Raw genomic sequence first — 55915 nt, 5'->3', positions numbered from 1 at the left:
AGTATCGCAGGCAGCGCGATGCCCTGGTCTCGGCCGTGCGCGAGTTCCTGCCGGTCGAGGCGCCGGGTGGCGGCTGGTTCCTGTGGGCCGCGCTGCCACCCGGCGTCAGCGCGACCCACCTGCTCGCCCGGGCCGAGCGGCACGGCACGTCCTTCCTGCCCGGCCCGTCGTTCTACGTCGACGGTGCCGGCGGCGACGACCGCATCCGGCTCTGCTTCTCCCAGCTGCCGCCCGCCGACCTGGCGGAGGCCGCCGCCCGGCTCGGCACTGTCCTGGTCAGCCCTCGATGACGGCCTCCACCCGAACCACGGCGCCGGGCTCCACGATCGGCACGACGGTTCCCTCCACCCGAGCGCCGTCCACGATCAGGTACGCGACCCGGCCGGTGGCGCCGGGCTCCTTGCGTACGGTGATCTCGTAGGTCGCGTCCCGGAAAGCACGAGTGACCTGGAAGCCCGGCCAGTCCGCCGGCAGCACCGGATCGACCCGCAGCCCGGTCAGCTCCGGCCGGATGCCGAGGATCCACTGGGTGATCGCGACGAAGTTCCACGCCGCGGTGCCGGTCAGCCAGGAGTTCTTGGCCTCGCCGTGGGTCGGCGCGTCGCGGCCGGCGATCATCTGCGCGTAGACGTACGGCTCGCAGCGATGCGCCTCGCTGATCACCTCGCGGGCCGACGGGTTGATCCGCCGGTAGTAGTCGAAGGCGCGATCGCCGTTGCCGACCATCGCCTCGGCGATCATGATCCACGGGTTGGTGTGGCAGAAGATGCCGGCGTTCTCCTTGTAGCCCGGGGGATAGGAGGAGATCTCGCCCAGCTCGATCCGGTAGGACGAGTACGCCGGCTGCTGCAGGACGATGCCGTGCGGGGTGGCCAGCCGCTCGGCCACGCTGCGCAGTGCCCGCGCGGCCAGCCCGTCGTCGAGGCCGACCCCGCCGAGCACGCACATGCCCTGCGACTCGATGAAGATCTGCCCCTCGTCGTTCTCGCCCGAGCCGATCGGGTGGCCGTGGAAGTCGTACGCCCGGCGGAACCACTCGCCGTCCCAGCCGTGCTCGAGGATGACGGCGGTCATCTTCTCGGCGGCGGCGCGGTACTCGGCCGCCTCCCCGTCCAGCCCGCGCAGGTCGGCGATCGCCGCCAGCTCCTTCGCGGCCAGCACGAACTGCCCGGCGATGAAGACCGACTCGGCGGCGCCGCCACTGGCGTTCTCGGTGGTCTGGAACGGCTCGCCGGGTGTGTCGGAGAAGCAGTTGAGGTTGAGGCAGTCGTTCCAGTCGGCCCGCCCGATCAGTGGCAGCCCGTGCGGGCCGAGCCGCTCCTGGGTGTAGCGCACCGAGCGGCGCAGGTGCTCGTAGAGCGGCTCCTCGCTGCCGGCCGCGTTGTCGAAGGTCACCGGCTCGTCCAGGATCGATGCGTCGCCGGTCTCCTTGACGTACGCCGAGACGCCGAGCACCAGCCACAGCGGATCGTCGTTGAAGCCGTCGCCGATGTCGTTGTTCCCCCGCTTGGTCAGCGGCTGGTACTGGTGGTACGCCCCGCCGGTGGCCATCTGGGTGGCCGCGATGTCCAGGATCCGCTCCCGGGCCCGTCCCGGGATCATGTGGACGAAGCCGAGCAGGTCCTGGTTGGAGTCGCGGAAGCCCATGCCGCGGCCGATCCCGGACTCGTAGAACGACGCCGACCGGCTCAGGTTGAAGGTGACCATGCACTGGTACGCGTTCCAGATGTTGACCATCCGGTCGGTATCCGCGTCCGGTGTGCTCACGCGCAGCCCGCCGAGCAGCCGGTCCCAGTAGGCGCCGAGCTCGTCGAAGCCCGCGGCCACGGCCGCCGGCCGCAGCCAGCGCTCGATCACCGGGCGGACGTACCGCTTGTTGAGGGTCTGCGAGCCGCGCGGGTCGAACTTCTCGTCCCGCGGGTTCTCCGCGTACCCGAGGACGAAGACCACCTCGCGGGTCTCGCCGGGCGCGAGGGCGAGCCGCACGTGGTGGCTGCCGATCGGGGACCAGCCGTACGCGATCGAGTCGAGGGCGGCGCCGCGCTCGACCGCCGCCGGGGAGTCCCAGCCGCGGTAGGCGCCGAGGAACGACTCGCGCTGGGTGTCGAACCCGGCGAGCGGTTCCGAGCAGGCGAAGTACGCGAAGTGGTCGCGCCGCTCCCGGTACTCGGTCTTGTGGTAGATCACCCCGTCGACCACCTCGACCTGGCCGGTGGAGAAGTTGCGCTGGAAGTTGGTCGCGTCGTCCTGCGCGTCCCAGAGGCAGAACTCGACCGAGGAGAAGAGGGACAGCTCGGCCGCCGTGTCGCGCTCGTTGGTCACCCGGGTTCGCCACACCTCGAGGGTCTCGCCGAGCGGGACGAAGTAGAGCGTCTCGGCCCGGATCCCGCCGCGGGCCGACGCGATCCGGGTGTACGAGAGGCCGTGCCGGCACTCGTACTCGTCCAGTTCGGTGCGCGTCGGCTGCCACGACGGTGACCAGAAGTCGCCGCTGGCGTCGTCCCGCAGGTAGAGGTAGCGGCCGCCGACGTCGAACGGCGCGTTGTTGTAGCGGTAACGGGTCAGGCGGCGCAGCTTGGCGTCCCGGTAGAACGAATACCCGCCGGCGGTGTTGGAGACGATGCCGAAGTACGCCTCGGTGCCCAGGTAGTTGATCCAGGGCAGCGGGGTGTCGGGCCGGTCGATGACGTACTCACGCCGCTCGTCGTCGAAGTGTCCGTAGCGCACAGGTCCCTCTCCCTAGGCCGGCGTGGGAGCGCTCCCAAATTCGAGCCGACGCCGACCCCCGCGCTCCCGGTTTGTTACGCCATGCTAGGGGCGGGGGCCGCTCGCTGGCGAGCCCCAAGTTCCGATTTTGGGAGCGCTCCCGGAATGCTACCTTGGGCATCGGTCGTGATCGATCGATTCAAGGAGGCCCTGGCATGCGGAGATTCCTCGTCGCGGTCCTCGCGGCCATGACCGGCGCGCTGGTCCTGGCCGGCCCCGCCGCCGCGGAGCGCGCGGGCTTCGTCACCCGGGCCGGCAGCACGCTCAAGCTCGACGGCAAGCCGTTCCGCTTCGGCGGCACCAACAACTACTACCTGTTCTACAAGAGCCGGGCCATGGTCGACGATGTCTTCCACGACGCGCAGGCGGCCGGCTTCGACGTGATGCGGACCTGGGCCTTCGGCCTGATCGGCAACGCCGACGGCAGCAACTCGGTCGCCCCGCCGCCGGACGGGGTCTACTTCCAGTACTGGGATGGCACCAAGCCGGCCTTCAACGACGGGGCGAACGGTCTCGAGCGGCTCGACTACGTGGTCGACGCCGCCCGGCGCTCCGGGCAGAGGCTGGTGCTGGCGCTGACCAACAACTGGTCCGACTTCGGCGGGATCGATCAATACGTACGCTGGCGCGGCGACGCGTACCACGACGACTTCTACACCGACCCGGTGATCAAGGGCTGGTACAAGGACTACCTGAACCACATCCTGAACCGGGTCAACACGATCACCGGCGTCAAGTACCGGGACGACCCGACGATCATGACGTGGGAGCTGGGCAACGAGCCGCGCTGCAAGGGCTCGGGCAGCTACCCGCAAAGCGGTCACTGCACGACGAGCACGCTGACGAACTGGGCCGGCGAGATGTCCGCGTACCTCAAGTCGCTCGACCGCCATCACCTGGTGAGCGTCGGCGACGAGGGATTCTTCTGCGACGGGCCGGACGCCCCGGACTGGATCGACAACTGCGGCGAGGGCGTGGACAGCCTCGCGCTGGCCGCGCTGCCGGACGTCGACGTGATGTCCTACCACCTCTACCCGGACAGTTGGGGCAATCGCACCGCGCAGTGGGCCGACGACTACATCACCCGGCACAATCTCGCCGCGAAGAGGCTGGGCAAGGCGGTGATGCTGGGCGAGTTCGGCTGGAAGGACAAGGCCACCCGCAACCCGGTTTATCAGGACTGGACGAGTACTTTCGCGCGGACCGGCGGGAATGGCTTCCTGTATTGGATCTTGTCGGGCTCGCAGGACGACGGGACGCCGTATCCGGACTACGACGGGTTCACCGTCTACTGCCCGAGCCCGGTCTGCACGACGATCTCGAATGCGACCACCGAGATCGCGCACGGGCAGCGGGCGCTCCCACCGGTCGCCGACAACGACACCGCAGTCACCGCGGCGAACACCCCGGTGACCCTGCGGCCGGCGGACAACGACATCGCGTACCGCACCAGGATCCGGCCCTCTTCGCTGGACCTGGACCCGGGCACCGCCGGACGGCAGACCAGTGCGACCGTTACGGGCGGCGTATTCACCGTCGACGGCGCGGGCGCGGTGACCTTCACGCCGCAGACCGGATTCGCCGGCAAGGCGGGGATTTCGTATGTGGTCCAGGACCAGGCCGGTCGGTGGTCGAACACGGCCTCCATCACGGTGACGGTCAAGCCCGATCCGACGGCGACGCAGGTGCTCTACTCCTTCGAGGACGGCGTCGAGGGCTGGGCGCCGGCGTCCTGGCAGACCAACGCGGGCACGGTCGCGCAGACCACCGAGTTCGCCACCGACGGCAGCCACAGCCTGCAGGTCGCGGCGGCCGACGGCGGCTGGTTCGGCGTCACCCTGGCCGAGCCGGTCGACATGTCGAACCGGTCGGCGCTGAAGTACGACCTGCGGACCAGCGCCACCGCCGGCACCAACGCGGCGATCGCGGTGCAGACCGGCGACGGGTACGCGTGGTGCCAGTCCGGCTTCAGCTGGATCAACCAGGGCACCACGACGACCGCGTCGATCGACCTGCAGACCGGCATGTCCTGCGACAGCACGGCCCTCGAGGACGTCCGGGTGCTCTGGGTCTACCTCAACCCGGGCACGGTCGACCTCGACGACGTACGACTCGACTAGGCGCTCACGGGTGGGCGGGCTTCGACGGGGTGTAGAGCCATGCGGTGAACAACCCGTCGAGGTCCCGGCCCGAGATCCGCTCGGCGAGGGCGACGAACTCCTCCGTGGTCACGTTGCCGTTACGGTGCAGCTGCGCCCACGACCGCAGGATCCGGAAGAATGCCGGGTCGCCGACGGTCAGCCGGAGCGCGTGCAGCGTCATCGCGCCGCGGCTGTAGACGGCACGGCTGAAGAGGTTCGGCGCCCCCGGGTCGGCCACCTTGGACTGCCACAGCGAGTCGGTCGCCGGCGTCGCGTACAGCTCCTCGAACTTCTGCTGCACGGTGCCCAGCCCCTCGTGCTCGCTCCACAGCCATTCGGCGTACGACGCGAAGCCCTCGTTCAGCCAGATGCCCCGCCAGCGTTCCTGGGCGAGGCTGTCGCCGTACCACTGATGTGCCAGCTCGTGCACCACCACGCTGTCGCCGTCCTCCTGCGTGGCGAAGTCCTGCGGCGTGTAGATCGGGCGGCCCTGATTCTCCAGCGCGAAGCCCCACTCGCCGTCGGCGTCCACCACGCCGCCCGCCGCGCGGAACGGATACGGCCCGAAATAGCCGGACAGGAACCGCAGGATCTCCGGCTCGCGGGCGAACGACTTCGCTATCCGGGCATACGTGTCGGCCGGAATCGCCGGATCGATCGCGTCCAGAAACTGAATCCCATTCTTGCGGTACGCCGTGACGTCGTACTTGCCGATCGCGGCCATCGCCAGATACGTCGCCATCGGCTCCCGCTGCTCCCAGCGCCACGTCGTCCAGCCCCGCGCGGTCGACCGGCCGGCCGGGACGCCGTTGGAGATCGCCTGCAGGCCCCGGGGTACGGTCAGCGCGATCGAGTAGGACGCCTTGTCGCTCGGGTGGTCGTTGGACGGGAACCACGCCCGCGCGACCCAGGGCTCGCCCAGGATCACCACGCCGTCGTCGGTGGTGAAGGCCCCGCCGTCGCCCAGGTTCGGGTCGCGGATCACCTTGGGCACCCCGTCATAGACGATCCGGGTGGCGAACAGGCGCCCGAACCCCAGCGTCCGCCCCGGCGTCACGGTCACCTCGGTGCCGGATCGCGACCACTTGGCCGGCCGCCCGTCCACGGTGATCGACCGGATGGTCAGGCCGTCGAGGTCGAGGTTGAACGCCGACAGCCGCTGCGTCGCCTCGGCCCGGATCTGCACGACCCCGGCGAGGGCGTGGGTGGCCGGCGCGTACCGGATGCCCAGGTCGTAGTGCTGCACGTCGTAGCCGCCGTTGCCGTCCAGCGGGTAGTAGGGGTCGCCGATACCGGGTGCACCCGGCGTGCCTCCTCCCGGCGCGCCGGAGGATGCGGCGTCGGCGGGCGTGCCCGCGAGCGCGAGGGACGTCGACAGCGTGAGGACCAGAGCGAGAGCCAGCTTCCGTACCATGAGGACAAGCTATCGGTCCCGCTCGATCGGTTCCACGGCCGTCACGTCATGACTTCGGACCTCTGGCAACGCGCGCCGACCAATGCTGATCGCCGTCGGGCTTGATGGCCACGACGATTCGACCCGACGGTGCGGCGTCGTCATGGTTGTCGGAAATCGTTCCGTCGCAGCTCTCCCGGAATGAGCTCAATGCGCGGGAGGAACTGCGAGTACTGACGACAAGCTCACCGCCGCCGACGCAGGCGATGGTGGTTCTATGTAGCCATCGATCGATGAGTTGATTTGACGTTACCAGAACAGCATGCGGAAGCGGCCGCCGCGGAAGATGTAGCGGGCGTAGAGGCCGGTCAGTACGGCGGCGACCAGGGCCAGCAAGGACTTCGGCTCGCCCGCTGCCATTCCGGTGAGGCCGGCGATGACCAGGCCGAGCGTCACCAGCGCCCAGAAGCCGCCGAAGATGGTTCGGGACAGGATCTCGCCGGCGCCGAGGGCCGCCGGGGCAGGTTGCGGGATGGTGGTGAGCGGTTTCGGGACGGGCTCGCCGTCCTGCACCAGGTGTACTCGGTTGCCGCATGCCGGACAGCGGGGCGGTGCCACCACCGAACCGGTGCGCCGGCAGGCGATGGTGGTGCAGGTCGTGTCGCCGGGCCGAGCCGGCGGGAGGCTTGCGGGGACGATGGACTCCGACGACATGGCGGCTACCTCCGTAGCAAGACCGAACCGGGCAGTATTGGACGGTAGGAGCGCCCTAGCCGGAACGGGATCGTCGGCCGCGCCCGTCGCACAGCTGTCCGGCCATCGGTCGGAGCCGATTGCGGGCAGCGTCGACTCCCATGGCCGAACCCGAACGGGTATCTCCAGCGCTATGTGCGCCTGACCAGGGATCGGTAGGTCTCGTAGGCCGGCTTGGGGACGTAGTCGTCGGTGCAGATGCCGAAGGTGCCGAGCGGGGACTCGGACGCGGAGTCGGCGTCGGAGAGGGCGAAGAGCTCGAACTGCGTCGCCCCCGCGGCGGTGGCGGCGTCGACCAGGGCGGTCAGGGAGGAGACCTGGCCGGCGGGGGTGCGGTGCGCGCCGCTGGGGCTGCCGGCCTCGGCGATGTGGATCGGGAGGCCGGCCGGGAAATGGGCCTCGGCCAGGCGGTCGCGGAGGTGGTTCACGGCGTGCCGGGTGGCGGCGTGGACGTCGCCGTGCGGGGAGAAGCCGTCGGGGTAGACGCCGAGGCCGACGTAGTCCACGTGAGCGGCGAACACGTCGCACGGCAAGGAAATGAGCTCTTTCCAGAACTGATCGTCACCGCCGAGCCATTCCGCGGGTTCGGCGAGGGAGAAGCCGACCCGGACGCCGTCGCGGACGCGGGGGCGCGCGTGCGGCAGCCCCTGGGTGAGGGCGGCGAGCACACCGGGGGAACTGCCGTCGATGCGCGGGATGGGAAAGTTCGCCTCCAGGGTGACCTGCAGGTACCTGACCAGGTGGCCGTAGCGGTCGAGCGCGCGGTCGATGAACGCGAGCCAGCCGTCGAGGTCGGCGACCGGTGGCAGGTAGCTCAGCACGAGATCCAGCTCGCGGCCGCCGGTGACGTACCAGTCGTCGGGCATGGTCAGGTGGTCGAGGTCGCCGGCGGCGTCGATCTCCTGCTCCAGGGCGGTGTTGCCGCCGCACCAGCGGACGTATTCGCGGATGACGAAGGGGCGGCCGCCGGACAGGTCGTCGACGAGCGGGCCGATGCGGAGCGGGTCGGCGGGGCCGGAGCAGGTGGCTCCGGCGCGGCTGCCGACGTAGGCACCGAACTTCATACGAGTACCTCCAGGTCGCCGCCGGCCAGCCGGTCGGCGGTCTCGGTCAGCCAGGTGATCTCGGTGGCCAGCACGCGCAGCCAGTAGTGGACTTCGATCATCTGGATTTCGGGCAGGCCGGGCGGGATCACCGGCGTCTCGCGCCGCAGGCGCTCGGCCCGGGCGCGGAGCACGGCGATCGCCTCGGCGGTGGGCAGGATGCCCAGGTACGCCACGGCGGTGAGGAAGTCGGCCGAGGCGGGCGCGGTCCCGGCCAGCGCCTCCCGGACCCGGGTGCGGAACAGTTCGATCCCGGCGCCGGTGGGCCGGTACGTGGTTCGCGCGGGCCGGTTGGCGACGCTCTCCGGCGTACCCGGAACGATCAGACCGTCGTCGGCCAGCGATTTCAGGAGCGTGACCACGCTGCTGCGCCGGATCTTGAGGTGCGGGTAGCGGGTTTCCAGGCGGGTGGTGACCTCGTACGCGTGGGCGGGTTGCTCGACGAGGAGGCCGAGGATCGGGAGCACGAGGCTGTTGCGGGTGGCATCCAGCGGCATGCCTCCCACCATATAGGCGTATACGACTATTGGCTAGGGTCGCCCCCGCCGGAGAGCCGGGCCGCCTCGATGAGCTGGCCGCGGAGCCAGCTCAGGGCCGGGTCGGCGGAGCGGGACGGGTGCCAGTGGGCGGCTTCCACCAGCTCGGGCAGGGCGAACGGAACCTCGGGCGTGACCAGGCCGAGCGGGCCGCGGCAACGGGCGGCCAGCCGGGCCGGGACGAAGGCGCACAGGTCGGTGCCGGAGACGGTCAGCGGCAGCGGGTGCGGGCTCCGTCGTCGCGGCGCCGCGGGGCAAGCACGTCAGCATGACCGTCGACGGCGTACCGACCGAGATCGTTCCGGGCGGCACCTACCGCGGCGCGATCGTCCTGTCCGTCGGCTGATCCGCCTCAACCGGCCCGTGCCACCGCCTTCCCCAGCATGAGGCGGGGCACGGCGCCGGTGTTGGGTGAGCGCGCATGGAAGACGTGCAGGTGAGTGAGTACGACGTCGCCCGGCGATCCGGTCAGCTCGGCCACCTCGACCGGCACGCCGTCGATCTCGCCGGCCGCGCCGATCAGCTGCCGGCCGCCGCCGTCGAGAAGCCGGGCCAGCCACGGGTCGTGCCGCATGAAGGCGAGCCAGTTCTCCTTACCGGCACCGGCCGGCGCGGGCAGGGCCGCCCGGTAGCGCTCGACCAGCCGATGCGTGCCGGGCAGCACGAGCGTGCCGCCGCCTTCCGGGCCGACCTCGCCGGCGAACGCGAACAGCTTGACCGACGGCACCGGCCAGGTCGCCTGCTCGAAGCCGCAGTCCATGTGCCAGCCGTCGGGCAGGACCCAGGGGCCCGGCTCGGGGAGGGAGTACAGGATCTGGGCGCCGGGCCGCGGCCGTCGCCAGCCACCCGCCCCGAAGATCGCATCCAGCGCGTCGGTCACCGCGGGGTTCTCCACGAGCGGGCGGAACACCGGGTCACGGCTCAGCGCCTGCCAGTTCACGACCGGCGACCCGGCTTGGCTTTCGGCGTGCCGCCGGATCGCCTCCCGCATGGCGGCGGCCTGATCGGCGGTGAACGCGCCGGGGAGACGCAGGACGCCGGTCGCCTCGAACCGTTGCATGGTCCCAGTCTTCCGGCGTCCCCGCGTCACGCCACCGAATAACGGCGCCTCAGATGCAGTTGCCCCAGCTGTCCCGGCCGTTGCCCTGCCAGAATCCGCCGTAGAGGGTGCTGGCCCAGTACTGGATGCACATGCCCTTCCCGTAGCGCTGGACCGCGGCGTAGTACTTGTAGAAGCCGTTGTCCGAGTGCCAATCCCGCGCCGTGCCCTCCTCGTCCACCTTGATGCTGGCCTTGATGCTGGACCCCGTGCCGGCGTACTTCGTCTTGAGCATGGTGACGCAGTTGTAGCCGGTCGTGCTGTTGTACATCAGGTAGACGTCGCCCAGGTCGGCGCCGTCGTCCGCGATGATCGAGCGGTGGCCGTCGGAAACCTGTGTCCACGAGCCGCCGAACTCGTCGTTGCAGGCGCTGGCCGGGGTGTACGGGTTCGCGGCATAGGCCGGCGAGCCGAACGCCGCCACGGCGACAGCCATCGCGAGCACCGAGGTTGACAGTCGTCGGGCCAGGTTGCGCACGCAGTCCTCCAAAGGGGTTCGTCGAATGATCGACGACACCCTACGCGAACCGAACGTACGGTTTCAGACCGCGGGCGGAGAGCCGGCGCGGTCCAGCGACTGGCGGAGGCCGACCGCGGTGACTGTCGTCGCACGCGGCGGCCCGCGGTACCAGGCGTCAGGAGCGCAGCTCGTCCAGTGTCGCGCCGGCGATGATGCGGGCGATGTTGCCGCTGTGGTCGCGGTCGGCCAAGCGCCGGGCGAGCTCGTCGAGGTCGGCGATGTCGCCGTAGGCCGCTTGGAGCGCAGCCCGCATCAAGTCGACGTGGCCTTGTTCGCGACCCTCTTCGCGGTTTTGCGGGCGATCTCGCGGCCGGTCGCGGTCTGCTCGAGGATGTTGTTCATGTCTCTCCTTCGCAGTGCTTCGACCAGCTGGGCCGCCAGCGAGCCTCCCACCAGCATACCCAGTTCGGCATGCAGCAGTTTGTCGTCGTGTCTCTCGGTGGCGGCGATCCGGTCGGTGACCCGCTCGATGAGATCGTGCGCGGGTTTGCGGGTGAACAGCGCGAGCGCGGGGGTGGGGCTCGCCAGCATGGTGTCGGGGTCCAGGTCGTCGGGGATATTTACGGCGAAGTAGTCGAGCCGCTCCTGGTCACGTTCGAACCGGCCCGGGTATCCGTCTAGCGCCTACTGGTCAATAGACAACTTGATATGGTCAGTGGTCGGCGGTCTGGAGCGCGGCGGCGATCGGCTCGAGGCCGGCGATCAGCTCGTCGAGTTCGTCCGGGCCGAGCACCTCGTAAGCCGGTGCCGCCAGCGAGTCGGTGAGCGCCTCGATCCGGTCCTTGGTCTCCCGGCCGGCGTCGGTGAACCCGCCGGCGGCGTTCACCAGGCCGCGGGCGCGCAGCCCGTCGACCACGGCGGCCAGCTGGGCCCTGGGCAGGTGGTGGACGCGGCCGAACTCCTCCGCCGGCATGCCGAGGGAGAGTGCGAGCAGGACGTGGGCCTCGGTGCCGCCGATGCCGTGGGCGAGGAGGGTGGCGTTGTGGCCGTCGCCGCGGTGCTCGCGCAGCAGGGTCGCCGCGTGCCAGAGCCGGGCCACCGGTTCCTCGGGCACGTCGAGGGCCCGGAGCCCGGCGTACAGCGCCCGGCCCTCGGTCGGCGCGCTGATCGCGGCCCGGGTGGCGAGGCCGGCGACCCGCGGCAGCTCGGGGGAGTCGGCGAGTTCCCCGAGGAACTGGCGCAGCGCGGCGGTGCTGCCCCGTTCGCGTACGGCGATCGCCTCCTGCGGGGTGATCTTCGCCCAGACCCGAGGGATGTGGCGGGCCACCTCGCCGGGGGCGAAGTTGTAGAAGACCGCGTGGACCACCTCGGGCGGCGCCACGCCCAGCGGCGCGGCCCGGCCGGCGAAGTAGCCGTCCCAGTAGTCGCGCATGCCGACGGCGAGGAAGGCCTCGGTCGTCACGTCGGAGAAGGTGACCGTGGCGATCGGCTCGAGCAGCTCGAACATGCGGTGGATCTTGGCCAGTGGGTGCGGCATCGGTCGGCTCTCCCGTAGTGGTGGTGGACGCCTCTGACCTGACGACGAACGGCGTGGCCCGGATCGGACACCCTCGCCCTTGTCGTTCACGACGGCGAGATCAGCTCGGCGCCCTCGGCGGGGTCGTAGGAAACGGTCAGGATGCGGTCGGCCTGCAGGTAGAGGGCGAGGTCGGCAGCGACCTGGCGCAGGCTCGAGGCCGAGGTGACGGCGATCGTCAAGGCGCCGGCCTCGACGTGCTCGCCGAGCCGCAGTGCGTCGTGCCCGAGCAGCTCGGGATGCTCGCCGACCGGCACGGCGACGACGCTGTGCCGGGGCAGGCGGGTCCGCAGGCCGGCCGCCAGCCCGGCGGCGCTGAGCCCGAGCCGGGCCGGCTCGTCGACCCCGTAGACGACGACCACCTCGTCGGTCGTGGCCAACTCGGCGAGTCCGGCGACCACCGCGGCGGCGTCCAGCCGGGTGTCCGGCTCGTCGAGGACCGCCACGGTCGTCGCGGTGGGACTCGGGCCCGGGCGGAACCGGACGGCCAGGCCCAGCCCGACGTCGAGGCCGCGCGTCCGGACGTACAGCAGCGCGGCGAGCAGCACCGCGGCCAGCAAGGTCCAGCCGGCGGTGTAGGACAGGCCGGCGAGCAGCAGCGGGGGAAGCAACGTGCCGAGGGCGCCGGCCGCGCCCGTCGCGCCCATCACCGCGCCCACGCTGTACGGCCGCGCGGCCTTGCCGATCAGGGCGAGCAGGGCGCCGCCGGCCACGCCGTCGCAGGCGGCCATCCCGGCGATCGCTCCCACCTGGAGCCACCACCGGGGCGCCAGGGCGACGACCAGGCACAGGCCGGCGGCGACGCCGTAGCAGACCGCCAGCAGCCGGGCGGTCGGGCGGCGGTCGGTGTGCCAGCCGCCCACCAGCCGCGCCACGGAGGCCAGGACGACCACCGCCCCGGTGACCGCCCGGGCGTGGAACCACTCGAAGTGCAGCGCCGTCGCCAGGTAGACGGGCAGGAACACGGCGATCGACAGCATGCCGCTGAGCGCGATCATGTACAGCAGCGACACCGACGAGGTCGCGGCGAGCCGGACCAGCGCGGCGCACTCGCGCAGCGGCGAACCGGCGCGGCCACCCGGCGCGGGCTCCCGGAGCAGCGCCGGCACCAGCGCGGCGAAGGCCACCAGCAACCCGCCGAGCACCAGGGCGGTCAGCCGGCCCTCCCGGTCGATGAGCCAGGATGCGGCGGAGAGCACCGCGGCGAGCGCCGCCCCGAGGCCGAACACGCCCAGTGCCCGGCCCCGCCGGCCGTACGGGAAGATCAGCGACACGGACGCGGCGCCCACGACGAAGGCCGCGCTTCCGGTGCCCGCCGCCGCCCCGGCGACGACCACCGCCGGCAACGAGCCGGCCAGGCCGAGACCGATCACCGAGGCCGCGGCCACCAGGCTGACGGCGGGAAACATCACCCGGACGCCGTACCGGTCGGTCAGCACCCCCACCGGCAGCCGGACCAGCGCCGCCACCAGCACGGGCAACCCGACCGCGGCGAGGTACCAGCCCGGGGTGACGCCGAACCGCTCGTACAGGTGCGGGCCGAGCAGGATCGAGGCCCTGAGGTTCAGCCCCAGGCCGACCGTCACCAGCCCCAGCGCCGGTACCCGTGCTGCCGGAGAGCGCCACACCAGCCCATCAAATCAGCCGCCCGCGCCGGAGCCAAACGTCCGACCCGGCAAGTGGCGACGACACCGGGCAAGCCCTTGCCGAAAAGGTTTTCGTCCTCCATGCTGTCGGTTCAATGATGACCGTCGATGAGTGGGACATCGCGGCCCTCCACCGAGCCGCAAGGAGAGGACGATGCGGAAAGGATTCCGCCGGATGCTCGTCTCGGCGAGCACCGCAACCGCGGTCGCGCTGGCGATCACCGGCGCGGTCGTCGCCCACGCCGCCGCAGCAGGCTGCCAGGTGACCTATGCGGTCAGCTCGCAGTGGACCGGCGGCTTCGGCGCCAACGTCACCATCACCAACCTCGGCGACCCGATCACCGGCTGGACCCTGAAGTGGTCGTACGCCGCCGGCCAGACCGTGACCCAGGCCTGGAACGCGACGGTCAGCCAGAGCGGCGCCGCGGTCACCGCCACCAACGTCAGCTACAACGGCGCGATCGCGACCAACGGCACCGCAAGCTTCGGCTTCAACGGCGCCTGGACCAGCTCCAACCCGTCGCCGACGGCGTTCACCCTGAACGGCATCGCGTGTACGGGCGGGGTCACGACCACCACGCCGCCGACGACGTCACCGACCACCCCGCCGACCACCAGCCCGACGACGCCGCCGACCACCTCGCCCACCACGCCGCCGACCAGTGTTCCGCCGACCGGCGCCCCGCCGGCCGTCCCCGGCACCCCGGGCACCTGGACCGCGGTCCCGGTCAACCCGTACAACGGCGGCGCGGGCACCTTCATGTGGCTGCTCTCCGACGGCAGCATCCTGTCCAACGGCAGCGACCTGCACCAGTGGGTCAAGCTCGTGCCCGATCAGTTCGGCGACTACACCAAGGGCACCTGGAAGTCGCTCGCGACCAGCCCGTACGGGGTCGGCGCCGCCCAGGAGCAGCTCCTGCCGGACGGCCGGTTCTACCAGGCCGGCGGCGAGTACATCTACCAGTGGCCGTCCGGCAGTTCGTCCAACGACCACAACGGCGTGCAGCTGTACGACCCGGTGGCCAACACCTGGACGCTCGGCCAGTCCGGTCTCTACGGCAACCTCTGGGACACCGGCACCGCCCACCTCAAGGACGGCCGGATCGTCTCCAGCGACCAGGCGCAGGCCCGTACCCAGATCTTCGACGGGAAGACCGCGAAGTGGACCGCCGGCCCGAACCGGCCCGCGCCGGCCGCCGAGGACGGCTGGGTACCGCTGCCGGACGGCTCGATCGTCTCGATCGGCAACGGCGGCGCCTACCGCTTCGACCCGGCCGCCAACGCCTGGTACACGGTGGCCCGCCCGCCGTCCACGTACGCCAACGGCAGTGTGGACACCTCGACCGTCACGCTGATGTACGACGGCCGGATCCTCGCCATGGGCCACAACACATCGGTCATCTACACCCCCGGCGCGAAGCCCAGCGACCCCGGCTCGTGGCAGCAGGGCCCGGGGATCCCGCAGGGTTCGTTCACCGACGACGTGTACGCCACGCCCGAGGGCAACGGCAAGGTCATCTTCGATTCGGTGAAGTGCAGCTGGCTGACCAACGAGTGCGGGTCGGCGTCCGGCGCGAACGTCAACGAGTTCGACCCGGCCACCAACACGATCTCGATCATCACCCAGCCGAACGACCCGGGCGGGGCGCCGGTCAACTTCATCAACCTGCCCAACGGCCAGGTGCTGGCCGCCGCCGGCAGCCGCAACTGGGTCTACACGCCGATCGGCTCGCCCAAGGACGCCTGGCGGCCGACCGTCACCTCGATCACCGGCAGCGGCACCTACCACCTGTCCGGCACCCAGCTCAGCGGCCGGGTGAGCCTGGGCGAGGACGACTACCAGAACCCGCAGAACTACCCGATCGTCTCGCTGAGGGACAGCGCCGGGCACGTCTACTACGCCCGTACGTTCAACTTCAGTTCGATGATCACCAGTGCCGCAGGCGAGGCCCAGTCGACCGACTTCACCCTGCCCTCGGGCCTGCCGCACGGCTCCTACACGTTGTACGTCTCGTCGTGTGGGGTCTCGTCGGCCGGTTACTCCTTCACCTACTAAAATGGTAAATTTCCGAATTACCCTGCTCGCCGCCGCGACGGTCGTCGTCGTGGCGGCGGCGGGGGCCTTCGTCCTGGCCCCGTCGGAAGCGGCGACCCCCGTGCCGACCGAGCCTGAGGCGCGCGCGTTGATCGACAAATATCGCACCGATGCCATCAAGGCCATCTCCCGGGACATCCGGTACACCGAGGCGATCAGCACGATCGGCGCCTGCACCGACCCGCCGGGCACGTACTCGATCTCCGCGCGCTACAGCCTGATGCCGCCCTCGGCCACCGCCGGCGCCGCGGCCGTCGACGCGCTGCGCAAGCGCTGGACCGGTCTCGGCTACGACCTGGTCACCGACGTGCCCGGCCAGAACTCGCAGTTGCTCACCGAGGACCCGGCCACCGGCTTCCGGGTCGGCATCAGCCAGCGCGCGGCCAGCTACCTGCGCCTCGCCGTCTCGTCGCCGTGCCTGGCCCTGCCCTACACGCCGACGACCCCGGTTCTTCCGGAAGAGCAGGCTTCCGTACGCGAGGCCTACCAGCAGTACGTGGCCGGCGTCCTGGATCAGCTGACCAGGGATGTCACCGCGCTGCGCTCCGCCGTGGCCGGTTCCGACCGGGCGAAGGCGCGGGCCGCCTGGCTCACCGCGCAACTGACCTGGGATCGGGTCGGCGCGGCGTACGGCAGCTTCGGTGCCTATGCGGACGCGATCGATGGGCTGCCGCAGGGATTGCCGGCCGGGGTGCGGGACAAGGATTTCGCCGGCCTGCGCCGCATCGAGTACGGCCTCTGGCACAGCGAGGCGCTCGGCACCTTGCTCCCGTTGGTCGAGGCCGTCGGCAAGCAGGTGACAGCGTTGCGCGGGGACCTGCCCGGCGCGACGCCGGCCGCCGTCGACCTGCCGCTGCGCGTACACGAAATCCTGGAAGATGCTTTGCGTTTCCACCGCACCGGCCGGACCGACATGGGTGCCGGCGCCGGCCTCGCCGAGATGGCGGCCGATGTGGACGCGACCGAGGCGCTGCTCGACCTCTTCGGCTCCCTGCTCGACGAGCGCCGACCCGAATTGCGCCCGGCCGCTCATGCCGCGCTGGAAAAGCTGAGACATGCGATTGCCGTACGCCGGGATGTCGACGCCGATCTCGGCGGTGTGCTGGAACTCCTGGCCCAAGCGCCCGGCCTGCTGGAGGTGACCGGCTCGTGACCGTCAACCGTCGCGATGTGCTGAAGAGGCTGACCGTCGGCGCGGTCGCCGTGGCCGCCCTGCCCGGGACGCAGTTGGGCAAGAAAGACGACACGCCCTCGTTCCACGGGCCGCACCAGGCCGGGATCTTCACGCCGTCGCAGCGCAACGCCGTCTTCGCCGCCTTCGACGTCGTCGGGTCGCTCCGGCCGGCGCTGCAGACCCTCACCACCCGGGCCCGCTTCCTCACCACCGGCGGCGAACCGCCGGCCGGCCCGATCACCGCCCCGCCGGCCGACAACGGCGTGCTCGGCCCGGTCGTCCCCGCCGACCGGCTGACCATCACCGTCTCGGTCGGCGCCTCGCTGTTCGACGGGCGCTTCGGCCTGGCCGCCCGCAAGCCGCTCACGCTGACCACCATGGGCGTCTTCCCCGGCGACGCGCTGGACCCGGCGTGGTGCCACGGCGACCTGCTGCTGCAGATCTGCGCCGACAACCCGGACACGGTCCACCACGCGCTGCGTGACATCGCCCGCGCCACCCGGGGCAGCCTGCTGCTGCGCTACCGGCGAGCCGGATTCCTCAGTCCGCCGCGGCCGGCCGGGACGCCGCGCAACCTGCTGGGCTTCAAGGACGGCACCAGCAACCCGGTCGAGGCCGAGGGCGCCGAGCTGATCTGGGCCGGCGCCGGCGAGCCGGACTGGGCGGCCGGCGGCAGCTACCAGGTGCTGCGGTTCATCCGGATGCACACCGAGTTCTGGGACCGGGTGTCGCTGGCCGAACAGGAGGCGATCATCGGCCGGCGGCGGGACAGCGGCGCCCCGCTGGACGGCGTGCGCGAGCTCGACCAGCCCGACTACGAGCGGGACCCGTCCGGCGTGGTCATCCCGCTCGACGCGCACATCCGGCTGGCCAACCCACGTACCGCGGAGACGGCGAACAGCCGCATCCTGCGCCGCCCGTACAACTACGACGACGGCATGGTCCCCGGCGGCGACCTGGACGCGGGCCTGATCTTCTGCGCGTACCAGCAGGACCTGCGGCGCGGCTTCGAGGCGGTGCAGAAACGGCTGGCCGAGGACCCGCTCAACGACTACCTCCGGCCGTTCGGCGGCGGCTACTTCTTCGCGCTGCCCGGCGTCACGTCCAAAGAGGACTGGTACGGGCGCGCCCTACTCGGTTAGCGTGCCCTTATGACCAAACGGGCACTGGTGCTGGGCGGTGGCGGGGTGACCGGCGTCGCCTGGGAGATCGGCATGCTGGCCGGCCTGGCGGAGGCGGGCGCCGACCTCACCGGCGCCGACGTGGTCATCGGCACGTCGGCCGGCTCGGTCGTCGGCGCGCTGGTGGCCACCGGCCTCGACCTGCCGGCCATGTACGCCGGCCAGCTCGCCCCGCCGGCCGCGGAGATCCCCGCCCGGCTGGGCCTGGCGACGATCCTGCGCTGGGCCTGGGTGGCGGCCGGCCGGCGCGACGAGCAGCGGGCCCGGGCCCGGATCGGGGCCATGGCGCTCGCCGCGCCGACCGTGCCGGAGGCCGAGCGCCGCGCGGTCATCGCCGCCCGCCTGAACGACGCGACCTGGCCCGAGCGGCGGCTGCTGGTCACCGCGGTCGACGCGCTGACTGGCGAGTTCGTGGTCTTCGACCGGGACCGCGGCGTCGACCTGGTGGACGCGGTCGCCGCCAGCTGCGCGGTGCCGTGCGTGTGGCCGCCGGTGACCATCGGCGGGCGCCGCTACGTCGACGGTGGCGTGCGCTCCCCGGTCAACGCCGACCTCGCCGCCGGCTGCGACGAGGTGGTGATCCTCGCGCCGGTGACCGCCGGCTTCGGCCCCACCACCCGGATCAAGCGACAGATCGCCGGACTGGGCGCCAAGGTCGTCCTGATCGAGCCGGACCAGGCGGCGAAACGCGCCTTCGGCCGCAACGTGCTCGATCCGGCCCGGCGAGCACCGGCGGCCCGGGCCGGCCATGCTCAGGCCCAGCGGGAGCGCGCCCGGGTGTCAGTGGCGTAACGCCTGCACCGCGCGCATCTGGTCGGCGAGCGAATCCATCACGTTCTGCGCGGTCCGCGTGTCGTAGGGGCCGGGCACCGGCTCGTACCGGTACTGCCACGACACCGTGTTGCTGAAGGCCAGCACGTGCACCGCCAGCTTGGTGCCGTCCGCGGATGCAAGAACATAAGCCAGCTGTACGCGATCCCGCCGCACCCCGATCAGCTGCCCGGCCGCCGTCAGCCGCCCGGTCACCGACACCCGGGCGCCCCGGCAGCCGTCGTAGGCCGCGGCCAGCCGGGCGAACTCCCGGCCGGCCCCGGCGACGCCGGCGAACCGGTAACTGAACAACGAGACCCCGGTCGGGCCGAGCGCCCAGAACGTGCCGACGCCGTCGAGCGCCGCGGCCGGCGGCCGGTTCAGCACGCTCGCCTCGAACAGCGGCTCGCAGGCGGCGGGGGAGACGGTCTCGGCCTCCGCGACGACCCGGCCCGGATCGATGACCCCGGCGTCGTTCTGGCCGTCGGAGCGCACCATCCCGGCGTACACCCCTTGGAGGTCGATCAGCCGGAACGCCGGCGCCGGCACCGGCCGGAGCCGCCACGCCGCCAGGCCCCCGACGACCGCCAGCCCCACGGCGAGCACGGCGATCCAGCCGCGCCGGGAGAGCCGGCGCGGCTGGTCGGAGCCGTACGTGAGGATGTCCGTGGTCACCCGCCCCACGCTGCCATATCGCCGCCGTCAGCGATGTGTCACGAAGGCCAGGCCCAGTGTCTGGCGCTTCGGGTCGTAGCCGAGCACCCGCACCAGGTGCGCCGGGTTGGCGGCCCGGCAGGCGTCCAGTTCGGCCAGCACCACGTCCGGCTCCTGGACGCCGAACAGCGGGAGCTTCCACATCGACCAGTAGGCGCCCGGCGCGTCCGCGGGCGCGCAGTGCTCGACGGCCGGGATCCAGCCGGCCGCGACGATGTGCCGCACCTGCCCGCGGATCTGCGCCGGGGTCAGCGGCGGCAGGTAGGAGTAGGTTCCGGTCTTCATCTCCATGAGCTCTCCCTCAGGCCTGGTCGATCTTGTCGACCACGTCGAATTCGAAGCGCACGTCGCCCCAGGTCTGCAGGGCTGCCTCGAGCTCCGGGCTGTGCCCGGCCGCCGCGCGCAGGATCTCGGCACCGTCCCGGTCGAGATTCTGTCCGGCGTTGCGGGCGAGCACGCAGGCCTCGACCGCGACTCGGTTCGCGGTCGCGCCGGCCGCGTTGCCCCACGGGTGGCCCAGCGTGCCGCCGCCGAACTGCAGCACCGAGTCGTCGCCGAAGATGTCGACCAGGGCCGGGACGTGCCCGACGTGGATGCCGCCGGAGGCCACCGGGAACACCCCCGGCATGTGCCCGAAGTGCTGGTCGAAGAAGATCCCGCGGGAGCGGTCCTCGGCCACGAAGGACTCGCGCATGAGGTCGATCCAGCCCAGCGTCGCCTGCCGGTCGCCCTCCAGCTTGCCGACCACCGTGCCGGAGTGCAGGTGGTCGCCGCCGGCCAGCCGCAGCGCCTTGGTCAGCACCCGGAAGTGGATGCCGTGCCGCGGGTTGCGGTCCAGCACGGCGTGCAGCGCGCGGTGGACGTGCAGCAGCATGCCGTTGCGGCGGGCCCAGTTGGCCAGCGAGGCGTGCGCGGTGAAGCCGGCGGTCAGGTAGTCGTGCATGATGATCGGCATGTCCAGTTCGCGGGCGAACTCGGCGCGCTCGAACATGTCCTCGACCGTGCCGGCCGTGACGTTGAGGTAGTGGCCCTTGCGCTCGCCGGTCTCCGCCTCGGCCTGCCGGATCGCTTTGGCCACCGCCTCGTACCGGTCGCGCCAGCGCATGAACGGCTGCGAGTTGATGTTCTCGTCGTCCTTGGTGAAGTCGAGGCCGCCGCGCAGGCACTCGTACACCGCCCGGCCGTAGTTGCGGGCGGAGAGCCCGAGCTTGGGCTTGATGGTGCAGCCCAGCAGCGGCCGCCCGTACTTGTCCAGCTTGTCGCGCTCGACCCGGATGCCGTTCGGCGGGCCGCCGCAGGTCAGCACGAAGGCCAGCGGGAAGCGGACGTCCTCCAGCCGCAGCGACCGGATCGCCTTGAAGCCGAAGACGTTGCCGGCCAGCGACGTCAGGACGTTGACCACGGATCCCTCCTCGAAGAGATCGAGGGGGTACGCGACGAAGGCGTAGAACGCCGGTGTGTCGCCGGGCACGTCCTCGATCCGGTAGGCGCGGCCCTTGTAGTGGTCCAGATCGGTGAGCAGGTCGGTCCACACCGTCGTCCAGGTGCCGGTGGAGCTCTCGGCGGCGATCGCGGCGGCCGCCTCCTCGCGCGGCACGCCCTCCTGGGCGACCACCTTGAAGCAGGCGAGCAGGTCGGTGTCGGCGGGCCGGTAACCGGGGTCCCAGTAGGTCGCGGCGTACGGATGCACGCCGGCCTGATACATCTTGGCCGGTAGCGTCGCGGTCATTTGCATCTCCTCCGAGGGGTGGTCAGCCGGCTCGGCGGCTCTCCACGAGCCGCTGGATCATGGGGGTGAGGATCAGCTGCATGGCCAGGTCGAGCCGGCCGCCGGGGATGACGATCGAGTTGGCCCGGGACATGAAGCTGTCGTGGATCATGGCGAGCAGGTACGGGAAGTCGATGCCGCTCGCGTCCCGGAACCGGATCACGACCAGCGACTCGGCCGGCGACGGGATGGTGCGGGCGACGAACGGGTTGGACGTGTCCACGGTCGGCACCCGCTGGAAGTTGATGTCCGTCTTGGTGAACTGCGGCGTGATCGTCCCGATGTAGTCCGGCATCCGGCGCAGGATCACATCGGTGATGGCCGCCGGCGTGTACCCGCGGCTGCTGCGGTCCCGGTGCAGCTTCTGGATCCACTCCAGGTTGATCACCGGGACCACGCCGATCTTGAGATCCCCGTACGCGGCGAGGTCCACCGTCGGGGTGGCCGCCGCGCCGTGCAGGCCCTCGTAGAACAGCACGTCGACGTCGGGGCCGAAGTCCCGCCAGGGCGTGAACGTGCCGGCCGGGCAGCCGTACGCCCGGGCCTCGATCTCGTCGTGCACGTAGTGCCGGGTGCGCCCGGTTCCCTTGGTGGCGAACTCCTCGAACGTCTCGCCGAGTTCGTCGAGGAGATTCGCCTCGGGGCTGAAGTGGCTGAAATGCCGGTTGCCCCGGCGCTCCGCCTCGGCGATGGCGGCCCGCATGCCCTCCCGGTCGTAGCGGTGGAACGCGTCGCCCTCGAGGTAGGCCGCGCGGATCCCCTCGCGCCGGAAGATCTGGACGAAGGTGTTCTTGACGGTTGTCGTTCCCGCTCCGGAGGAGCCGGTGACCACGATGATCGGGTGCCGGACCGACATGACCCTCAGGTCCGGAACAGGCCGCGGTGGGCGAACAGCGGCGAGTCCTCGTGCCGGGCCGGCGTGTCGGACAGGTAGCGGCGCACCCGCTCGACCTTGCTGCGCGAGCCGAACACCAGCGGCGTCCGCTGGTGGAGCGCGGCCGGAACCAGGTCGAGGGTCTCGGTACGACCGTCGGTCGCGGCGCCGCCCGCCTGCTCGCACAGCCACGCGACCGGATTGGCCTCGTACACCAGGCGGGTCCGCCCGCGCGGGTGCGGCCCGCCGGTCTCGGCGGGACAGAGGTAGATGCCGCCGCGGGACAGCACGCCGTACGCCTCGGCCGCCAGCGACCCGAGCCAGCGCATGCTGAAATCGCGCCGCCGCGGTCCGCTGCTGCCGCTGACCAGGTCGCCCACGTAGGAGCGGATGCCGCGGTGCCACTGCCGGGCGTTGGCGGCGTTGATCGCATACTCGCCCGACTCCGGCGGCACCTCGACCTCGCGCCGCACCCGGGTGAAGCCCGCCGGGCCCAGCGCGTACAGGTCGGTGCCCGCCCCGACGGTCAGCGCCAGCCGGGTGGCCGGGCCGAACACGATGATCCCGGCCACCAACTGCCGCCGGCCCGGCTGGAGCAACCCGCCGCCGATGACGTCGGTGACCGGCAGCACCGAGAAGATCGTGCCGACCGTCGCGTCGATCGCGAGGTTGGCCGGCTCGTCCACCGCGACCAGGGTCACGACGACGCTGCCGCGGCGGTCCACGATCACCGGCGCCGCCTCGCCGGCCATGCCCACGGCGGCGACGTCGGCGCCGGCGAGGGCGTCCCGGTAGAGGGTGCGGGCCCGCGACTCCAGGACGCACGGGTCGGCCGTCCGGGTCGCGATCATGTGGGCCAGCAGGGCGCCGGCCGAGGTCAGCCGCGTGACGACATCGGCGGCGGCGAGGGCGGGCCGGCTGGATCCGCCGAGATCTCCGACCGGCGGCAAGGCGAGGGGTGCGTGGTCGACAGCCATGACCGAGTGTGTGACCAGCGGCGGCGCAAAGCCAAGGCATGGTTTTCTGCCTTCGACGAAAGCATAACTATGCTTCGGGCATGAAGGACGTAACCCTTCGCCAGATGGAGTTTCTGGCCGAGACGATTCGTGCGGGCTCGCTGGCCGGCGCGGCCGAGCGCCTGCACCTGACCGGGCCGGCGATCGCCCAGCAGCTACGCCGGCTCGAAGCGGCGGCCGGCCTGCCGCTGCTGGAACGCGGCCCGCACGGGCAGCGCCCGACCGACGCCGGGCGGCTGCTCGCCGAGACCCACGCCCGCATCCGCGCCGAGCTGGCCGCCTGCGACGAGGGTTTGCGCGCCCTGCACTCGGCCGAGGCGGGCCGGGTCACCGTGGGCGCGGTGAGCACCGCGAAGTACTTCACGCCGCACCTGATCGCCGCCTTCCGCCTCGCCTACCCGAAGATCGGCATCGAACTCGCCTTCGGCAACCGCGAAGAGATCATCGCGCGGCTGGAGGACTACTCGGTCGACCTCGCGATCATGGGGCGGCCGCCGCAGGGGCTCGTCGTCGAGCAACAGGTCTTCGGCGACCATCCGTACGTCATCGTCACCTCGCCGCGGCATCCGCTGGCCGGCTCCGAGCGCCTCGCGTTCCAGCGGGTCACCGAGGAGACCTTCCTGGTCCGCGAGCACGGCTCCGGCACCCGGCTGCACCTCGACGCGATGTTCGCCGCGGCCGGCCACGAGCCGGTGATCGGCATGGAGCTGGACTCCAACGAGACCATCAAGCAAGCGGTGATGGCCGGGCTCGGCATCGCCCTGATCTCGGCGCACACCATCGCCGCCGAGGTGCACGACGGCCGGCTGGCCATCCTCGACGTCGACGGCCTGCCGATCCACCGGCACTGGCTGCTCGTCCGGATGGCCAGCCGGACCGCGGGCCCGGCCGTCACCGCCTTGTGGAACTACGTGGCCCTCACCGGCGCCGATTACCTCCCTACGCGTTAGACGCCCGCCGCCGCCGCGACCGCCCGGCCGGCCAGCACCCGGGCGAGGTGCCGCCGGTACTCGGCCGAGGCGGTCAGGTCGTCGATCGGCGAGGTGCCCTCGGCCGCGACCGAGCACGCCTCCTCGATGGCCGCCCGGTCGGCGGCGCAGCCGGCCAGCGCCTGCTCCACCGCGGTCGCCCGCAACGCGGTCGGGCCCATGTTGGTCAGCGTCACCCGGGCCGACTCGATGACGCCGTCGGTGCGCCGCACCATCGCGGCCACCCCGACGATCGCCCACGCCTGCACCATCCGGTGGAACTTCTCGTAGTGCGAGCCCCAGCCGTCCATCTTGGGCACTTGGATCTCGACCAGCACCTCGTCGTCGGCGAGTGCCGTGGTGAACAGGTCGACCGCGAAGTCGGCCGCCGAGACCACCCGCCGGCCGGACGGCCCGGCCAGCACGTAGCGCGCCTCCAGCGCGGCCGCCGCGGCCGGCATGTCGGCCGCCGGGTCGGCGTGCGACAGCGAGCCGCCGAGCGTGCCGCGATGACGGACCTGCCGGTCGCCGATGGTGGCCGCCATCGCCGCCAGCAGCGGCGCGTGCCGGCGGACCAGCGGCGAGCTCGCCACCTCGTCATGCGTGGTCATCGCCCCGATGGACAGCGCGTCGCCCTCCTCGCGGACGCCGCGCAGCTGCGCCACGCCGCCCAGGTCGACCAGCAGGCTCGGGGCCGACAGCCGCAGCCGCAGCACCGGGATCAGGCTCTGGCCGCCGGCCAGGACCTTGGCATCCTCCCCGCCGTCGGCGAGCGCGGCGACCGCCTCGTCCACGCTGGCCGGACGCAGGTAGTCGAAGGCAACCGGGATCATGACCGTCCACCCTCCGTTTCCGTTCCGACTGCTCGGATCGCCCGCCAGACCCGCTCCGGCGTGCACGGCATCGGGACGTCGCGCACCCCGTACGGGCGCAGCGCGTCCACGATCGCGTTGACCACCGCGGGGGTCGACGCGATCGTGCCGGCCTCGCCGACGCCCTTGACGCCGAGCGGGTGCGTCGTCGCCGGGGTCTCGGTGCGGTCGGTGACGATGTCCGGCAGGTCGGCGGCGGCCGGCGGGGTGTACTCGACGAAGGAACCGGTCACCAGCGTGCCCGACTCGTCGTAGACGGCCTCCTCGTGCAGCGCCTGCGCGATGCCCTGGGCGACGCCGCCGTGCACCTGGCCCTCGACGATGGTCGGGTTGATCACCTTGCCGACGTCGTCGACCGCGACGTACTTGCGGATGGCCACGTGCCCGGTCTGGGTGTCGACCTCGACCGCGCACAGGTGCGTGCCGTGCGGGAAGGAGAAGGTCTCCGGGTCGAACGTCGCGTCCGCGTCCAGCGTCGGCTCGATGCCGTCGGGCAGGTCGTGCGCCGCGAACACGGCGAACGCGGCGTCGGCGACCGTCTTGGCCGCGTCCGGTGTGCCCCGGACCCGGAAGGCGCCGCCGGTGAACTCCAGGTCGTCCGGGCTGCACTCGAGCATGTGCGCGGCCACCGTACGGGCCTTGTCGCGCACCTTGCGGCACGCCTCCACCAGCGCTATCCCGCCGACCGCGAGCGACCTCGAGCCGTACGTGTCGAGGCCCTTGTGCGAGGTGCGGGTGTCGCCGTGCAGCACCTCGACGTCGTCGAAGGCCACGCCGAGCTCGTCGGCGACGATCTGGCTCCACGCGGTCTCGTGCCCCTGGCCGTGCGGGCTGACGCCGGTGACCACCTCAACCTTGCCGGTGGGCAGCACCCGCACGGATGCCGTCTCCCAGCCACCCGCCGCGTACCGCAACGCGCCGAGGATCCGCGAAGGAGCCAAACCACACATTTCCGTGTACGTCGAGGTACCGATCCCCAGTTGCACCGGATCGCCGGACGCGCGCCGGAGCTCCTGCTCCTTGCGCAACTCGTCGTAGCCCAGCAGCGCGAGCGCCTTGTCGGTGGCGGCGTCGTAGTCGCCGGAGTCGTAGACGAGCCCCGCCACCGTGGTGAACGGGAACTCCTCCTTCTTGATCCAGTTGCGCCGGCGTACCTCGATCGGATCGAGGCCGAGCTCGACGGCGAGCTCGTCCATCACCCGCTCGATCAGATAGGTCGCCTCGGGGCGGCCGGCCCCGCGATACGGATCGGTCAGCGTCGTGTTGGTGAACACGCCGGTGCACTCGAAGCGGTACGCGGCGAACTTGTAGATCCCGTTGTACATGAAGGCGCCGAGGATGGGCGTGCCCGGCCCGACGAGGCCGAGGTAGGCGCCCATGTTGGCGATCAGCTTCACCGAGATGCCGGTGACCGTGCCGTCCCGGCGCGCGGTCAGCCGTACGTCCTGGATCATGTCCCGGCCGTGATGGCCGGCGAGCATCGTCTCGCTGCGGGTCTCGGTGTACTTGACCGGGCGGCCGATCCGCCGCGCCGCCATGAACGTGATCAGCTCTTCCGGGGTCACGTGCAGCTTGCCGCCGAAGCCGCCGCCCACGTCGGGGGCGATGACCCGGATCTTGTGCTCGGGCGTGCCGGTGAGCAGCGCGTAGAACACCCGCAGGATGTGCGGGATCTGGGTGGACGACCAGATCGTGTAGTCGCCCGCGCCCGGGTCGACGATGACGCTGCGCGGCTCCATGAAGGCCGGGATGAGCCGCTGCTGGACGTAGCGGCGTTCGAGCACGACCTCGGCGTCCACCGCGCCGACGTCGGCGCCCGTGCCGGCCGCCGCCGAGTCGAAGACCCAGGTGTACGACAGGTTCGTGCCCTTGTCGGGATGCACCAGCGTCGAGCCCTCGGCGAGCGCCTCCTCGAGGTCGAGCACGGGCGTCAGCGGCTCGTAGTCCACCTCGATCGCCTCCAGCGCGTCCATCGCGCTGGCCCGGTCGCGGGCGACCACGACGGCGACGGCCTCGCCGTGATGGCGGATCACGTCGACGGCGAGCGGCGGCCGGTCGGGGTGCACGATGTCCTCGGTCACCGGCCACGCGCACGGCAGGCTGCCCTGCACGTCCGCGACGTCGGCGCCGCTGAACGCGGCGACCACGTTGGGCCGGCTCAGCGCCGCCGAGGTGTCCACCGAGACGATCCGGGCGGAGGCGAACGGGCTGCGCAGGATTGCCATGTGCAGCAGGCCGGGCACGGTGAGGTTGTCGGTCCAGCGGGTGCGGCCGGTGATCAGCCGCGCGTCCTCCTTGCGCCGGCGGGCGGCGCCGACCTCGCGCTCGTCGGTGGCGGTCACGGTGCCACCTCCTCGCCCGCGGCGGCCCTTACGGCCCGGACGATGTTCTGGTAGCCGGTGCAGCGGCAGAGGTTGCCGGAGAGACCGTCGCGGATCTCCTCGTCGGTCGGGTCCGGGTTCTCCCGCAGCAGGTCGATCGCCGACATGATCATGCCGGGGGTGCAGTAGCCGCACTGGAGTCCGTGCATCTCGTGGAAGGCCCGCTGCACGGGGTGCAGGGAGCCGTCCGGGGCGGCCAGGCCCTCGACGGTGGTGACGGTCGCGCCGTCGGCCTGCACGGCGAGGACCGAGCAGCTCTTGACGCTGCGAGCGGGCTCGTCGGCGGTGCTCATCAGGACGGTGCACGAGCCGCAGTTGCTGGTGTCGCAGCCGATGACGGTGCCGACCTTGCCGATCGTCTCGCGGAGGTAGTGGACCAGGAGAGTTCGCGCCTCGACGGTGTCGATGTACTGGTCGCCGTCGACGGTCACGGTGATTTTTGCGGTGGAAGACACGGCGCCTCCCGCGGTGGCCGAGGAAACGGCCCGCGGCGGACGCGCACGGGCCACCCACTCCTGGTGAGTTTCCTCACAGACCCGATCACGCGCAAGGGCTGATCGAGTCAGCGCGACACCTCGCGCAGAAGCTCCTCGATTGCGGCGATGCTGTGCCCGGCGACGAGGGCGTCGACGTGGGGGAGCACGGCGGCCAGACCGCCGGCCGTCGGCGCGAATCCGGGGCGCCCGGCGTGCGGGGTCGCCCAGATCAGCCGGTGCGCGAGCCGGCGCACGTGGGCCGCCGCCTCGCCGAGCGGCGCCGGGTCGCCCCGCTCCCAGCCGTCGCTGAACACGACCACGACGGCGCGCCGGGCGACGCCGCGATGCCCGTACCGGCGCAGGAAATCGGTGAGCGTGTCGGCGAGCCGGGTGCCGCCGCTCCAGTCCGGGATCGCCTGCCCGGCCGCGCGTACCGCCGCCGCCACGTCGAGGGCCCGCAGGTGCGGGGTGACCCGGGTCAGCCGGGTGCCGAGCGTGTAGACCTCCGTCCATCGGGGACGGCCCTGGACCAGCGCGTGCCCGAGTCGCAGCAGCGCGTCCGCGTACGGCGCCATCGACCCGGAGACGTCGGCGATCAGCACCAGCCGGCGCGGCCGGGGGCGGCGGGCCCGCCGGGCCGGCACGCGAGGCTCGCCGGCCGCGCGCAGCATCGCCCGCATGGTCCGGCGCGAGTCGGTCCGTCCTCGGTGCCACGGCCGGTACCGCCGCCCGGGGCGCATCGGATCGACCGCCGCGGTCAGTGCAAGCAAACGCATGGCCTCGGCCCGCTCGACCGCCGACAGGGTGGCCAGATCCCGGTGGCGCAGCACCTCGGCGTCGGCGGCCCGGACCGCGAGGCCCGGCTCCCCGGTCACCGCCTCGCCCCGCGGCGACTCGGCGCGGAACAGAGCGCGCTCCGGCAGCCGGCGCAGTTGCCACGGGGTGCCCCGCGGCTCGGCGTCCCGGGTGAACCCGGCGAACGCCGCGTCGAACCGGGCGATGTCGTCCGGCGAACCGCACAGCGTCAGGCGGGCCGCCCAGTAGAGCAGGTCCGGACCGGTCGCGTCGAGCGCCCGGACCATCGCCTGGACCCGGTCCGGCGTCGCCGGGACGCCGGCCGCGCGCACCGCGGCGACCAGGTCAAGAAGCATCCGTCGCCGCCCGGACCCGCTCCATGTCGTCGCGGACCTTGAGCACCGCCCCGAGTGTCAGGCTGGTGATCTCGGCGGTGAGCGCGTCGGCGCCGAGCGCCCCGATCGCCGCCGCCCAGTCGATCGACTCGGCCACGCCGGGCGGCTTGATCAGGTCGAGCGCGCGGAGCCGGGCGGTCGCGTCGGCGATCTGCACGGCCAGTCGCTCGGTCACCCCGGGCAGCCGCGCGCGCAGGATCGCCGCCTCGCGCTCCGGCGTGGGGTGCCCGACCCAGTGGTAGAGGCACCGCCGCTTGAGCGCGTCGTGCACCTCGCGGGTCCGGTTGCTGGTCACCACGACCAGCGGCGGCTCGGCGGCGACTATCCGGCCCAGCTCCGGGATGGTCACCGCGGCGTCGGCGAGCAGTTCGAGCAGGTACGCCTCGAACTCGTCGTCGGCCCGGTCGACTTCGTCGATCAGCAGCACGCAGGGGGCCTGCTCGATCGCCTGCAGCAGCGGCCGGGCAACGAGGAAGCGCCGGTCGTACAGTCCGGCCTCCAATTCCTCGACCGTACGGGCGCCGTCGGCGGCCGCCTCCACCGCGCGCAGATGCAGCACCTGGCGGGGGAAGTCCCAGTCGTAGAGGGCCTGCGCCGCGTCGAGCCCCTCGTAGCACTGCAGCCGCACCAGGGGGAGACTGGTCGCCTCGGCCAGGGCGCTCGCGAAGGCCGTCTTGCCGACGCCCGCGTCCCCCTCGAGGAAGACCGGCCGGTGCAGCTTGAGCGCGAGGAACCCGGCGACTGCCAGCCCCTCGTCGGCGAGATAGCCGGCCGCGGCCAGCGCCGCGGCCAGGGCGGCGGGGTCCGCGTATCCGGGCACGGCTTCACTATGCGCGTACGGAAGATCCCCTGGCTAGCCGCGGATTCATCTGACGATTAGCGGTATATGGTTTTTGATCAAACAAATTCGGTATGCCCTATTCGGCCGCATAAGACCTGGCCAAAAGGGTGATCTCGGACCTGCCGTGACCCACTTAACTGTCCCCAGCGGTTCACAGAGCCGCCGGGAAGCGATGATCTGCCGGACGATTTGGTCGCCCTAGGGTCCGGCAGGGAGCAAGAGGCGAAACCGACCCCGAAGGACTGTTCGGCCCACCCCCGGCCGATGCCCCTCGAGGAGTACGGACATGAAGTTCAACTACCGCAAGCCGGCCGTCGCCGCCGCGATCGTGGGCGGCGTCCTCGCCGTCTCCGGCACCGCCGCCTTCGCCTACTGGACCGCCAACGGCCAGGGCTCCGGCACCGCCGGCACCGCCGCCGCCAGCACCCCGCTCAGCATCACCCAGGACACCTTCAGCGGAACGGCGCTCACCCCCGGCGGCACCGCTCAGCCGGTCAGCGGCACCGTCACCAACTCGAACACCTTCAACGTTCCCTTCGTCCTCACGGCGGCGGCGACCGTCGACAGCACGCACGCCAACGCCGGCTGCCTCGCCTCGTGGTACACCGTCACGCTGTCCTCGCCGCCCACCAGCGTCGCGGCGAACAACCACGCCGACTTCTCGGGCACCGTCGCGATGACGAACGTGGCGAACACCAACCAGGACTCCTGCAAGGGCGCGACCGTCACGGTCACCTACAACGCGACCAGCTCCTGACACCGGCTCCGGGCGGGTCCCGTGCGACCCGCCCGGACCCTGTTCGTACGAGCTGAGCGGAGGGTGCGGGAGATGCGGAAGTACGCCATCGCAGCCGGCCTGGCGGCCGTCGCCGTGGTCGGGGTCCTCGGTGGACGGCAATTGGCCCTGGCCGGGTCGGACAACAACTCGGCGCCCGGGCACGCCTTCACCCTCAGCGGATCGGTCGGCGGGCTGGTGCCCGGCATCCCGGTCCCGCTGCGACTGACGGTGGCCAACCCGGACTCCCAGCCCATCCGCCTCAACTCGGCATCAGCGACGGCCGGCCCGGCCAGCTCGGCCTGCCCGGCGAGCCTGCTGACGATCACCAGCTTCTCCGGTACGCCGGAAACGATCGTCGCCGGCCGCGGCCAGGTCGTCATCGAACTGACCGTCAAGCTGTCCACGCAGGCGCCGGACGCCTGCAAGAGGGTGTCGTTCCCGCTCACCTACGCCGGAAAGGCCGAACAATGGCACTGACCCGGCGAACCGTGGCCACGACCCTGGCCGCACTGGCGGTGGCCGGCACGGTCGCGCAACCGGCGCAGGCGTACTGGCGCTCGAACGGCACCGGCACCGGCACCGTGCGTACCGCAAGCGGCGTCGCCAGGGCCATCACCCTGACGCTGTCCACGCAGGGCAAGGCCTACTCGGTGTCCGGCACCATCGGCACGAGCTCGTCGTTCGGTACCTCGCCGTTCACCGTCAACGTGGTGTTCTGCGCGACCAACGCGACATGGCCGTGTCCGAGCGCGTCGATCGTGACGACCCTGTCCGTCATGACGAACAACAGCTCCTACAACGGCACGACTGCGAACAGCTTCAAAGGCGTCAAGGCGTACGCGATGGCAAGCCAGACGCAGACCTCCGGATGGAGGGACTACACCTCGGTCGCCGGTCCGGTCACTCCCTGACCCGGCACTTCCCTGATTCGAACCGATCCATTCCGCACCGCCGCACGCAATGGACGCCGGCCGCCGCCGTGGGCGGCAGGTTGCTGCACGCCCTTTTTCTGCCGCCCCGGCGGCAACCCTCTAGAGAAAGCAGATCACCATGCTCCGTCAGCGTCTTCTGGCCGCCCGCAAGAACGACGAAGGCTTCACCCTCATCGAGCTCCTGATCGTCGTGGTCGTGATCGGCATCCTGGCCGGCATCACGATCTTCGGCGTCGACGCCTTCAAGAACGACGGCAAGAGCGCGGTGTGCAAGTCCGATCTGAAGAACGCCCAGATCGCCGTCCAGGCCTTCTACGCCAAGAACAGCTTCACCTACCCGACCACGATTGACCAGCTCGTCAAGGGCGGATACCTCCAGTCGACCCCGGGAACGACCCTCGCCATCGCCGCCGACGGCACCGTCACGGCGAACGGCACGGCCGGCTGCTGATTGCCCGGCGCCGCGTCTGGGCGGGGTGATCGTTCGCCTCGCCCAGACGTCCCCTTTCGCCCGCCTGTCTCCATCGGAGGTTCTCGTGACTATGACCGTGATCGGTGGACGCGCCGATGCGCTCCTCGACATCCTCTGGCAGGCGCGCGGCAGCGACCTGCTCCTGACCGCCGGCATGCAGCCGCAGATCCGGATCGACGGGCAGCTGCGCCCGGTGACCGAGGCGCCGGTGCTCACCGGCTCGGACACCGAGGAATTACTCGCCGAACTGCTTTCCCAGGAGCAGGCCGCCGAACGATCGGCCAACCACGAGTACGACTTCTCCTTCACCTGGCGCGACACCGCCCGGATCCGCGGCAACGCCTTTCGGCAGCGGGGCGAGACCGCGGTCGCGCTCCGGATGATCCCCGCCCAGATCCCGACCATGGCCCAGCTCGGCCTGCCGCCGGTACTGGGCTCCTTCGTGCGCCAGCACCAGGGCCTGATCCTGGTCACCGGCCCGACCGGCTCGGGCAAGTCGACCACCCTGGCCTCGGTGATCAATCAGATCAACTTCGACCGGGCCTGCCACATCGTCACGATCGAGGACCCGATCGAGTACGTGCACGAACACCGCCGCTCGATGGTCAGCCAGCGCGAGGTCGGCACCGACACCAAGTCGTTCTCCGACGCGCTCCGGGCCGCCCTCCGCGAGGATCCCGACGTCCTGCTCGTCGGCGAGATGCGCGACCTGGAGTCGATCGGGTTCGCGCTCACCCTCGCCGAGACCGGCCACCTCGTGTTCGCCACCCTGCACACCAACGACACCAGTCAGGCTTTGGCCCGCATCATCGACGTCTTCCCGGCACACCAGCAGGAGCAGGTTCGGGTCCAGCTTGCGGCGGCGCTGACCGGCATCGTCTACCAACGGCTGGTCCCGCGGATCGGCGGCGGCATGGTCGCCGCGTACGAGGTGCTGGTCGCGGACAGCGCGGTGCGCAACCTGATCAAGGAAGGCAAGCAGCACCAGCTGCGCAATGCCCTGGTGAGCGGCCAGCGCGCGGGCATGCAGACGCTCGAGCACTCGCTCTCCGCCTTGGTGCAGAACGGCCTGATCACCCATGACGACGCCATGGCCCGCAGCCTCTATCCGCGCGATATCGAGGCTCGTCCCCGCGTACGGGTGGGTGCCGGCTCGTGAGGCTGCGCAACCGGCCCGAGCAGGCCGTCCCCGAACCCCAAGCCGCCACCGCCGTGCTTCCCGCGCCGGCCCGCCCCACCGATCTGACCATCGAGAAGGGTGGTCAGCGCCTCGGCGAACTGCTGCTGCACGCCGGCATGGCCAAGCGCGAAGACGTGCTGGCCGCCCTCGACGCCGCCAAGCAGGGCGCCGGCAAGCGCCTCGGCCAGCTGCTGGTCGAGAGCGGCGCGGTCCGCGAGCGCGACGTCGCCCGAGCGATCGCCCACCAGCACGGCCTCCCCGTCGTCGACCTGCGCCAGGTCACCCCGGAGGATTCCGCCGTCGCGCAGCTGGCCGAGGCCACCGCCCGCGACCTGCTCGCCATCCCGCTCGCCGTCCAGGACGACGAGGTCGAGGTCGCGGTCGCGCTGCCCACCGAGGCGGTCGGCAAGGCCCTCGCCCAGGCGATCGGCAAGGTCATCACGCTTCGGGTCGCGCCGCAGTCCGAGATCCTCCGCGCGATCGGCAACGGCTATCGCGCGCTGAGTGGCGTCGGCGTACAGATCAAGGCGTTCGAGGCCCGTGAGATCGGCCGCCGCGACGTGGCCCGGGCCGCCTCGCCGGCCGCGCACGAGGACGCGCCGGTGGTCCAGGTCGTCCAGATGATCCTCACACAGGCCCGGCGGGACCGTGCCTCGGACATTCACATCGAGCCGCAAGGAGAACGCATCCGCGTTCGGTTCCGGATCGACGGCGCGCTGCACGACATGCTCGACCTGCCCGGCTCGATGGGCGCCGCGCTGGTCAGCCGCATCAAGATCCTCGGCGGCATGAACATCGTCGAGCGCCGCCGGCCGCAGGACGGCCAGATCAGCATGGAGGTCGAGAGCATTCCGGTCGACATCCGGGTGTCGACGACCGCGGTGGTGGGTGGCGAGAAGGTCGTCATGCGGGTGCTCGACAAGAGTCGCCCACTCTACGAACTCGCCAAACTCGGCATGAGCCCGCAGATGACCGCCAAGTACTCTGGGCTGCTGCGTGCCCCGTACGGGATGGTGATTTGCGCGGGCCCGACCGGCAGCGGAAAGACCACGACGCTGTACGGCTCGCTAAACGAGATCAACAGCCCGGAACGCAACATCATGACGATCGAGGACCCGGTCGAGTACACGTTCCCGTCGATCAACCAGATCCAGATCAACGAGGCGGCCGGGCTCACCTTCGCCGACGGCTTGAAGTCGATCCTCCGGCAGGATCCCGACGTGATCCTGGTCGGCGAGATCCGGGACGTCGAAACCGCCAGCATCGCGGTGCAGTCCGCGCTGACCGGGCACTTCGTCCTCTCCTCGCTGCACGCTACCGATGCGGTCTCGGCCCTGCACCGGCTGCTCGACATGGGCATCGAGCACTTCTTGGTGGCCTCCTCCGTCACGGCCGTGCTCGCCCAGCGCCTGGTCCGCCGGATCTGTCGGCACTGCACCGAGCGCTACCAGCCCTCGCAGCAGGAGCAGGCGCTGCTCACGGCGATCGGCGGCCGGCCGCCCCGGGGCGGCTTCGTCCGCGGCGCGGGCTGCAACTTCTGCGCGCGCACCGGCTACCTGGACCGGGTCGGCGTGTACGAGATGATGCCGGTCACCGAGGCCATCCGCGCGCACATCCTGGCCAGCGCGGGGCACGACGAGATCCGGCAGACCGCCCGCAAGGAGGGCATGCGCACCCTTCAGGAGGAGGCGGCGCGGCTGGTGAGCGACGGTGTGACCACTCCCGCCGAGATCCTCCGCTCGATCTACATACCGGGGAGCTGAGATGAAATTCGCCTACACCGCCGTACGTCCGGACGGGCACGAGGTCTCCGGTGTGCACAAGGCCGACTCCCGCGAGGAGGCCGAGCTTGCACTGTACGAGCGGGATCTGCGCGGCGTCCGACTGGCCGAGAAGAAGAGCGCGATGCAGTTGGAGCTGACCTCGCCGCGTATCAAGCGGGAGGAGGTCATGCACCTCTCCCGGCAGTTGGGCGCCTTCATCGCGGCCGGCCTGACGATCGTCGAGGCGGTGCACACCCTCGGCGTCGAAGCGAGCAACTCGGCCATCCGGAAGATGATGGCCGGGGTCGAGGAGGGGCTGCGTCGCGGCGAGACCCTCTCCGACTGCCTCGACCAACACCCCAAGGTCTTCCCGGAGTTCTACCGTGGCATCCTGCGGTCGGCCGAGCTCACCGGGCAGTTGGACGTGGTTCTGTCCCAGCTCGCCCGCTATCTCGAACGCGACCTGGAGGCCCGTCGCCGGATCACGTCGGCCATGATCTACCCGATCATGATCGCCGTCATGTCGGTGGTCACGATCGTCATTCTGGCCGGGTTCGTGCTGCCGCGCTTCAAGACCTTCTTCGCCGACCTGGATGCCAAACTGCCCCTCCCGACCCGGATGATGCTGGCCGCCACCGACTTCGTCACCCATTGGTGGTGGGCGATCCTGGCCACGGTCGCGACCCTCGCGCTGGTAGTCTTCGTCCTGCTGCGGACCGTATCCGGGCGGCATGCCGTGGAGAACGTCCTCCTCCGAGTCCCGGTGCTCGGCACCACCATCCAGTTCACCCTGGTCGAACGGTTCTGCCGGATCTTCGCCTCGATGGTCAGCGCCGGCGTCCCGTTGCCATCCGCCCTTTACGTCTCCACGTCCTCGCTGAACAACCTGGTCTTCGTCCGGGCGCTCAGCCGGGTGAGCGAGCGGGTCCTGCAGGGCGAAGGCCTGGCCGGGCCGCTCTCCGCGACCGGGCTGTTCCCCGGTACCGCCGCCCGGATGATCCGCGTCGGCGAGGAGACCGGCACCCTGGATGCCCAGCTCGAGGTGACCGCCAAGTACTACGAGGGCGAGCTGGACTACAAGCTCAAGAAGCTCACGGCGCTCTTCGAGCCGGTAATGATCATCGTGATGGGCGGCATCGTCGGCTTCGTCGCGGTCGCGCTGGTCTCCGCGATGTACGGCATCTTCAACCAGGTCCACGTCTGATGCGGGCCGCCGCCGGCCGCTCGGACAGCGGCGAGACACTGATCGAACTGGTGGTCGCGATCACCATCATGTCGACCGCCGTGGTCGCCGTGCTCGGCTCCCTCGTGACCGGTATCCAGGTGTCCGACATCCATCGCAAGCAGAGCACCGCCGACGTCACCCTGCACAACTACGCCGAGGCGATCACCCAGGCGGTCGACACCGGGGGATACCCCACGGGATGTGCCGCCCTCAGCGTGAGCTACACGCCCCCGGCCGGCTATTCCGCATCCATCAAGACGGTCCGCTATTGGACCGGGTCGGCCTGGTCCAACTCCTGCACCATCGACATGGGCCTGCGTCAGCTCACCCTCCGGGTCTGGAGCGCCGACGTGCCCAATCCGGACGCGACGCCATTAGGCGCAAAGGGCGCCGTTGAGCAACTCGTCATCGTGGTGCGCAAGCCCTGCGGACTGGCGGACTCGCTATGCGCCTGACCGTTGAATCCGAGCGGGACGACGCCGGCTTCACCCTGATCGAGCTGCTGCTCGTGGTCGTCATCACGACGGCCATCGTGGTTCCACTGGCGGAGTCGTTGATCCTCTACTTCAAGAACACCGACGCCACCTCGGCCCGGATGACACTTTCCAACGACGCCCAGATCGGCGCCGCCTACCTGGCCCGGGACGTGGCCGGGCTCGGCCTGCGGGACTACACCACCACCGGGGCCGGCGGGACCATCCCGTTCAAGAGCTCGATTCAGGTGGACGCGGCCTACGACGCCGGCGGTCAGGTGTGCGGCACGTCGGCGACGCCGACCGCGAAGATCAGGCTGCTCGGCGACGACTGGGACACAACGACCAGCCCCGCCACCCGCACCACCCGGATCGTGGCGTACTACCTGGCGACGGTCGGCACCGTGAACGAGTTGCACCGGCTGGTCTGCACGGGCAGTACCACGACCGACATCGTGCTGACCCACGACATCGACCCGTCGTCTCCCTTTGTCGTTTCCTGCTCCGGCCCCACGACCTGCAACGGCACCGCCGTGCCGCAGACGGTGACGCTCGCGTTCACGGTCACGACGCCCGGCGCCGACCCTTACCCGATCACGCTGACCGGCCACCGGAGGCAACAGTGAAACGCCGACAGGACGACGAAGGCGCCGTGCTGATCCTGGTGCTGCTCGTGATCTCGGTCGTCGCCGTGGTGCTGGGCGCGCTGCTGTCGTTCGCCGACACCAGCCTGCGCACCACGATCAACCTGCGCGGCCAGGCCTCGACCGGGGCGGACGCCGACGGCGCGGTGCAGGCCGCCATCAACAACATCCGCAACAGCACGTCGACCGCGAGCGGGAACTGCTTCGGATCGTCGAACACCCTGTCGCTGCCGTCCTTCGACGGAACCACCTCTGCTGCGGTCGCCTGCAGTTCCGACCCAGCGTCGGCGGTGCGGATCCAGTGCCCGTCTCTGTCCAACTGCAACCGGCCCGGCAGCGCGATCTTGACGCTCGGCACCACCGCCACCGCCCCCGGTGAGGACGGTCTGCAGATCAAGCAGCCGAACACCTCGACCTTCCGGGTGCACGGCAGTATCTACTCGAACTCCACCATCAACGTGACCGGCGGGTCGCTCACGACCAACAACGCCGTCTACGCCAAGGGACCCTGTACCGGCTCGATCCAGAGCACGCCGGCGCCGAGCTGCTCGTCGACCGTGGCCAACCCGCTCGGCGCCGACCCGGGGTACGCGCCGAACGTCAGCGCCGCGCCGGCGCTCCAGACGCTGCCGGCCTGCACCAAGAAGAACTCGGTCCTGACGTTCACCCCCGGCCGTTATGACGACGCGGTGACCCTTTCGAGCATGATGACCAACAGCAGCAGGTGCTCCGGAAGCGTCTGGTGGTTCCAGCCGGGCAACTACTACTTCGACTTCCACAACTCCGACCCGATCAGGAGCTCACAGCTCCAGCCGGGCAGCGACATCTGGACGATCAACGACGGCACGCTGGTGGCCGGCACGCCGACCGGCACGCTGTCCGCCTCGACGACGATCCCCGGCGCGTGCGTCGACCCGATCGACAGCAAGACGGCGGCCGGCGTGCAGTTCATGTTCGGCGGCGACAGCCAGATGATGGTCAGGGCCGGCCAGGCCGAGATCTGCGGTGGCTGGAAGCCCGACGGCGTCAACTTCGACTACACGAAGCCGCCGGTCGCCATCTACGGCCTCTCCTCCGCCGATTCGACCACTGTGAACACGCTCGGCGTGACCAGCGTGCCGACGACCGGCGACTACAGCACCACGGCGACGGTCACCAACCTCGGCACCATCGACGGCACCAATGCGGCCGGCTTCAAGAGCACCAACGCCAAGCTGACCGGATCGCTCACGGTCGGCGTCACACCGACGACCGCCATTCCGGCCGGGTCGATTCTGAAGAGCGCGACCGTACGCGTGGTTCACCGGCACGGGGACACGACCACCAGCGACAGCCTGAACGTGACCCTCACTCCGAACGGCGGCCCCACCTACCCGACGGCTTCGATCACTGGGGAGAATGGCGGCAGCGCCTGGAACAACGACACAAAATCGATCACGCTGACCGACACCAGCCTGGCCGCCGCCATCTACGCCGGCACCTTCACCGGCGCCCAGATCGCGGTCACCAGCACCGTCAGCAAACAGAACGACACCGAATCCATCGATGCCATCCAGCTCGACCTGTCGTACACGAGCCTGCGCGCCGAGAGCGGTTGCACGACCGCCGTTCCGTACACCGGCTCCTCCACCTCGACGTCGTGCGCGGTCGTCACGACCACCAACAGCCCGGGCAGTCAGTTCTACGTGCAGGGCACGACGTACACGCCCAAGGCCGCCCTCGACATCAACCTGAACAACCTCTCCGAGCAGGTCTTCCGGTTCGGCGTGATCAGTCGGTCGTTGCAGATCAAGCAGACCGGGAGCTTCGCCTACATCGGCGCGGTCATCGAGGTGCCCGACGACGCTCCGGGCTTCGCCTACGCCGTCTACCTCACCGCGTACGTCTGCCCGGCCGCCAGCACGTGCGGCACCACCGGCAATCCCGTGCTCCGGGCCAAGGTGGCGATCGTCGACGCGAACCCGTCCGCGCCCACCGCCGGCAAACGCCAGATAGCCATCCTGAACTGGACCCCGACCGGCTAGCGACCCAGACCCGATTCCCTTGACTGATGGCATTTTTCCTGGCGCCCGCCCGATGACACGCCGTCGCCGGCAACGATACTGTCGGTCATCGACTTCGGGGAAGGAGCGGCTTGCGATGAACGGCCCCCGGACGGACGCCTCCCAGCCTGTTGTCTTGGACCCGAGCGGCAGCGACATCCACGGCGAGTCCGACCGCATCCGCGCGCGGGGGTCCGGCCACGCTCGTCGAGTTGCCGGGCGGTGTGCTCGCCTGGGCCATCACCAGCTACCAGTCGATGCGCCAGCTGTTGATCGACCCTCGGGTGTCCAAGAACGCCCGCCGGCACTGGCCGGCCCTGCGTAACGGTGAGATCCCGCCGGACTGGCCATTGATCAACTGGGTCGTCTTCGACAGCATGGTCAGCGCGTACGGGGCCGAGCACATCCGGCTGCGCAAGCTCGTCGCCAAGGCGTTCACCGCCCGGCGGACCGAGGAGATGCGGGCGGTCGTCGAGGGGATCGCCGCTGGCGTGCTCGACGAGTTGGCCGCGTCCCCGCCTGGGCAGGTGGTGGACCTGCGCACGAGGTACGCCAACCGGATACCCGCCGACGTCATCTCCGCGATGTTCGGCGTACCCGACAGCGAACGCGCCGCGTGGCACGAGATGAACGAGGGCTACATCGACGCCTCGGCGACACCGGAACAGATGGTCGCGAGGGCGATCCGCACCCAGCAGACGGTGCAACGGCTGATCAGCGGCAAGCGCGAGGCGCCCGGCGACGACCTCACCAGCGCCCTCATCGCCGCCCACGACGACGGCTCGCAGCTGAGCGAGGCCGAATTGGAGAGCACGGTCCTGACTCTCATCGGCGGTGGCTTCCAGACCACGGCCGACCTGATCGACAACGCCGTCACCGCGATGCTGACCAGAGCCGACCAGCTCGATCTCGTCACCGCGGGCAAGGCGTCGTGGGACGACGTGGTGGAGGAGACGCTGCGCGCGCTCAGTCCCGTCGAGTACCTGCCGCTGCGGTTCGCCGTCGAGGACATCGAACTCGACGGCCTGACCATCGCGGCGGGCGAGCCGATCCTCATCGCGTTCGGCGCGGCCGGGCGCGATCCCGAGCTGCACGGCGATGCCGCGAAGCAGTTCGACGTCACCCGCCCCGACAAGGAGCACCTGTCGTTCGGCCACGGAGTGCATTACTGCCTCGGTGCGCCGCTGGCCCGGATGGAGGCGCGGATCGCGCTGCCGGCGTTGTTCGAGCGGTTCCCCGACCTGACTCTCGCCGTACCGCCGGATCAGCTCGAGCCCTCCCTGGGGTTCGTGTTCTACGCCCACCAGGCGTTGCCGGTGCGGCTAGCCCACCGCCCGGATGCATGATTCCGGGACGGGCTAGGCGCGCGCGACGGCGGTCCGGCCCAGGCGTACGGCCGAAGTCAGGAAGAAGATGCCGCCGAGCAGGGCGTAGCCGGCCAGGCTGCGCAACGACGCGCCGTCGGCGGCGGCCTGCAGGATGAAGGACGTCCCGGCCAGCGTCGAGATGCCGCCGCTGAGGATCATCGGCCACTGGCCGCCCAGGTGGCGCCGGCTCACTCCGACGGCCAACTGGATCAGGCCGGAGCCGATGGCCCAGGCGCCCCACACGCGCAGGACCGCGGGAATGCCGGCGGAGCAGGCGACGGCCAATCCGACGGCGGCGAGCGAGCTGATCGCGAGATTGACGTACAGGGCGGCCGATCGGGACGAGCGCAGGTCGACGACGGCGGCGGCCGCGTCGAACAGCGGGTACAGCACCAGCAGCGACACGCTCAGCGCGCCCAGACCGGACCCGGTCACGAACAGCAGGACCGCCCAGACGAGGGCGAAAGCGAAACGGACGAGATACAGCCGCCGGAGGGCGATGGTCATGACGAGTTCCTTCCCGAGGAGATGCGGTAGACTAACTAGTAACCCTACCGAGTGGCTCAGCGCAAGAGGAATGTGAGATCCGTACCATGGGGGCCGTGACATCGCCGGTACGTGAGCGCCTTGTCGAGGCCGCTTCCGAGCTCTTCTATGCGCAGGGGCTGCGCGCGGTCAGCGCCGACCGGATAATCGAGCGGGTCGGCACCACGAAGGTCACCTTCTACCGGCACTTCCGCACCAAGGACGACCTGGTGGTGGCGTATCTGGAGGGCCGGGCGGCGATCGAGCGCGAGGGTGTCGGCAACGCGATCGGCCGGGCCGGCGGGGATGTCGACACCGCGCTGCGACTTATCTCGGAAGGCATCGGGGCGGTGGCCTGCAGCCCGGGCTTCCGCGGCTGCCCGTTCATCAACGCTGCCGCCGAGTATCCCGACCCCGAGAGTCCCGTGCGGCGGGTCGTCGACGAGCACCGGGCCTGGTATCGAAAGACCTTCGAGCAGCTCATCACCCCACTCGGGCTACCGGATCGAGCCGCCGTCGCCGACGAGCTGATGCTGCTGCGCGACGGCGCCATGGTCGCCGGTTACCTGGGCGACCCGGCCGCCGCGGGCGGCACGTTCCTGCGTGGCTGCCAGGCGGTGATCCACGCACGGAAGTAGACGTAGTCGTCTACGGTGCGGCGTCAGGGATCGGAGCCGCAGTATGTGCGAGGGCGGCCAGTACCAGTTGGAGCTGTTGTTCGGTGGTGAGTTCGGCGTCCACGGTGATCACCGGTACGGCTGGGGGAGGGGCCGCCGGCTCCGGGAAACGGTGCCGGTCTCGTTCCGCAAAGCGGTCGGCCCGGCGTGCCGCGAAGAGCTCCGGGGCGCCGTCGATGTGGACCATGCGCAAGCCGCCAGCCGCCTGGCATAACAGGTCCCACGGCTCGCCTCCGCGCAGTTCGGCGGTGAAGGGCGCGACGAGCACCGCTCGCCCGCAGGTGTCCACTGTGTCGCGCGTTACGGCGCGGAGCGCGGCGTAGCGGCCGTCGCGAATGGCCGCGCGGTGCGGAGTGGCGAGCCAATGGCCGCCGAACACATCTGCGGGCAGGCGGTCGAGCAGCGGATTCGTCAGCGAATCGAGGTCGAGCAGCGGCGCCCCGAGCGCTGCCGCGAGGGCTCGGCCGAGCGTTGTCTTCCCGCTGCCGGCGACCCCCGCGACGGCGACGACGAGGGGACCCGGCGATTGACAAGCCTTCGATGAGGGCCACATCATGGGAGCCATGTTACCGGTGTCATGGCTGACCGCGACACCGGTGACATGAGGAGAGGAGATCGCCGTGGCACGTCTCGTCGGGGGCATCGACCTGGGCAGCACCAGCCTGAAGATGCTGATCGCCGACGAGGACGGTGCCGAGATCGGTGGCGTGCAGGTGCCGACCCCCTGGCGGGCCCTTCCGGGTGGCTGCACCGAGATCACGGCCGAGGACCTGCTGGCGGCCGTACGGTCGCTGCTCGAAGCCGCCGGCCGGGTGACCGACGATCCGATCGAGGCCATCGCCATCGCGGGCATGGCCGAGACGGGGCTGGTCGTCGACCCGCGCGGTGTCGCCGTCGCCCCCGGCATGGCGTGGTTCGACCCTCGCGGCGCGGAGCAGGCCGCCGCCTTCCCGGCCGAGATCCGGGCGGAGTTCGCCGGGCGCACCGGGCTGCCGCTGGGGGCGCAGGTCAGCGTGGCGAAACTGGCTTGGCTGCGCGGTCGCGGCGTACGGCTGAATGGTTTGCGGTGGTTGAATCTGCCGGAGTTCGTGGCGGCGGCGCTCGGCGGCCGCACCGCGCTGGAACGGTCGTTGACCTCGCGCACCGGGCTGCTCGATCAGGACACCGGGCGCCCCTGGCCGCGGATGCTGGCCGCGCTCGGGATCGACGAGTCGTTCCTGCCGCCGCTGGTCGACGCGGGCAGCCCGTTCGGAGCGGCAACGGCCGCGGCCCTCCCGGAGAATGTGGCCGGCGCGCGGCTGACTGTCGCCGGGCACGATCATCTTGTCGCGGCCGAGGCCACCGGCGAGCTGCCGGCCGACCACTACCACGTCTCGATGGGCACCGCCGAGGTGCTGCTGCGAGTGATCGACCGGCCGCTCGGCTTCGATGCCCGGCGCCGCCTCGCCAACCACCTGATCAACGAGGTCCGGCACGTCGTACCGGGAAAGCATGTGCTCGTCGCGGGGGTCAAGACGGGGCTGTTGCTGCGCCGGGTTCTGCAGACCGCCGGCATCCGGGACCGGCCGGGCCGCGACGAGCTCGATGCGGCGATCATGGCTTTGCCGTACGAGGGGGAACTCCCCGCCGGCGCCGTCGAGGTCTCCGGCGCCCGCAACGACGACGGCGTCCTGAGCCTGACCGTCCGGGCCGACGGCGTCAGCCCGGCCGAGGTGTTCGGCGCCGTGCTGCGGCACAGCAACGACGAGATCGCGCTGCTGATCGAGGCGATGGACCGGGAACTGCCGCCGGCGGTCACCGCCACCCTCACCGGCGGCTGGGCCGGCATGGCCGCCGTCCGGCGCGCCCGGGCCCGGGTCCTGCCGCCGATGACCACCTCGGCCCGCGACCAGGAGACCGCGTACGGCGCCGCCCGGGTCGCCGCGCGCCTACTGACCCCCTCGAAGATGGGAAGCCTCCCGTGAACCCGTTGACCACGATCGAACGCCGCGGCCTGTCCGCGATCTCCACGCCGGGCGGCCGGATGCTCATCGTCGCCGCCGACCAGCGCAACAGCATGAAGGCCGTGATGAGCGACGCGCCGGGCGAGGTCAGCACCGCCGAGCTGGCCGCGGCCAAGGCCGACCTGGTCCGCTACCTGGCGAACAACGCCCCGGCCATCCTCCTCGACCCCGAGGTCGCGCTGCCCGCGGTCGTCGACGACGGCGTGCTGGTCCGCGGTACCTCGCTGGTCGTCGGCATGGACGCCTCCGGGTACGAGACGGTCGACGGGCTGCGCTACACCCGCCTGGTGCCGGGCATGACCGCGCGCCGCGTCCGCGAGCTGGGCGGCGACGCCGCGAAGATGCTCTGGTACCTGCGCCCGGACCGGCAGGACGCCGGCTCCCGGGTCGCCGCCGAGATGCGCGAGCTCATCGAGGCCTGCACGGCTGAGGGCGTACTGCTGATCGTCGAGCTGCTCACCTACCGGCTGAAGGACGAGACCGAGCAGGCGTACGCGGCGGCCTTCCCCACCCTGGTGGCCGACGGCGCCCGGCTGGCGGTCGCGTGTGGGGCCAAGGTGCTCAAGCTGCAGTACCCCGGCTCGGCCGAGGGGTGTGCCGCGGTCACCGCCGCCGCCGACGGGGTGCCGTGGGCGGTGCTGTCCGCTGGCGTCGACCACGAGACCTTCCTCGCGCAGGTGGCCACGGCGATGGCGCACGGCGCCGGCGGCGCGATGGCGGGCCGCGCGCTGTGGAAGGACAGCCTGTCGGTATCGCCGGATTTGCGTCGGGACTATCTGACAAAGCGGGCGCTTCCCCGGCTGCACGAGCTGGCCGCCGTGGTGGACGGCTGAAACAGGGTGTTATCGCAGGTCGGATATGCTGCGGCGGCCATGGGAGCGATACCGGGGAGGTAGCTGTGGCGACGATGCGGGACGTGGCCAAGCACGCCGGGGTGAGCGCGAAGACGGTCTCCCGGGTGTTCAACGACGACCCGCACGTGCTGCCGGAGACCCGGGCCCACGTGGAACGAGTCATGCGCGAGCTCAACTACGTCCCCAACGTGCTGGCCACGACGTTCCGGTCGGGCCGGACGTCGGCCGTCGGCGTGGCCGTGCCGGACATCGTCGACCCGTTCTTCGCGGCTATCGCCCGGGCCGTCGACGGCGTCGCCCGCGAGCGGGGCGTGGCCACCCTGGTCACCAACCTCGGCAACGAGCCGGCCCGCGAGCGCGGCATCATCGAGTCGCTGCTCAGCCGCCGCCTGGCCGGCCTGATCGTGGCGCCGGTCGGGGCCGACCACTCGTGGCTGAAGCGGTGGACCGAGAGTACGCCGATGGTGTTCGTCGACCGGGCGCCGGTCAATCTGTCCGCCGACATGTTCGCCGACAACGACGAGGCCGGGGGCCACCTGGCCACCCGCCACCTGATCGAGCACGGCCACCGGCGGATCGCGTACGTCGGCGACACCATGCACCTGTCGACGGAGGTGAACCGCCTGGCCGGGTACCGCCGCGCGCTCACCGAGGCGGGCATCGAGCCGGACGACGCGCTGCTCGCCCCGTACGTCAGGGACCGGGTCAGCACCGAGGCCGCGATCAGCCGGCTGCTGGGCCTGGCCGATCGGCCGACCGCGGTCTTCTCCTCCAACGCGCGCAGCTCGATGCTGGTGGTGCACGCGCTGCCGGCGAACGAGCTGGCGGTGGTGGGCTTCGGCGACTTCCCGCTGGCCGACATGCTGCACCCGGCGCTGACCGTGGTCGACCAGGACCCCGGGCAGATCGGCCGGCTGGCCGCGCGGCGCGTCTTCGAGCGGGTCGACCACCCGAAGCGCCGGCTGCGGCGTACCACCGTCCTCGACGTCACCCTGATCGAGCGGGAGTCCTGCAAAATCATCCAGCCCTGACGGAGGCTCTCATGGCGATGTCCACCTTCGACCACCGCACCGTCCTGGTCACTGGCGCCTCCGGCGGCATCGGCGGCGCCGTCGTCCGGATGCTCGTCGAGAGCGGTGCCGACGTGATCGCGTCCGCCTCGAGCCCGGACCGGCTCGAGGCCATCGTCGCCGAGACCGGCGCCCGGCCGCTGCCGTTCGACCTCACCAGCGAGTCCGCCGTCCGCGACGCGCTGCAGGACGTGCCGGTGTGGGGAGTCGTCAACTGCGCCGGCTTCGGCGGCGAGATCTCCGCGCCGACCGACGCCGACCTCGACGTGTTCGACCAGGCGATCGCGGTCAACACCCGCGGCGCCCTGCTGGTCACCAAGTACGCGTCGCGCAGCATGATCGCCGCGGGCCGGGGCGGCGCGATCGTCAACGTCTCGAGCCAGGCCGCCCTGGTCGGCCTCACCGGGCATATTTCGTACGCCGCGTCGAAGGCCGCGCTGGACAGCATCACGCGGGTGTCGGCGCTCGAGCTCGGCCCGTACGGGATCCGGGTCAACAGCGTCAATCCCACGGTGGTGATGACCCCGATGTCGGCGTTCTACTGGGGCCGCGAGGAGATCCAGAAGCCGTTCCTCGACCAGATGCCGCTCGGCCGATACGCCACCGAGGAGGAGGTGGCCGGCCCGATCGTCTTCCTGCTCAGCGACGCCGCCGCGATGATCAGCGGCGTCTGCCTCCCGATCGACGGCGGCTATACCAGCCGCTGACCGGTCAGGCGTACGCCGTGGTGCGCGCCTTGAACCGCACGGCGGCGACAACAAGCCGGCAAGCGAGGTCATGACGGGCGCGGCGCTGACCCTGGCGCCCGGCGGATCCCGTTCCTGTCGTCCGTTGGCTCCGGCGAAATTGCGCTGCGGACGCCGTCGCGGGAGGCGTGGGTACGAATTACCCGGCTTCGTCGATGGCTGCCGCCTACGATCGGCTGGTGCGGGAGGCGGGCGGCGCAGGCCAGGCGAATGACGGGACGGCGGCTCTGACGCTCGACGTCGTCGGTCGCGGCCGACCCAGGCTCGCCGTGCATGTGGCGGCGGTTGGCCGCTTTCTCCTGCGACAGGGCGACCAGGCGGTTCTGCTCGCGAAGATGCGTCGGGATCACGCGGGCGTCGAGTATCTGGTCATCGACGACCTCCGGTCGCCGATCGCGCCGATGCGCGCTACTCACGCCGCCGCGGTAGCCTGGCCCTGGCCACCGTCGATCGGCAGCGCATCGATTCGCACAGCCAGGTGGTCGTCGACCGGTATCTCGCCGAGCAGCAACTGATCCAACCGGGCGACATCGAGGCCTCGTCGGCATCCAGCCGACGGCTCGGCCGGACGCTGAACGACATTCGCACCGACTATCACCACACCCGCGCCTGGACGCTGCCGGGCGGCAGCGCCGCCTGGGACACCATCGCCCAGGCACACGCTCCCGCCTGGTTCGACCACGTCAAACATTTGATCGACCACGAACACTGATGCACGCGGCGTCCGCCCTGTCACACCATCGCCGGTAAGGACGTTGCCTGCGGCACGCACAATGAGAAATATGGCGGATGGTCAGACGCTTGGCGTCGCTGCTCTCGTGGTATCACTTTTGGCGCTCGTCATTTCCGCGGTATTTGCCGCCCGACAGGTCGTGCTGATGCGGAATGCCAACTACGTGCCTGTGTTGATCGACCTCCTGAGCCAGTTCCGCTCAATGGAGTTCAACGACAACTATCGCTTCATCTGCACCCGCCTGCCGGTTGAACATGACTCCGTCGGGGGTATCACCGGGCTACCCGACGATGTGCGAGAAAAGATCTACGACGTTGCGTACTACTACCAGGTGTTCGCAGCCCTCACCGCACTTGGAGTTCTGCAGGACCAGCACATCATCGTCGTTCTTCGGGATCGGATCATTCACGTCTGGGAGGCGATAGAGCCGTTCGTGCTCGTCGAACGCGAGTCCGCGCACCACACCGGCCCGTTCCTGTTCCGGAATCTCGAGGAGTTCGCCAAGAAGGCCAAAGAGATGCCGTCCACCACCGTCGACCGCTTCATGCGGGGCCTTCCCATGAAAGGCCGCCGTCAGATCATTGCCCCTCGACCACGGCGCAAATGAATCACGGACCTCGTCGCGGCTTACTGCGGCGGTCTGATGACGGAGCTGTCGGTGTCGGCATTCGCCGAGCCGATGTCCGAGCTCACGGACGCCTGCAGCGGCTTGATGACGGAGCTGGCGAACGCCGGGGCGGCCGTCAAGGTGAGGATGCCGACTCCGGTCGCCAAACCAAGGGCGAGCCGGACCAGTCCGCGACGACCGTGCATGCGGTCCTCCTTCGCTGCGGTCGATGTTGCACACAGGATGGGCGGCCGCCGTCGGCGATGTCCAGTCAGCCGCAGCAGGAGGCGCGGGCGATCAGCGGCACCGGCAGCACGATCTGCCGCTTGAGTCTGCGCCGCGGGTGCTCGATCCGGTCGAACAGGCGGGTCGCCGCCGCCCGCCCGACCGCCGCCGGGTTCTGGTCGACCACCGTCGGCGCCGGATCGATCGCCGACGACAGCGGGAAGTCCCCGAAGCTGACCAGCGGCACCGACCGATGCCCGGACGCCTGCAGCGCCGGGATGATGCCGATCGTGCTCCACGCGTTCGACGAGAAGACCGCCGTCGGCGGCGCCTCCGCAGCCAGCAGGTGCACGGCTGCGGCCGCCGACTCGGCCGCACTGGTGCGTCCGATCCGGATCAGGCCCGGGTCCTCGGCCAGCCCGGCGTCGCGCATCGCGTCCCGGTAGCCCTTCAGCCGGCGGGCCGTGGTGGCGGTGCTGACCCGGTCGCCGATGAACGCGATGCGGCGGTGGCCGTGCCCGATCAGGTGCTGGATCGCCGCGTACGCCCCGCCGTGGTTGTCCTCGACGACGTAGTCGGCGCTGATCCCGGCCGGCGGCCGGTCGATGAAGACGATGACGATCCGGTCCTGCCAGGACTTCAGGTAGGACTGGTCGGCGGCGACCGGGGTGGTGATCAGGCCGATCAGGCGCCGGCGCAGCAGCGCCTCGACCCGGGCCTGCTCGTCGGCGCCGTCGTTGCCGAGGCTGGTGATCAGGACGGCGAGGCCGCGGGAGCGGGCGATCTGCTCGATCTCGCGGGCCAGGCTCGCGAAGAACGGGTCGGAGAGGTCGGGGATGGCCACGCCGATCGCCGCGTCGCGGCCCGACCGGAAGGTGCGCGCCAGCTCGTTCGGGACGTAATGGAGCTCGGCGATCGCTTGTTCGACGCGGCGGCGGACGTCGGCCGACACGTATCGATCATTGTTGATCACCCGGGACACGGATTTGGCGCTGACGCCGGCGCGCTCCGCGACTTGGCGCATCGTGCTCATCTCGGCCTCCTGGCAGCGACGATACGGCAAATCACAATTTCATGTCACCGGTGACAGACACCGGTGACATGAATTAGTGTCCGTCCATGGCACCCCTCCTCGAGGCGCGCGGCCTCTCGCGAAGCTTCGGACACGTCCGCGCACTGAACGACGCGTCCTTCGACGTCGACGCCGGCGAGGTGGTCGCCCTGATCGGCGACAACGGAGCCGGCAAGTCCACCATGGTCAAGGCGCTGACCGGCAATCTCGCGGTGGACGCGGGGGAGCTGTTCTTCCGGGGCGAGCGGGTCACCATCACCAGCCCGCACCAGGCGTCCGAGATGGGCATGGAGGTCGTCTACCAGGACCTCGCGCTCGCCCCGCATCTCAACCCGGTGCAGAACATGTTCCTGGGCCGGGAGATCCCCCGCCGCGGTGTCCTCGGCTTCCTGGGGTTCATGGACGAGAAGCGGATGCGGGCCCGCGCCGAGGCCGGCTTCCGGGAGCTCGGCGGCACCGTCACCGCCTTCGGTTCGCCGGTCGGCTCGATGTCCGGCGGCCAGCGGCAGCAGATCGCGATCGTCCGGGCGATCAGCTGGGCCGACAAGATCGTGTTCCTGGACGAGCCGACCGCGGCGCTCGGCGTGGTGCAGACCAAGAACGTCCTGGACACCATCAAACGCGTACGCGACAAGGGCATCGCTGTGGTGCTCATCTCGCATTCCATGCCGCACGTCCTCGAGGTCGCCGACCGGATCCAGGTCATGCGCCTCGGCACCCGGGTGGCCACGATGCCGGCCGCGGGCACGACCGTCGAGCAGCTGGTCGGCGCGATGACCGGCGCCCTCGATCCGCAGACCATCAACCGCAAGGACAACGGCTCATGAGCGTGATCACCCCGGAGGAGCCGGCCATCGTGGAGGCCCCGCCCCGGCAGTCGTTACTCGGCCGGGTAGCCGGCATGCAGTCGGTGTGGATCCTCGGCGTCCTGCTCCTCATCGTCGCCGCCTTCTCCGTGGCGGCCGGCACCAAGTTCCTGTCCACCAGCAACTTCTCGCTCATCTCGCAGAACATCGCGGTCTGGGCGGTGCTCGGCGTCGGCATGACCTTCGTCATCATCACCTCCGGCATCGACCTTTCCATCGGCTCGGTCCTGGTCTTCTCCTCGGTGGTCGCCGCGAAGATCATGGAGGCGGTCGGCGGGGACGGCTGGTCCACCGCGGCCCTCGGCATCGCGGGCGCGCTCGTCTCCGGCATCGCCTGGGGCGCGCTCAACGGCTTCCTCATCGCGAAGGCCAAGATCCCGCCGCTGATCGTCACCCTCGGCGCGCTGTCCGTCGCCCTCGGCCTGGCCCAGGTCATCACCGGCGGCATCGACATCCGCTCGGTCCCGGAGGCGCTGACCGACTTCAACACGTACATCAAGATCCTGGGAATTCCGGCCCTGCCGTTCGTCGCGCTGGTCGTCGTGATCGTCGGCGGCATCGCGCTGCACAAGACGAGGTTCGGGCGATACACCTACGCGATCGGCTCCAACGAGCTCGGCGCCCGCCGGGTGGGCATCAGCGTCGACCGGCACCTGATCCTGGTGTACGCGCTCTCCGGAGCCTGCGCCGGGCTCGGCGCGGTGCTGGCCCTCGCGCAGTTCGGCACCACCACCATTGCCGGTCAGTCGCTGACCAACCTCAACGTCATCGCGGCCGTCGTCATCGGCGGCACCTCGATCTTCGGCGGCGAGGGCTCCATCTTCGGCACGGTCATCGGCCTGTTCATCCCCGCGGTCCTCCAGGCCGGCTTCGTGATCATCGGCGTCGAGGCCTTCTGGCAGGGCGTCGCCGTCGGCTCGGTCCTGGTGGCGGCGGTCTACGTCGACCAGTCCCGCCGCGCCGCCGCCCAGCGCGGCGGTTCCCATCCCTCGCTCCTCTCCGTGTTCAAGACCAAGAAGTAAAGGACTCCCCATGAAAAAGACCAACCTTCTTGCGTACGCCGGAAGCACCGCCCTGATCGTCGCCCTGACGGCCTGCACCAGCTCGAAACCGACCGGCAGCGCGCCAAACACGGCCGCCGGCAACCCCAGCGCGGCCGCCGCCTCCGGCGCGGTGGTGCCGCAGAAGGCGAAGAAGGCCTACAACCTGCAGTTCATCCAGGGTGTCCAGGGCGACGAGTTCTACATCACGATGCAGTGCGGGGTCCAGGCCGAGGCCGCCAAGCTCGGCGTCACCGTCAAGACCCAGGGCCCGCAGAAGTTCGACCCCACCCTGCAGAAGCCGATCCTCGACTCGGTGGTGGCGGCCAAGCCGGACGCCATCCTGATCGCCCCCACCGACGTGACCGCCATGCAGGCGCCGTTGCAGGCCGCGGCCGCCGCCGGTATCAAGATCATCTTGGTCGACACCACCACCAAGGACCCGTCGTACGCGGCCAGCGCCATCGCGTCCGACAACATCGGCGGCGGCCGGGCCGCCTTCGAGGCCATCAAGCAGCTCAACCCGGACGGCGGCAAGGTCATGGTGATGTCCACCGACCCCGGCGTCTCCACCGTCGACCAGCGCATCCAGGGCTTCGCCGACGCCGCCAAGGCCGACTCGAAGTTCCAGTACCTGCCGGTGCAGTACTCGCACAACGACCCGGCGACGGCGTCCAACCTGATCAGCTCAGCGCTGCAGAAGGACCCCGACATCAAGGGCGTCTTCGCCGCCAACCTGTTCTCCGCGGAGGGCACCGCCACCGGCGTACGCCAGGCCGGCAAGACCAGCACCGTCAAGATCGTGGGCTTCGACGCGGGCCCGAACCAGATCAAGGCCCTGCAGGAGGGCACCGTCCAGGCCCTGATCGCCCAGCAGCCCGGCACGATCGGCCAGTACGGCGTCGACGAGGCCGTAGCGGCCCTCGACGGCGGCCAGGTAACCCCGAAGATCCAGACCGGCTTCACCACCATCACCAAGGACAACCTCAGCGGCGCGGGCGGCCAGGCCGCCTACAAGTCCAGCTGCTGACGGTCCCGACCTGGCGGGCGTGGGTCGGCTGACCGCGCCCGCCGGGGAACGCCCGGCGCCGCGGCGGTGTCGTGGGTGGCGCGAGCCGCAGTGCCCGCCAGCGGTCACCAGGTCACGGGCGGCGCGGTGGCCACTCGCCGGGCGTCGAGGACTGCGGTCCCTGAGGGTGTGCCTCGTATTCGCCCCCGGCGGCAGGTGAGGACGGGTAGCCGCCCGCCGGGTAACCGCCCGCCGGGTAGCCGTGTGCCGCATCCGTCGGCTGCGGATTGCCGGCGCGTGCCGTCTCCGGGGAAAACCCGTGCACCGGTGGGGGATATGCCGGGAACGCGGGCGGGTAGGCCGTCTGCGCCTGGCCGGGAAAGCCTTGGTGCGGCGATGCCGGGGCGGCCGGAGGGGCCCCGGGGAACCAGGACGGGTCCGGTCCCGGCGGGAGTGCGCCAGGATGCGGCGCTCCGGGAAAGGATGCGCTGTAGAGGGAGTTTCCGGCCGCCGGGTGGTACGGGGGCGGCGGGACGACCGGCGCGAACCCGCCGCCGTAGCCGCCCGAAGCCGGAGCGAACGACGAAGGACCGGCCGCCCGTGCCGCCTTGTGCGCGCGCAGCACATGAATGACCGCCAAGACCGGCGCCGCGAACGCGTAGCCGAAGACCCTCACCGTGGCCGGGTCCCCCACGACGAGATAGATGGCGTAGCCGAGGAATCCGACGCTGAACAGACCGTCCACCACCCGGGCCGTGGTGGACAGGCCGAACCCGCGTACGGCGAGGACCGACAGCGTCAGGCCGCTGACAACGAGCAGGGCGATGTAGGCATGAAATACGCCGTCGGACACGGGCCGCTCCGATCACCGGGGATTGGCTGCCCACCCTGTAGCCGCGCGGTTGCATCCGGGTTGCCTTTCGGGTGCGGGAAGGTAGCAGCGCCCGGAGGTGTCGAGAACGCTCCGGCGGCCCCGTCCCTGCCACGATGAACCACGACAGAGAGGGGGTCGCATGGCGATCCAACGGATGGACAACGTGCTCATCGTCGTCGAGGACATCGACGCCGTCATCGCGTTCTTCGTCGAGCTCGGCATGGAGCTCGAGGGCCGGGGCCCGATCGAGGGACCGTGGGTGGAGCGGGTCATCGCGCTCGACGACGTCCGGCAGGAGGTCGCCATGCTCCGGATACCCGGCGCACCCGGCGGCATCGAGCTGGCGATGTTCCACACGCCGAAGGCGGTCCGCTCCGAGCCGCCCGACGCGCCGGCGAACACGCTCGGCATCCGGCGGGTCATGTTCGCCGTCGACGACATCGACGACGTCGTCGGCCGCCTGCTGGCGCACGGCGCCGAGCTGGTCGGCGAGGTGGTGAACTTCGAGACCGTCTACCGGCTCTGCTACGTCCGCGGCCCCGAGGGCATCATCGTCGGCCTGGCCGAGCAGCTCACCTGAGAGGCTGCAACGTTCGCCCGCGCCGGGGCGTGTAGTGGTTCGTGACAGCAACGGCCGGAACGAGACCGGAGGCGCTGGTAGTCGTGCCGAACCAGATGTCGTCGTTCGACGAGATCTACGCCGCGCACTACGGCGACCTCACCGTGCAGCTCTATGCCTACTTCGGCGACCGGCAGGAGGCGCAGGACGTCGTCCAGGAGGCGTTCTGCCGGGCCTACGCCCGATGGCGCACCATGTCGCGGTACGACGACCCGGTCGCGTGGGTGCGCCGGGTCGCCTGGAACCTGGCGCTCAGCAGATGGCGCCGCAAGCGCACGATCAGCATGTTCCTGCGCCGCCAGCGCCCGGTCGAGCCGCACGTCGACGGGCCCGAGCCCGAGCGGGTCGCGCTGATCGCGGCGCTGGCCACCCTGCCCGGCAACCAGCGCCGGGCGATCGTGCTGCGCTACCTCGCCGACCTGTCCGTCGCCGAGATAGCCGAGCGGGAGGGCGTACCGGAAGGAACCGTCAAGTCCTGGCTGCACCGGGCCCGCCAGGCGTTGGCCGCCCGGCTCGACCTGACCGAATCCCCCCGCACTCCCGGCATGACGGAGGACCCGCGATGACCGACGAACTCGAGAAGCTCTTCCAGGAGCTGCGCGCCCGAACCCTGAGCGAGATCGTCGCACCGGGAACGCCGCCGATCAGGGCCGCCCACCGCAGGCGCACGGTCGCCGTGGCGGCGGGCACCGGGGTCGCGGTCGCCGCGGTGCTGGTCGGTGCCGGCGTCGGTCTGCACCCGCGCGCCGGCGGCGACTACACCGCGGGCGCGCCGGCGGAAGCCCCCTCCAGCGCCGAGCCGTCGCTGATCCCCGAGCCGTCGCGGCCCGCGGACGACCCCGCCCAGGCGGCCGGCGACCTCCTCGCCGACCGCGGCAAGACGCCGACCTCGATCAGCGCGACCGCCGGAGTGGTCACCCCGTCCTACGAAGACGACCTGAACGACATGCCGGCCGACACCTACGCATTCCACTTCTTCTGCGTCGGCGCCGGCAAGGTCGATGTCGTCGTGAAGCAGGGCGACTCCGGCAACACGGTGCTGGGCCATGGCAAGGCCGTCTGCGCCGCCCACGATCCGGCGCCGCTGCGCCTGACGATCCGCCAGCCGACCTACGGCTACCTGCGCGTCTTCGCGGCCGGCGACGCCCAGTCGAACGGCCGGGCCGGCTTCGCCTTCGAATTCCTCAGCAAGACCGGCAAGACCACCTTCGGCCCGTCCGGACCGCCGTACTCGTTCTCACCCTCCGCCGGCTCCCTCCCGACCGAGATCAGCTCCGGTACCTGACGCCGAAAATCAAGACCACCATTTCGTACGCCGGCCACCAGTCCCCGGTGCAGCGCCGAGCGCCGTCGCTGGTCACCCTCCGCGCGCGGCCGCCGGGCTGTCCTGCATGGCCCGGCCGGCCGGCCGCGGTGCGATCCGCGTCGGCCCGCGGCCGCTAACCGGACGTGCCCTCGATGCGCCCGCACAGCGCTCCGTTGTCGTCCCGATGCACCCGCGGGTTCGGCAACTCGCCGTCCAGCAGAGCTCGCGCCGACGGGCTGGCGATGTGGTTCGCCCGGGCCGGGTCGTTGAGGTAGACGCCGATGACGTCGGCGGAGTCATTGATCACCCGGAGCCAGTAGACCTTGCCGACCGCGACAGGTATCGGCGGAAAGCCGGCCGTTGTCAGCCGATTGTCGTTCAACGTCACCGACCGGTGGAACAGGATGTGCTGCTCCCGGTCGAGAAGCTGCAATGTGATCGAGTGTTGCGGCGAAGTGCTCTTGGCCGGATCCACTCCGGCGATGATGCCGATCTCGTCGACGAACGGCAACGACGGCGTGAAGTCCTGCGATGCCGATTTGGCCGGCGGAATTTCGTGCGGGATTCCGTGGTCGGCGTCGACCTGGTAGACCAGGGCATGGTGCGCCGTCACCGGGGCCGCCGATGGCGGATCGGCTTCGACGCAGCCGCCGGTGGTGACGACGCCGCGGTCTTGCCGAAACGACAGCGAGCCGTGTTCGAAATCTTGGCGAATTCCGTTCTCCCAGGGCCGGGACGGCTCGATCGGATATCCCAGGCAACCGTCCGGCCCGTGGAGTTGTCCGCTGTATTTCGCCCACAACTTGTCGGGCACCCAATACCACGGTCCGTTGCGCTTCCCGGCGAGTCCGCTGCGGGCCCACCGGCCGCCGGCACCCAGTTCACGGCCGTTTCAAGATCATGAGTTTGGTGTGAGTGCCGCGTCGCGGTCTGGCCACAGTGGCGTGTCGCGGGGCGTGATGGGAACGAAGCTCCGGTAG

General features: G+C 70.7%; 59 protein-coding genes (1 of these 59 cut by a window edge). 32 read left to right on the top strand and 27 right to left on the bottom strand.

Annotated elements, in window-relative coordinates:
* Nucleotides 1-290, top strand: partial view of an aminotransferase-like domain-containing protein gene (locus IH26_RS0114960; RefSeq protein WP_169789750.1) — the end only. The gene continues 814 nt to the left of window position 1, outside the view; only the last 290 of its 1104 coding nucleotides appear in the window; the start codon falls outside the window, past its left edge; its stop codon occupies nt 288-290.
* On the opposite strand, the gene IH26_RS0114955 is transcribed toward IH26_RS0114960, so the two are convergent.
* The gene (locus IH26_RS0114955; RefSeq protein ID WP_030436789.1) at nt 277-2727 is read right to left on the bottom strand and encodes a glycoside hydrolase family 94 protein; all 2451 of its coding nucleotides are present in this window, start codon (nt 2725-2727) and stop codon (nt 277-279) included. The two genes, IH26_RS0114960 and IH26_RS0114955, sit on opposite strands and share 14 nt — an antisense overlap.
* Nucleotides 2728-2921: 194 nt before the next feature.
* Here IH26_RS0114955 and IH26_RS55840 point away from each other — a divergent pair, with 194 nt between their 5' ends.
* Nucleotides 2922-4886: a cellulase family glycosylhydrolase gene (locus tag IH26_RS55840; protein WP_051808119.1), complete on the top strand. Its 1965-nt coding sequence runs from the start codon at nt 2922-2924 to the stop codon at nt 4884-4886.
* A 4-nt stretch (nt 4887-4890) separates the two neighbouring features.
* Here IH26_RS55840 and IH26_RS0114945 read toward each other — a convergent pair whose 3' ends face one another.
* From IH26_RS0114945 to IH26_RS55835, 10 genes are all read right to left on the bottom strand, one after another.
* Nucleotides 4891-6321, bottom strand: coding sequence for a M1 family metallopeptidase (locus IH26_RS0114945; RefSeq protein WP_030436787.1), 1431 nt, complete (start codon nt 6319-6321; stop codon nt 4891-4893).
* 288 nt (nt 6322-6609) lie between these two features.
* Nucleotides 6610-7014 (bottom strand): hypothetical protein, encoded by a 405-nt coding sequence (locus tag IH26_RS0114940; protein ID WP_030436786.1) that lies wholly within the window; start codon nt 7012-7014, stop codon nt 6610-6612.
* Between the two features lie 170 nt (nt 7015-7184).
* Nucleotides 7185-8117 (bottom strand): glycoside hydrolase 5 family protein, encoded by a 933-nt coding sequence (locus IH26_RS0114935; RefSeq protein WP_030436785.1) that lies wholly within the window; start codon nt 8115-8117, stop codon nt 7185-7187.
* Nucleotides 8114-8653, bottom strand: coding sequence for a PadR family transcriptional regulator (locus IH26_RS0114930; protein WP_030436784.1), 540 nt, complete (start codon nt 8651-8653; stop codon nt 8114-8116). The genes IH26_RS0114935 and IH26_RS0114930 overlap by 4 nt, the downstream gene beginning before the upstream one ends.
* A 391-nt stretch (nt 8654-9044) precedes the next feature.
* Entirely contained in the window at nt 9045-9752 is a 708-nt protein-coding gene (locus IH26_RS0114925) for a phytanoyl-CoA dioxygenase family protein (protein WP_030436783.1), read from the bottom strand.
* A 49-nt stretch (nt 9753-9801) separates the two neighbouring features.
* Nucleotides 9802-10227, bottom strand: a complete 426-nt coding sequence (locus IH26_RS0114920) for a hypothetical protein (RefSeq protein ID WP_157437198.1) — start codon at nt 10225-10227, stop codon at nt 9802-9804.
* A gap of 199 nt (nt 10228-10426) precedes the next feature.
* On the bottom strand, nt 10427-10564 hold the full coding sequence (locus IH26_RS59760) for a hypothetical protein (RefSeq protein WP_157437197.1): 138 nt from the start codon (nt 10562-10564) through the stop codon (nt 10427-10429).
* Entirely contained in the window at nt 10564-10842 is a 279-nt protein-coding gene (locus IH26_RS0114910; protein WP_030436781.1) for a hypothetical protein, read from the bottom strand. Before IH26_RS0114910 ends, IH26_RS59760 begins: the two co-directional genes overlap by 1 nt.
* A 121-nt stretch (nt 10843-10963) precedes the next feature.
* Complete coding sequence (locus IH26_RS0114905; protein WP_030436780.1) at nt 10964-11788, bottom strand: SCO6745 family protein; 825 nt, start codon at nt 11786-11788, stop codon at nt 10964-10966.
* Between the two features lie 86 nt (nt 11789-11874).
* Nucleotides 11875-13455, bottom strand: coding sequence for an MFS transporter (locus IH26_RS55835; RefSeq protein WP_051808117.1), 1581 nt, complete (start codon nt 13453-13455; stop codon nt 11875-11877).
* Nucleotides 13456-13627: 172 nt separating this feature from the next.
* On the opposite strand from IH26_RS55835, the gene IH26_RS62090 reads away from it, so the two are divergent.
* The 4 genes from IH26_RS62090 to IH26_RS0114880 are packed head-to-tail and all read left to right on the top strand — an operon-like array spanning nt 13628 to nt 18715.
* Nucleotides 13628-15529, top strand: a complete 1902-nt coding sequence (locus IH26_RS62090; RefSeq protein WP_084598836.1) for a cellulose-binding domain-containing protein — start codon at nt 13628-13630, stop codon at nt 15527-15529.
* Between the two features lies 1 nt (nt 15530).
* Nucleotides 15531-16721, top strand: a complete 1191-nt coding sequence (locus IH26_RS55825; protein WP_051808114.1) for an EfeM/EfeO family lipoprotein — start codon at nt 15531-15533, stop codon at nt 16719-16721.
* Nucleotides 16718-17884, top strand: coding sequence for a Dyp-type peroxidase (locus IH26_RS0114885; RefSeq protein WP_030436776.1), 1167 nt, complete (start codon nt 16718-16720; stop codon nt 17882-17884). The genes IH26_RS55825 and IH26_RS0114885 overlap by 4 nt, the downstream gene beginning before the upstream one ends.
* A 9-nt stretch (nt 17885-17893) precedes the next feature.
* Nucleotides 17894-18715, top strand: coding sequence for a patatin-like phospholipase family protein (locus tag IH26_RS0114880; protein WP_030436775.1), 822 nt, complete (start codon nt 17894-17896; stop codon nt 18713-18715).
* Here the strand turns inward: IH26_RS0114880 and IH26_RS0114875 are convergent.
* The 5 genes from IH26_RS0114875 to IH26_RS0114855 are packed head-to-tail and all read right to left on the bottom strand — an operon-like array spanning nt 18704 to nt 23066.
* On the bottom strand, nt 18704-19408 hold the full coding sequence (locus IH26_RS0114875) for a hypothetical protein (RefSeq protein ID WP_030436774.1): 705 nt from the start codon (nt 19406-19408) through the stop codon (nt 18704-18706). The two genes, IH26_RS0114880 and IH26_RS0114875, sit on opposite strands and share 12 nt — an antisense overlap.
* 27 nt (nt 19409-19435) lie before the next feature.
* Nucleotides 19436-19738 (bottom strand): ribulose bisphosphate carboxylase small subunit, encoded by a 303-nt coding sequence (locus IH26_RS0114870; RefSeq protein WP_030436773.1) that lies wholly within the window; start codon nt 19736-19738, stop codon nt 19436-19438.
* 10 nt (nt 19739-19748) lie between these two features.
* Nucleotides 19749-21176, bottom strand: coding sequence for a form I ribulose bisphosphate carboxylase large subunit (locus IH26_RS0114865; protein ID WP_030436772.1), 1428 nt, complete (start codon nt 21174-21176; stop codon nt 19749-19751).
* A 22-nt stretch (nt 21177-21198) separates the two neighbouring features.
* Nucleotides 21199-22071 carry a phosphoribulokinase gene (locus IH26_RS0114860; RefSeq protein ID WP_030436771.1) on the bottom strand — a complete coding sequence of 291 codons (873 nt, stop codon included), beginning with the start codon at nt 22069-22071 and terminating at the stop codon, nt 21199-21201.
* 5 nt (nt 22072-22076) lie between these two features.
* The gene (locus IH26_RS0114855) at nt 22077-23066 is read right to left on the bottom strand and encodes a class 1 fructose-bisphosphatase (RefSeq protein ID WP_051808113.1); all 990 of its coding nucleotides are present in this window, start codon (nt 23064-23066) and stop codon (nt 22077-22079) included.
* Nucleotides 23067-23146: 80 nt separating this feature from the next.
* On the opposite strand from IH26_RS0114855, the gene IH26_RS0114850 reads away from it, so the two are divergent.
* Complete coding sequence (locus IH26_RS0114850; RefSeq protein ID WP_030436769.1) at nt 23147-24055, top strand: LysR family transcriptional regulator; 909 nt, start codon at nt 23147-23149, stop codon at nt 24053-24055.
* On the opposite strand, the gene IH26_RS0114845 is transcribed toward IH26_RS0114850, so the two are convergent.
* The 5 genes from IH26_RS0114845 to IH26_RS0114825 all read right to left on the bottom strand — a co-directional run bounded on the left by IH26_RS0114845 (nt 24052) and on the right by IH26_RS0114825 (nt 29812).
* On the bottom strand, nt 24052-24906 hold the full coding sequence (locus IH26_RS0114845) for an FAD binding domain-containing protein (protein ID WP_030436768.1): 855 nt from the start codon (nt 24904-24906) through the stop codon (nt 24052-24054). The two genes, IH26_RS0114850 and IH26_RS0114845, sit on opposite strands and share 4 nt — an antisense overlap.
* Nucleotides 24903-27287 carry a xanthine dehydrogenase family protein molybdopterin-binding subunit gene (locus tag IH26_RS0114840; RefSeq protein WP_030436767.1) on the bottom strand — a complete coding sequence of 795 codons (2385 nt, stop codon included), beginning with the start codon at nt 27285-27287 and terminating at the stop codon, nt 24903-24905. The genes IH26_RS0114845 and IH26_RS0114840 overlap by 4 nt, the downstream gene beginning before the upstream one ends.
* Nucleotides 27284-27781: a (2Fe-2S)-binding protein gene (locus IH26_RS0114835; protein ID WP_084598835.1), complete on the bottom strand. Its 498-nt coding sequence runs from the start codon at nt 27779-27781 to the stop codon at nt 27284-27286. Before IH26_RS0114835 ends, IH26_RS0114840 begins: the two co-directional genes overlap by 4 nt.
* 107 nt (nt 27782-27888) lie before the next feature.
* Nucleotides 27889-28953 (bottom strand): vWA domain-containing protein, encoded by a 1065-nt coding sequence (locus IH26_RS0114830; RefSeq protein ID WP_030436765.1) that lies wholly within the window; start codon nt 28951-28953, stop codon nt 27889-27891.
* Nucleotides 28943-29812: an AAA family ATPase gene (locus tag IH26_RS0114825; RefSeq protein ID WP_030436764.1), complete on the bottom strand. Its 870-nt coding sequence runs from the start codon at nt 29810-29812 to the stop codon at nt 28943-28945. The genes IH26_RS0114830 and IH26_RS0114825 overlap by 11 nt, the downstream gene beginning before the upstream one ends.
* A gap of 307 nt (nt 29813-30119) precedes the next feature.
* Between IH26_RS0114825 and IH26_RS0114820 the strand changes: the two genes are divergently transcribed.
* The 11 genes from IH26_RS0114820 (at nt 30120) to IH26_RS0114770 (ending at nt 40688) form a co-directional block, all read left to right on the top strand.
* Nucleotides 30120-30590 carry a hypothetical protein gene (locus tag IH26_RS0114820; RefSeq protein WP_030436763.1) on the top strand — a complete coding sequence of 157 codons (471 nt, stop codon included), beginning with the start codon at nt 30120-30122 and terminating at the stop codon, nt 30588-30590.
* Nucleotides 30591-30662: 72 nt separating this feature from the next.
* Nucleotides 30663-31088: a hypothetical protein gene (locus tag IH26_RS0114815; protein WP_030436762.1), complete on the top strand. Its 426-nt coding sequence runs from the start codon at nt 30663-30665 to the stop codon at nt 31086-31088.
* A complete protein-coding gene (locus IH26_RS0114810; RefSeq protein ID WP_157437196.1) occupies nt 31079-31522 on the top strand; it encodes a hypothetical protein in 444 nt (147 codons plus the stop codon). Before IH26_RS0114815 ends, IH26_RS0114810 begins: the two co-directional genes overlap by 10 nt.
* Nucleotides 31523-31661: 139 nt before the next feature.
* A complete protein-coding gene (locus tag IH26_RS0114805; protein ID WP_030436760.1) occupies nt 31662-31994 on the top strand; it encodes a competence type IV pilus major pilin ComGC in 333 nt (110 codons plus the stop codon).
* A gap of 91 nt (nt 31995-32085) precedes the next feature.
* On the top strand, nt 32086-33174 hold the full coding sequence (locus IH26_RS0114800; RefSeq protein ID WP_030436759.1) for a type IV pilus twitching motility protein PilT: 1089 nt from the start codon (nt 32086-32088) through the stop codon (nt 33172-33174).
* On the top strand, nt 33171-34958 hold the full coding sequence (locus tag IH26_RS0114795) for a GspE/PulE family protein (protein ID WP_245665194.1): 1788 nt from the start codon (nt 33171-33173) through the stop codon (nt 34956-34958). Before IH26_RS0114800 ends, IH26_RS0114795 begins: the two co-directional genes overlap by 4 nt.
* A 1-nt stretch (nt 34959) precedes the next feature.
* The gene (locus tag IH26_RS0114790; protein WP_030436757.1) at nt 34960-36162 is read left to right on the top strand and encodes a type II secretion system F family protein; all 1203 of its coding nucleotides are present in this window, start codon (nt 34960-34962) and stop codon (nt 36160-36162) included.
* Nucleotides 36162-36638: a type IV pilus modification PilV family protein gene (locus IH26_RS0114785; protein ID WP_030436756.1), complete on the top strand. Its 477-nt coding sequence runs from the start codon at nt 36162-36164 to the stop codon at nt 36636-36638. The genes IH26_RS0114790 and IH26_RS0114785 overlap by 1 nt, the downstream gene beginning before the upstream one ends.
* Nucleotides 36629-37282: a prepilin-type N-terminal cleavage/methylation domain-containing protein gene (locus IH26_RS0114780; RefSeq protein ID WP_030436755.1), complete on the top strand. Its 654-nt coding sequence runs from the start codon at nt 36629-36631 to the stop codon at nt 37280-37282. Before IH26_RS0114785 ends, IH26_RS0114780 begins: the two co-directional genes overlap by 10 nt.
* Nucleotides 37279-39324, top strand: a complete 2046-nt coding sequence (locus IH26_RS0114775; RefSeq protein ID WP_030436754.1) for a hypothetical protein — start codon at nt 37279-37281, stop codon at nt 39322-39324. The genes IH26_RS0114780 and IH26_RS0114775 overlap by 4 nt, the downstream gene beginning before the upstream one ends.
* A gap of 230 nt (nt 39325-39554) precedes the next feature.
* Complete coding sequence (locus IH26_RS0114770; RefSeq protein ID WP_245665192.1) at nt 39555-40688, top strand: cytochrome P450 family protein; 1134 nt, start codon at nt 39555-39557, stop codon at nt 40686-40688.
* Between the two features lie 12 nt (nt 40689-40700).
* Here the strand turns inward: IH26_RS0114770 and IH26_RS0114765 are convergent, their stop codons facing one another.
* Nucleotides 40701-41216: a hypothetical protein gene (locus IH26_RS0114765; RefSeq protein WP_030436752.1), complete on the bottom strand. Its 516-nt coding sequence runs from the start codon at nt 41214-41216 to the stop codon at nt 40701-40703.
* A gap of 95 nt (nt 41217-41311) precedes the next feature.
* Here IH26_RS0114765 and IH26_RS0114760 point away from each other — a divergent pair, with 95 nt between their 5' ends.
* Nucleotides 41312-41872 carry a TetR/AcrR family transcriptional regulator gene (locus IH26_RS0114760; protein WP_157437195.1) on the top strand — a complete coding sequence of 187 codons (561 nt, stop codon included), beginning with the start codon at nt 41312-41314 and terminating at the stop codon, nt 41870-41872.
* A 10-nt stretch (nt 41873-41882) separates the two neighbouring features.
* Here IH26_RS0114760 and IH26_RS0114755 read toward each other — a convergent pair whose 3' ends face one another.
* The gene (locus tag IH26_RS0114755; RefSeq protein ID WP_030436750.1) at nt 41883-42467 is read right to left on the bottom strand and encodes a shikimate kinase; all 585 of its coding nucleotides are present in this window, start codon (nt 42465-42467) and stop codon (nt 41883-41885) included.
* 64 nt (nt 42468-42531) lie between these two features.
* On the opposite strand from IH26_RS0114755, the gene IH26_RS0114750 reads away from it, so the two are divergent.
* The 7 genes from IH26_RS0114750 to IH26_RS0114720 all read left to right on the top strand — a co-directional run bounded on the left by IH26_RS0114750 (nt 42532) and on the right by IH26_RS0114720 (nt 47924).
* Nucleotides 42532-43875 carry an FGGY-family carbohydrate kinase gene (locus tag IH26_RS0114750; protein WP_245665191.1) on the top strand — a complete coding sequence of 448 codons (1344 nt, stop codon included), beginning with the start codon at nt 42532-42534 and terminating at the stop codon, nt 43873-43875.
* Nucleotides 43876-43880: 5 nt separating this feature from the next.
* On the top strand, nt 43881-44747 hold the full coding sequence (locus tag IH26_RS0114745) for a tagatose-bisphosphate aldolase (protein ID WP_245665189.1): 867 nt from the start codon (nt 43881-43883) through the stop codon (nt 44745-44747).
* A gap of 74 nt (nt 44748-44821) precedes the next feature.
* Complete coding sequence (locus tag IH26_RS0114740; protein ID WP_084598841.1) at nt 44822-45799, top strand: LacI family DNA-binding transcriptional regulator; 978 nt, start codon at nt 44822-44824, stop codon at nt 45797-45799.
* A gap of 11 nt (nt 45800-45810) precedes the next feature.
* Complete coding sequence (locus tag IH26_RS0114735) at nt 45811-46545, top strand: SDR family oxidoreductase (RefSeq protein WP_211268647.1); 735 nt, start codon at nt 45811-45813, stop codon at nt 46543-46545.
* Nucleotides 46546-46739: 194 nt separating this feature from the next.
* A complete protein-coding gene (locus tag IH26_RS0114730) occupies nt 46740-47099 on the top strand; it encodes a hypothetical protein (protein WP_030436745.1) in 360 nt (119 codons plus the stop codon).
* Nucleotides 47063-47296, top strand: coding sequence for a hypothetical protein (locus IH26_RS0114725; protein WP_030436744.1), 234 nt, complete (start codon nt 47063-47065; stop codon nt 47294-47296). The genes IH26_RS0114730 and IH26_RS0114725 overlap by 37 nt, the downstream gene beginning before the upstream one ends.
* 70 nt (nt 47297-47366) lie before the next feature.
* Nucleotides 47367-47924, top strand: a complete 558-nt coding sequence (locus IH26_RS0114720; RefSeq protein ID WP_051808112.1) for a DUF4760 domain-containing protein — start codon at nt 47367-47369, stop codon at nt 47922-47924.
* Between the two features lie 20 nt (nt 47925-47944).
* Here the strand turns inward: IH26_RS0114720 and IH26_RS0114715 are convergent, their stop codons facing one another.
* Together IH26_RS0114715 and IH26_RS0114710 are read right to left on the bottom strand one after the other, a co-directional pair.
* Nucleotides 47945-48130 (bottom strand): hypothetical protein, encoded by a 186-nt coding sequence (locus IH26_RS0114715; protein ID WP_030436742.1) that lies wholly within the window; start codon nt 48128-48130, stop codon nt 47945-47947.
* Nucleotides 48131-48195: 65 nt separating this feature from the next.
* Nucleotides 48196-49182, bottom strand: coding sequence for a LacI family DNA-binding transcriptional regulator (locus IH26_RS0114710; protein WP_030436741.1), 987 nt, complete (start codon nt 49180-49182; stop codon nt 48196-48198).
* Between the two features lie 86 nt (nt 49183-49268).
* Between IH26_RS0114710 and IH26_RS0114705 the strand changes: the two genes are divergently transcribed.
* From IH26_RS0114705 to IH26_RS0114695, 3 genes are read left to right on the top strand one after another with little or no spacing between them, the layout of a single operon-like run.
* A complete protein-coding gene (locus IH26_RS0114705; protein WP_030436740.1) occupies nt 49269-50048 on the top strand; it encodes an ATP-binding cassette domain-containing protein in 780 nt (259 codons plus the stop codon).
* A complete protein-coding gene (locus IH26_RS0114700; RefSeq protein ID WP_030436739.1) occupies nt 50045-51109 on the top strand; it encodes an ABC transporter permease in 1065 nt (354 codons plus the stop codon). The genes IH26_RS0114705 and IH26_RS0114700 overlap by 4 nt, the downstream gene beginning before the upstream one ends.
* A 10-nt stretch (nt 51110-51119) precedes the next feature.
* Nucleotides 51120-52157, top strand: a complete 1038-nt coding sequence (locus tag IH26_RS0114695; protein ID WP_030436738.1) for an ABC transporter substrate-binding protein — start codon at nt 51120-51122, stop codon at nt 52155-52157.
* Nucleotides 52158-52269: 112 nt separating this feature from the next.
* On the opposite strand, the gene IH26_RS0114690 is transcribed toward IH26_RS0114695, so the two are convergent.
* Nucleotides 52270-52989: a hypothetical protein gene (locus tag IH26_RS0114690; RefSeq protein WP_030436737.1), complete on the bottom strand. Its 720-nt coding sequence runs from the start codon at nt 52987-52989 to the stop codon at nt 52270-52272.
* Between the two features lie 160 nt (nt 52990-53149).
* On the opposite strand from IH26_RS0114690, the gene IH26_RS0114685 reads away from it, so the two are divergent.
* From IH26_RS0114685 to IH26_RS53550, 3 genes are all read left to right on the top strand, one after another.
* On the top strand, nt 53150-53590 hold the full coding sequence (locus IH26_RS0114685; protein ID WP_030436736.1) for a VOC family protein: 441 nt from the start codon (nt 53150-53152) through the stop codon (nt 53588-53590).
* Between the two features lie 95 nt (nt 53591-53685).
* Nucleotides 53686-54195: an RNA polymerase sigma factor gene (locus IH26_RS0114680; RefSeq protein ID WP_084598840.1), complete on the top strand. Its 510-nt coding sequence runs from the start codon at nt 53686-53688 to the stop codon at nt 54193-54195.
* Nucleotides 54192-54914, top strand: coding sequence for a hypothetical protein (locus IH26_RS53550; RefSeq protein ID WP_034215205.1), 723 nt, complete (start codon nt 54192-54194; stop codon nt 54912-54914). Before IH26_RS0114680 ends, IH26_RS53550 begins: the two co-directional genes overlap by 4 nt.
* Before the next feature lie 154 nt (nt 54915-55068).
* Here IH26_RS53550 and IH26_RS0114670 read toward each other — a convergent pair whose 3' ends face one another.
* Nucleotides 55069-55749 (bottom strand): hypothetical protein, encoded by a 681-nt coding sequence (locus IH26_RS0114670; RefSeq protein WP_030436734.1) that lies wholly within the window; start codon nt 55747-55749, stop codon nt 55069-55071.
* Between the last annotated feature and the right edge of the window lie 166 nt (nt 55750-55915).

It is taken from the genome of Actinoplanes subtropicus, from assembly GCF_000721705.1.
GTDB classification, from domain to species: domain Bacteria; phylum Actinomycetota; class Actinomycetes; order Mycobacteriales; family Micromonosporaceae; genus Actinoplanes; species Actinoplanes subtropicus.
The sequence above is the reverse complement of the archived record's forward strand: the minus strand, read 5'-3'. Positions and strand labels throughout refer to the sequence as shown.

Coding starts and splice junctions, on each gene's coding strand:
- IH26_RS55840 (WP_051808119.1), top strand. CDS start 2,922: ATGCGGAGATTCCTCGTCGCGGTCCTCGCGGCCATGACCGGCGCGCTG.
- IH26_RS0114945 (WP_030436787.1), bottom strand. CDS start 6,321: ATGGTACGGAAGCTGGCTCTCGCTCTGGTCCTCACGCTGTCGACGTCC.
- IH26_RS0114940 (WP_030436786.1), bottom strand. CDS start 7,014: ATGTCGTCGGAGTCCATCGTCCCCGCAAGCCTCCCGCCGGCTCGGCCC.
- IH26_RS0114935 (WP_030436785.1), bottom strand. CDS start 8,117: ATGAAGTTCGGTGCCTACGTCGGCAGCCGCGCCGGAGCCACCTGCTCC.
- IH26_RS0114930 (WP_030436784.1), bottom strand. CDS start 8,653: ATGCCGCTGGATGCCACCCGCAACAGCCTCGTGCTCCCGATCCTCGGC.
- IH26_RS0114925 (WP_030436783.1), bottom strand. CDS start 9,752: ATGCAACGGTTCGAGGCGACCGGCGTCCTGCGTCTCCCCGGCGCGTTC.
- IH26_RS0114920 (WP_157437198.1), bottom strand. CDS start 10,227: ATGGCTGTCGCCGTGGCGGCGTTCGGCTCGCCGGCCTATGCCGCGAAC.
- IH26_RS59760 (WP_157437197.1), bottom strand. CDS start 10,564: ATGCGGGCTGCGCTCCAAGCGGCCTACGGCGACATCGCCGACCTCGAC.
- IH26_RS0114910 (WP_030436781.1), bottom strand. CDS start 10,842: ATGCTGGCGAGCCCCACCCCCGCGCTCGCGCTGTTCACCCGCAAACCC.
- IH26_RS0114905 (WP_030436780.1), bottom strand. CDS start 11,788: ATGCCGCACCCACTGGCCAAGATCCACCGCATGTTCGAGCTGCTCGAG.
- IH26_RS62090 (WP_084598836.1), top strand. CDS start 13,628: ATGCGGAAAGGATTCCGCCGGATGCTCGTCTCGGCGAGCACCGCAACC.
- IH26_RS55825 (WP_051808114.1), top strand. CDS start 15,531: ATGGTAAATTTCCGAATTACCCTGCTCGCCGCCGCGACGGTCGTCGTC.
- IH26_RS0114880 (WP_030436775.1), top strand. CDS start 17,894: ATGACCAAACGGGCACTGGTGCTGGGCGGTGGCGGGGTGACCGGCGTC.
- IH26_RS0114870 (WP_030436773.1), bottom strand. CDS start 19,738: ATGGAGATGAAGACCGGAACCTACTCCTACCTGCCGCCGCTGACCCCG.
- IH26_RS0114865 (WP_030436772.1), bottom strand. CDS start 21,176: ATGACCGCGACGCTACCGGCCAAGATGTATCAGGCCGGCGTGCATCCG.
- IH26_RS0114860 (WP_030436771.1), bottom strand. CDS start 22,071: ATGTCGGTCCGGCACCCGATCATCGTGGTCACCGGCTCCTCCGGAGCG.
- IH26_RS0114855 (WP_051808113.1), bottom strand. CDS start 23,066: ATGGCTGTCGACCACGCACCCCTCGCCTTGCCGCCGGTCGGAGATCTC.
- IH26_RS0114850 (WP_030436769.1), top strand. CDS start 23,147: ATGAAGGACGTAACCCTTCGCCAGATGGAGTTTCTGGCCGAGACGATT.
- IH26_RS0114845 (WP_030436768.1), bottom strand. CDS start 24,906: ATGATCCCGGTTGCCTTCGACTACCTGCGTCCGGCCAGCGTGGACGAG.
- IH26_RS0114830 (WP_030436765.1), bottom strand. CDS start 28,953: ATGCTTCTTGACCTGGTCGCCGCGGTGCGCGCGGCCGGCGTCCCGGCG.
- IH26_RS0114820 (WP_030436763.1), top strand. CDS start 30,120: ATGAAGTTCAACTACCGCAAGCCGGCCGTCGCCGCCGCGATCGTGGGC.
- IH26_RS0114815 (WP_030436762.1), top strand. CDS start 30,663: ATGCGGAAGTACGCCATCGCAGCCGGCCTGGCGGCCGTCGCCGTGGTC.
- IH26_RS0114810 (WP_157437196.1), top strand. CDS start 31,079: ATGGCACTGACCCGGCGAACCGTGGCCACGACCCTGGCCGCACTGGCG.
- IH26_RS0114805 (WP_030436760.1), top strand. CDS start 31,662: ATGCTCCGTCAGCGTCTTCTGGCCGCCCGCAAGAACGACGAAGGCTTC.
- IH26_RS0114800 (WP_030436759.1), top strand. CDS start 32,086: ATGACCGTGATCGGTGGACGCGCCGATGCGCTCCTCGACATCCTCTGG.
- IH26_RS0114790 (WP_030436757.1), top strand. CDS start 34,960: ATGAAATTCGCCTACACCGCCGTACGTCCGGACGGGCACGAGGTCTCC.
- IH26_RS0114785 (WP_030436756.1), top strand. CDS start 36,162: ATGCGGGCCGCCGCCGGCCGCTCGGACAGCGGCGAGACACTGATCGAA.
- IH26_RS0114780 (WP_030436755.1), top strand. CDS start 36,629: ATGCGCCTGACCGTTGAATCCGAGCGGGACGACGCCGGCTTCACCCTG.
- IH26_RS0114765 (WP_030436752.1), bottom strand. CDS start 41,216: ATGACCATCGCCCTCCGGCGGCTGTATCTCGTCCGTTTCGCTTTCGCC.
- IH26_RS0114755 (WP_030436750.1), bottom strand. CDS start 42,467: ATGATGTGGCCCTCATCGAAGGCTTGTCAATCGCCGGGTCCCCTCGTC.
- IH26_RS0114740 (WP_084598841.1), top strand. CDS start 44,822: ATGCGGGACGTGGCCAAGCACGCCGGGGTGAGCGCGAAGACGGTCTCC.
- IH26_RS0114735 (WP_211268647.1), top strand. CDS start 45,811: ATGGCGATGTCCACCTTCGACCACCGCACCGTCCTGGTCACTGGCGCC.
- IH26_RS0114730 (WP_030436745.1), top strand. CDS start 46,740: ATGGCTGCCGCCTACGATCGGCTGGTGCGGGAGGCGGGCGGCGCAGGC.
- IH26_RS0114720 (WP_051808112.1), top strand. CDS start 47,367: ATGGCGGATGGTCAGACGCTTGGCGTCGCTGCTCTCGTGGTATCACTT.
- IH26_RS0114715 (WP_030436742.1), bottom strand. CDS start 48,130: ATGCACGGTCGTCGCGGACTGGTCCGGCTCGCCCTTGGTTTGGCGACC.
- IH26_RS0114710 (WP_030436741.1), bottom strand. CDS start 49,182: ATGAGCACGATGCGCCAAGTCGCGGAGCGCGCCGGCGTCAGCGCCAAA.
- IH26_RS0114705 (WP_030436740.1), top strand. CDS start 49,269: ATGGCACCCCTCCTCGAGGCGCGCGGCCTCTCGCGAAGCTTCGGACAC.
- IH26_RS0114700 (WP_030436739.1), top strand. CDS start 50,045: ATGAGCGTGATCACCCCGGAGGAGCCGGCCATCGTGGAGGCCCCGCCC.
- IH26_RS0114695 (WP_030436738.1), top strand. CDS start 51,120: ATGAAAAAGACCAACCTTCTTGCGTACGCCGGAAGCACCGCCCTGATC.
- IH26_RS0114685 (WP_030436736.1), top strand. CDS start 53,150: ATGGCGATCCAACGGATGGACAACGTGCTCATCGTCGTCGAGGACATC.
- IH26_RS0114680 (WP_084598840.1), top strand. CDS start 53,686: ATGTCGTCGTTCGACGAGATCTACGCCGCGCACTACGGCGACCTCACC.
- IH26_RS53550 (WP_034215205.1), top strand. CDS start 54,192: ATGACCGACGAACTCGAGAAGCTCTTCCAGGAGCTGCGCGCCCGAACC.